General features: G+C 62.9%; 54 protein-coding genes and 1 tRNA gene (1 of these 55 cut by a window edge). 41 read left to right on the top strand and 14 right to left on the bottom strand.

Features of this window, described 5'->3' with window-relative positions; translation table 11 throughout:
- The 10 genes from A9762_RS08945 to iscX all read left to right on the top strand — a co-directional run.
- On the top strand, window positions 1-1,472 hold the 3' portion of the coding sequence (locus tag A9762_RS08945) for a site-specific recombinase (RefSeq protein WP_069341693.1). The gene continues 637 nt to the left of window position 1, outside the view; 1,472 of the gene's 2,109 nt are visible here — the last part of the coding sequence; the start codon falls outside the window, past its left edge; the stop codon is at window positions 1,470-1,472.
- A gap of 125 nt (window positions 1,473-1,597) precedes the next feature.
- A complete protein-coding gene (iscR, locus tag A9762_RS08940) occupies window positions 1,598-2,125 on the top strand; it encodes a Fe-S cluster assembly transcriptional regulator IscR (protein WP_069341692.1) in 528 nt (175 codons plus the stop codon).
- A gap of 31 nt (window positions 2,126-2,156) precedes the next feature.
- Window positions 2,157-3,380, top strand: coding sequence for an IscS subfamily cysteine desulfurase (locus A9762_RS08935; protein ID WP_069341691.1), 1,224 nt, complete (start codon window positions 2,157-2,159; stop codon window positions 3,378-3,380).
- Between the two features lie 18 nt (window positions 3,381-3,398).
- Entirely contained in the window at window positions 3,399-3,806 is a 408-nt protein-coding gene (iscU, locus tag A9762_RS08930; RefSeq protein WP_047907598.1) for a Fe-S cluster assembly scaffold IscU, read from the top strand.
- A 29-nt stretch (window positions 3,807-3,835) separates the two neighbouring features.
- Complete coding sequence (iscA, locus tag A9762_RS08925; protein ID WP_069341690.1) at window positions 3,836-4,159, top strand: iron-sulfur cluster assembly protein IscA; 324 nt, start codon at window positions 3,836-3,838, stop codon at window positions 4,157-4,159.
- 13 nt (window positions 4,160-4,172) lie between these two features.
- Window positions 4,173-4,394 carry a DUF3565 domain-containing protein gene (locus A9762_RS28070; RefSeq protein ID WP_083253772.1) on the top strand — a complete coding sequence of 74 codons (222 nt, stop codon included), beginning with the start codon at window positions 4,173-4,175 and terminating at the stop codon, window positions 4,392-4,394.
- 139 nt (window positions 4,395-4,533) lie between these two features.
- Window positions 4,534-5,064, top strand: coding sequence for a Fe-S protein assembly co-chaperone HscB (gene hscB / locus A9762_RS08920; RefSeq protein ID WP_069341689.1), 531 nt, complete (start codon window positions 4,534-4,536; stop codon window positions 5,062-5,064).
- 88 nt (window positions 5,065-5,152) lie between these two features.
- Window positions 5,153-7,030 carry a Fe-S protein assembly chaperone HscA gene (hscA, locus tag A9762_RS08915; RefSeq protein WP_069341688.1) on the top strand — a complete coding sequence of 626 codons (1,878 nt, stop codon included), beginning with the start codon at window positions 5,153-5,155 and terminating at the stop codon, window positions 7,028-7,030.
- A 22-nt stretch (window positions 7,031-7,052) separates the two neighbouring features.
- Entirely contained in the window at window positions 7,053-7,394 is a 342-nt protein-coding gene (gene fdx / locus A9762_RS08910; protein ID WP_047907601.1) for an ISC system 2Fe-2S type ferredoxin, read from the top strand.
- Window positions 7,395-7,446: 52 nt separating this feature from the next.
- Window positions 7,447-7,641 carry a Fe-S cluster assembly protein IscX gene (iscX, locus tag A9762_RS08905; protein ID WP_039399317.1) on the top strand — a complete coding sequence of 65 codons (195 nt, stop codon included), beginning with the start codon at window positions 7,447-7,449 and terminating at the stop codon, window positions 7,639-7,641.
- A gap of 135 nt (window positions 7,642-7,776) precedes the next feature.
- Here iscX and A9762_RS08900 read toward each other — a convergent pair whose 3' ends face one another.
- Window positions 7,777-8,469 (bottom strand): glycine zipper 2TM domain-containing protein, encoded by a 693-nt coding sequence (locus tag A9762_RS08900; RefSeq protein ID WP_069341687.1) that lies wholly within the window; start codon window positions 8,467-8,469, stop codon window positions 7,777-7,779.
- A gap of 279 nt (window positions 8,470-8,748) precedes the next feature.
- On the opposite strand from A9762_RS08900, the gene A9762_RS08895 reads away from it, so the two are divergent.
- The 3 genes from A9762_RS08895 to A9762_RS08885 all read left to right on the top strand — a co-directional run bounded on the left by A9762_RS08895 (window position 8,749) and on the right by A9762_RS08885 (window position 11,924).
- On the top strand, window positions 8,749-10,047 hold the full coding sequence (locus tag A9762_RS08895) for a glycosyltransferase family 87 protein (RefSeq protein WP_083253771.1): 1,299 nt from the start codon (window positions 8,749-8,751) through the stop codon (window positions 10,045-10,047).
- Window positions 10,048-10,077: 30 nt separating this feature from the next.
- Window positions 10,078-10,680, top strand: coding sequence for a hypothetical protein (locus tag A9762_RS08890; protein WP_069341685.1), 603 nt, complete (start codon window positions 10,078-10,080; stop codon window positions 10,678-10,680).
- A gap of 374 nt (window positions 10,681-11,054) precedes the next feature.
- Complete coding sequence (locus A9762_RS08885; RefSeq protein WP_069341684.1) at window positions 11,055-11,924, top strand: hypothetical protein; 870 nt, start codon at window positions 11,055-11,057, stop codon at window positions 11,922-11,924.
- 62 nt (window positions 11,925-11,986) lie between these two features.
- Here A9762_RS08885 and lysS read toward each other — a convergent pair whose 3' ends face one another.
- From lysS to A9762_RS08870, 4 genes are all read right to left on the bottom strand, one after another.
- The gene (gene lysS / locus A9762_RS08880; protein WP_069341683.1) at window positions 11,987-13,531 is read right to left on the bottom strand and encodes a lysine--tRNA ligase; all 1,545 of its coding nucleotides are present in this window, start codon (window positions 13,529-13,531) and stop codon (window positions 11,987-11,989) included.
- A 16-nt stretch (window positions 13,532-13,547) separates the two neighbouring features.
- Complete coding sequence (locus A9762_RS08875; RefSeq protein WP_069341682.1) at window positions 13,548-14,027, bottom strand: Ivy family c-type lysozyme inhibitor; 480 nt, start codon at window positions 14,025-14,027, stop codon at window positions 13,548-13,550.
- A 3-nt stretch (window positions 14,028-14,030) separates the two neighbouring features.
- Window positions 14,031-15,135 (bottom strand): peptide chain release factor 2 gene (gene prfB, locus A9762_RS28065; RefSeq protein ID WP_206093563.1). Its coding sequence is split into 2 segments (ribosomal slippage): window positions 14,031-15,062 and window positions 15,064-15,135, totalling 1,104 coding nucleotides; the frame shifts between segments, so codons are not numbered across the junction.
- Window positions 15,136-15,237: 102 nt separating this feature from the next.
- Window positions 15,238-15,459 carry a hypothetical protein gene (locus A9762_RS08870; RefSeq protein ID WP_069341681.1) on the bottom strand — a complete coding sequence of 74 codons (222 nt, stop codon included), beginning with the start codon at window positions 15,457-15,459 and terminating at the stop codon, window positions 15,238-15,240.
- Between the two features lie 295 nt (window positions 15,460-15,754).
- Between A9762_RS08870 and A9762_RS08865 the strand changes: the two genes are divergently transcribed.
- Window positions 15,755-16,651 (top strand): LysR family transcriptional regulator, encoded by an 897-nt coding sequence (locus tag A9762_RS08865; RefSeq protein WP_069341680.1) that lies wholly within the window; start codon window positions 15,755-15,757, stop codon window positions 16,649-16,651.
- A gap of 166 nt (window positions 16,652-16,817) precedes the next feature.
- On the opposite strand, the gene recJ is transcribed toward A9762_RS08865, so the two are convergent.
- Together recJ and A9762_RS08855 are read right to left on the bottom strand one after the other, a co-directional pair.
- On the bottom strand, window positions 16,818-18,515 hold the full coding sequence (gene recJ, locus A9762_RS08860; protein ID WP_069341679.1) for a single-stranded-DNA-specific exonuclease RecJ: 1,698 nt from the start codon (window positions 18,513-18,515) through the stop codon (window positions 16,818-16,820).
- The gene (locus A9762_RS08855; protein ID WP_069341678.1) at window positions 18,512-19,591 is read right to left on the bottom strand and encodes a hypothetical protein; all 1,080 of its coding nucleotides are present in this window, start codon (window positions 19,589-19,591) and stop codon (window positions 18,512-18,514) included. Before A9762_RS08855 ends, recJ begins: the two co-directional genes overlap by 4 nt.
- Window positions 19,592-19,773: 182 nt before the next feature.
- Here A9762_RS08855 and A9762_RS08850 point away from each other — a divergent pair, with 182 nt between their 5' ends.
- The 10 genes from A9762_RS08850 (at window position 19,774) to ftsB (ending at window position 31,685) form a co-directional block, all read left to right on the top strand.
- Entirely contained in the window at window positions 19,774-21,027 is a 1,254-nt protein-coding gene (locus A9762_RS08850; protein WP_069341677.1) for a lipoprotein-releasing ABC transporter permease subunit, read from the top strand.
- The gene (lolD, locus tag A9762_RS08845) at window positions 21,020-21,745 is read left to right on the top strand and encodes a lipoprotein-releasing ABC transporter ATP-binding protein LolD (protein WP_069341676.1); all 726 of its coding nucleotides are present in this window, start codon (window positions 21,020-21,022) and stop codon (window positions 21,743-21,745) included. The genes A9762_RS08850 and lolD overlap by 8 nt, the downstream gene beginning before the upstream one ends.
- A 193-nt stretch (window positions 21,746-21,938) precedes the next feature.
- Entirely contained in the window at window positions 21,939-22,796 is an 858-nt protein-coding gene (locus A9762_RS08840) for a TatD family hydrolase (protein ID WP_069341675.1), read from the top strand.
- Between the two features lie 44 nt (window positions 22,797-22,840).
- Window positions 22,841-25,765, top strand: coding sequence for a ComEC/Rec2 family competence protein (locus A9762_RS08835; RefSeq protein WP_083253769.1), 2,925 nt, complete (start codon window positions 22,841-22,843; stop codon window positions 25,763-25,765).
- Between the two features lie 179 nt (window positions 25,766-25,944).
- On the top strand, window positions 25,945-26,775 hold the full coding sequence (locus tag A9762_RS08830) for an alpha/beta fold hydrolase (RefSeq protein ID WP_069341673.1): 831 nt from the start codon (window positions 25,945-25,947) through the stop codon (window positions 26,773-26,775).
- 167 nt (window positions 26,776-26,942) lie between these two features.
- A complete protein-coding gene (locus A9762_RS08825) occupies window positions 26,943-28,601 on the top strand; it encodes a CTP synthase (RefSeq protein ID WP_069341672.1) in 1,659 nt (552 codons plus the stop codon).
- Between the two features lie 32 nt (window positions 28,602-28,633).
- Complete coding sequence (kdsA, locus tag A9762_RS08820; RefSeq protein WP_069341671.1) at window positions 28,634-29,488, top strand: 3-deoxy-8-phosphooctulonate synthase; 855 nt, start codon at window positions 28,634-28,636, stop codon at window positions 29,486-29,488.
- 153 nt (window positions 29,489-29,641) lie between these two features.
- Window positions 29,642-29,836, top strand: a complete 195-nt coding sequence (locus A9762_RS08815) for a hypothetical protein (RefSeq protein ID WP_069341670.1) — start codon at window positions 29,642-29,644, stop codon at window positions 29,834-29,836.
- A 66-nt stretch (window positions 29,837-29,902) separates the two neighbouring features.
- Window positions 29,903-31,186 (top strand): phosphopyruvate hydratase, encoded by a 1,284-nt coding sequence (eno, locus tag A9762_RS08810; protein ID WP_069341669.1) that lies wholly within the window; start codon window positions 29,903-29,905, stop codon window positions 31,184-31,186.
- Between the two features lie 73 nt (window positions 31,187-31,259).
- On the top strand, window positions 31,260-31,685 hold the full coding sequence (gene ftsB, locus A9762_RS29405; RefSeq protein ID WP_069341668.1) for a cell division protein FtsB: 426 nt from the start codon (window positions 31,260-31,262) through the stop codon (window positions 31,683-31,685).
- A gap of 256 nt (window positions 31,686-31,941) precedes the next feature.
- Here the strand turns inward: ftsB and A9762_RS08800 are convergent, their stop codons facing one another.
- From A9762_RS08800 to A9762_RS08790, 3 genes are all read right to left on the bottom strand, one after another.
- On the bottom strand, window positions 31,942-32,457 hold the full coding sequence (locus A9762_RS08800) for a hypothetical protein (protein WP_139133141.1): 516 nt from the start codon (window positions 32,455-32,457) through the stop codon (window positions 31,942-31,944).
- 155 nt (window positions 32,458-32,612) lie between these two features.
- Window positions 32,613-33,548 (bottom strand): Hsp33 family molecular chaperone HslO, encoded by a 936-nt coding sequence (gene hslO / locus A9762_RS08795; protein WP_069341666.1) that lies wholly within the window; start codon window positions 33,546-33,548, stop codon window positions 32,613-32,615.
- Window positions 33,549-33,832: 284 nt separating this feature from the next.
- Window positions 33,833-34,357 carry a gamma carbonic anhydrase family protein gene (locus A9762_RS08790; RefSeq protein ID WP_069341665.1) on the bottom strand — a complete coding sequence of 175 codons (525 nt, stop codon included), beginning with the start codon at window positions 34,355-34,357 and terminating at the stop codon, window positions 33,833-33,835.
- 49 nt (window positions 34,358-34,406) lie between these two features.
- Here A9762_RS08790 and A9762_RS08785 point away from each other — a divergent pair, with 49 nt between their 5' ends.
- From A9762_RS08785 to A9762_RS08740, 10 genes are all read left to right on the top strand, one after another.
- Window positions 34,407-35,360 carry a ferritin-like domain-containing protein gene (locus tag A9762_RS08785; RefSeq protein WP_083253768.1) on the top strand — a complete coding sequence of 318 codons (954 nt, stop codon included), beginning with the start codon at window positions 34,407-34,409 and terminating at the stop codon, window positions 35,358-35,360.
- A gap of 236 nt (window positions 35,361-35,596) precedes the next feature.
- On the top strand, window positions 35,597-36,487 hold the full coding sequence (locus tag A9762_RS08780; RefSeq protein ID WP_069341663.1) for an alpha/beta fold hydrolase: 891 nt from the start codon (window positions 35,597-35,599) through the stop codon (window positions 36,485-36,487).
- Window positions 36,488-36,705: 218 nt separating this feature from the next.
- Window positions 36,706-37,539, top strand: a complete 834-nt coding sequence (locus tag A9762_RS08775) for a 3',5'-nucleoside bisphosphate phosphatase (protein ID WP_069341662.1) — start codon at window positions 36,706-36,708, stop codon at window positions 37,537-37,539.
- Between the two features lie 12 nt (window positions 37,540-37,551).
- Window positions 37,552-38,178: an L-threonylcarbamoyladenylate synthase gene (locus tag A9762_RS08770; protein WP_069341661.1), complete on the top strand. Its 627-nt coding sequence runs from the start codon at window positions 37,552-37,554 to the stop codon at window positions 38,176-38,178.
- Between the two features lie 113 nt (window positions 38,179-38,291).
- Window positions 38,292-38,957: a site-2 protease family protein gene (locus A9762_RS08765; protein ID WP_069341660.1), complete on the top strand. Its 666-nt coding sequence runs from the start codon at window positions 38,292-38,294 to the stop codon at window positions 38,955-38,957.
- Between the two features lie 25 nt (window positions 38,958-38,982).
- Complete coding sequence (locus A9762_RS08760) at window positions 38,983-40,185, top strand: tryptophan--tRNA ligase (protein WP_069341659.1); 1,203 nt, start codon at window positions 38,983-38,985, stop codon at window positions 40,183-40,185.
- Entirely contained in the window at window positions 40,182-40,781 is a 600-nt protein-coding gene (locus tag A9762_RS08755; RefSeq protein WP_069341658.1) for a bifunctional 2-polyprenyl-6-hydroxyphenol methylase/3-demethylubiquinol 3-O-methyltransferase UbiG, read from the top strand. The genes A9762_RS08760 and A9762_RS08755 overlap by 4 nt, the downstream gene beginning before the upstream one ends.
- 42 nt (window positions 40,782-40,823) lie before the next feature.
- Complete coding sequence (gene dapA, locus A9762_RS08750; protein ID WP_069341657.1) at window positions 40,824-41,741, top strand: 4-hydroxy-tetrahydrodipicolinate synthase; 918 nt, start codon at window positions 40,824-40,826, stop codon at window positions 41,739-41,741.
- Window positions 41,742-41,791: 50 nt separating this feature from the next.
- The gene (bamC, locus tag A9762_RS08745) at window positions 41,792-42,934 is read left to right on the top strand and encodes an outer membrane protein assembly factor BamC (protein WP_069341656.1); all 1,143 of its coding nucleotides are present in this window, start codon (window positions 41,792-41,794) and stop codon (window positions 42,932-42,934) included.
- A gap of 8 nt (window positions 42,935-42,942) precedes the next feature.
- Window positions 42,943-43,734 carry an MBL fold metallo-hydrolase gene (locus A9762_RS08740; protein WP_069341655.1) on the top strand — a complete coding sequence of 264 codons (792 nt, stop codon included), beginning with the start codon at window positions 42,943-42,945 and terminating at the stop codon, window positions 43,732-43,734.
- A gap of 133 nt (window positions 43,735-43,867) precedes the next feature.
- On the opposite strand, the gene A9762_RS28890 is transcribed toward A9762_RS08740, so the two are convergent.
- Window positions 43,868-44,125, bottom strand: a complete 258-nt coding sequence (locus tag A9762_RS28890; protein ID WP_072617452.1) for a hypothetical protein — start codon at window positions 44,123-44,125, stop codon at window positions 43,868-43,870.
- Window positions 44,126-44,304: 179 nt separating this feature from the next.
- Window positions 44,305-45,561 carry a cupin domain-containing protein gene (locus tag A9762_RS08735; RefSeq protein ID WP_240493489.1) on the bottom strand — a complete coding sequence of 419 codons (1,257 nt, stop codon included), beginning with the start codon at window positions 45,559-45,561 and terminating at the stop codon, window positions 44,305-44,307.
- An 86-nt stretch (window positions 45,562-45,647) separates the two neighbouring features.
- On the opposite strand from A9762_RS08735, the gene A9762_RS08730 reads away from it, so the two are divergent.
- Complete coding sequence (locus A9762_RS08730; RefSeq protein WP_069341654.1) at window positions 45,648-46,175, top strand: peptidylprolyl isomerase; 528 nt, start codon at window positions 45,648-45,650, stop codon at window positions 46,173-46,175.
- 194 nt (window positions 46,176-46,369) lie between these two features.
- Here the strand turns inward: A9762_RS08730 and A9762_RS08725 are convergent, their stop codons facing one another.
- Window positions 46,370-47,767 (bottom strand): hypothetical protein, encoded by a 1,398-nt coding sequence (locus A9762_RS08725; RefSeq protein WP_069341653.1) that lies wholly within the window; start codon window positions 47,765-47,767, stop codon window positions 46,370-46,372.
- 10 nt (window positions 47,768-47,777) lie between these two features.
- Window positions 47,778-50,450, bottom strand: a complete 2,673-nt coding sequence (gene mutS, locus A9762_RS08720; RefSeq protein ID WP_069341883.1) for a DNA mismatch repair protein MutS — start codon at window positions 50,448-50,450, stop codon at window positions 47,778-47,780.
- 461 nt (window positions 50,451-50,911) lie between these two features.
- Between mutS and A9762_RS08715 the strand changes: the two genes are divergently transcribed.
- The 6 genes from A9762_RS08715 (at window position 50,912) to A9762_RS08690 (ending at window position 56,599) form a co-directional block, all read left to right on the top strand.
- Window positions 50,912-52,897, top strand: a complete 1,986-nt coding sequence (locus A9762_RS08715) for a diguanylate cyclase domain-containing protein (RefSeq protein WP_069341652.1) — start codon at window positions 50,912-50,914, stop codon at window positions 52,895-52,897.
- Window positions 52,898-53,159: 262 nt separating this feature from the next.
- Window positions 53,160-53,528 carry a response regulator transcription factor gene (locus tag A9762_RS29295; protein WP_083253765.1) on the top strand — a complete coding sequence of 123 codons (369 nt, stop codon included), beginning with the start codon at window positions 53,160-53,162 and terminating at the stop codon, window positions 53,526-53,528.
- 419 nt (window positions 53,529-53,947) lie between these two features.
- Entirely contained in the window at window positions 53,948-54,952 is a 1,005-nt protein-coding gene (locus A9762_RS08705; protein WP_069341650.1) for an NAD(P)H-quinone oxidoreductase, read from the top strand.
- A 181-nt stretch (window positions 54,953-55,133) separates the two neighbouring features.
- Window positions 55,134-55,901, top strand: a complete 768-nt coding sequence (tpiA, locus tag A9762_RS08700; RefSeq protein WP_069341882.1) for a triose-phosphate isomerase — start codon at window positions 55,134-55,136, stop codon at window positions 55,899-55,901.
- Between the two features lie 102 nt (window positions 55,902-56,003).
- The gene (gene secG / locus A9762_RS08695) at window positions 56,004-56,372 is read left to right on the top strand and encodes a preprotein translocase subunit SecG (RefSeq protein WP_069341649.1); all 369 of its coding nucleotides are present in this window, start codon (window positions 56,004-56,006) and stop codon (window positions 56,370-56,372) included.
- A gap of 142 nt (window positions 56,373-56,514) precedes the next feature.
- Window positions 56,515-56,599 (top strand) — tRNA-Leu (locus tag A9762_RS08690).

Genomic DNA, 56,599 nt, shown 5'->3' with positions numbered 1-56,599 from the left:
GTTCGCGTCTGACATATTCGCGCGTCAACGATTCGCCGTTCTACCGGCTCGGACGCGCCATGCAGGCGCTCGAAGATGCCGGTCAGGCATTCGCGCATGGGGCGCCGCCGTCGCAGATTTTCGTTCAACAGATCAACGTCTTTCGCGCACTACTGGACAATTGCGGCCTCGCCGTGCGGCAGGTGTATGCGCATCTCGACGAGAACGGTGTCAGCGTCGACATCGTGTTTCAGGTCGAGCGTGCCAAGGCGCGAATTCGACGGCTCGAGCGCCTGCTGGAGGCCTGGCTGACGGACGGTGACCGCAGCGATAGGGCCGTTGCTCGCGTTCGTCTTCTCGCCGATCTGGTGCGGGCCAACAAGGCAAGCCAGAGTGTTGGTGAGTTGGCGCGGACCTCGTTTGGATTGCTGGCGCGCAAAGTGGTCGAGCGCAGCGCCGAGACCGGTGAGCACTACATCGCGAGGAACCGCAGCGAATACTTTTCGATGCTGAAAATGGCCTGCGGCGGTGGGCTGGTGACCGTCGTGACGGTCTACATCAAGTTCATGATCGCGGGGGCGCATCTGCCGACGGTCGTCGAGGGCTTCCTTGCCGGCGCGAACTACGCGATCTGCTTCCTGTTCATGCACTTCTGCCATTTCACGCTGGCGACCAAGCAGCCTGCGATGACGGCGCCGGCGATTGCGAGCAAGCTCGACGACGTTGATACGCCGGCTGGGATGGACGCCTTCGTTTGTGAAGTCCTGGCACTCGTGCGGACGCAGGCCGCGGCCATCTTCGGCAATCTGGCGATGGTCTTCCCGTTCTGTTTTCTGGTGCAGTGGGCCGTGTCGGCAGCGTTAGGGGTCAACACCATCACGCCGGAGAAAGCGCAGGCAACGCTACATTCGTTCTCGATCCTGGGGGTGACGCCGTTCTTTGCGGCGCTGACCGGCGTATTGCTGTGGTGCTCCAGTCTGATATCGGGCTGGGCGGACAACTGGTTCGCGTTGCATGGCATCGGCGATGTCCTCGCCTACAACCGTCGCTTGCGCTTCGTCTTCGGGCGAAACGGAGCGGCAAGGCTGGCAGACTGGTGTCGACGTCACATTGCGCCGGTGCTGGGCAATCTGACGCTTGGCTTCATGCTGGGCCTGGTGCCGGCGATTCTGACGGCTTTCGCGTTGCCCTTCGAAGTCCGCCACGTGACGCTGTCGACGGGTTCGATCGCAACGTCGATCGGGGTGCTGGGCCTGCCGGTGCTGCATGACTCGGCGCTTTGGCTGGCTGTCGCGGGTGTCGGGTCGATGGCCCTGCTCAACGTGGGTGTCAGTTTTGCGTTAGCATTCCATATGGCGCTCAGATCGCGTCCACTGCGATTGGGTGACCGTCGGCAAATTCACCGTGCCATTTGGCGCGCCGTACTGCGCAATCCTCTGGTACTGCTGTTCCCTCTGCGCTCCCCGCAGATGGACCCTCGTCCCGAAAAATAAGAAGTTTAGGAAGTTGCCCGGACGGATAGGGGAACTTCCGCAAAAAATGGGCCAGAAGTACTTGACTAAATTCGTAGGGAATTTATACTTGACGAAAATAGTCGAGATTAATCCCCTGCATCATCATGAGACTTACCACGAAAGGCCGTTTCGCCGTCACGGCGATGATCGACCTGGCCATGCGCCAGGACGCGGGTCCCGTGACGCTTGCGGGCATTAGTCAGCGTCAGCGAATTTCCCTCTCTTACCTGGAACAACTGTTCGGTAAGCTGCGCCGCCACGAAATCGTGGAGAGCGTACGCGGGCCGGGTGGTGGTTACAGCCTTGCGCGCCGCGCAGAAGAGGTGACCGTCGCCGACATCATCATTGCGGTCGATGAACCGCTCGACGCCACACAGTGCGGCAGCAAGGGCAATTGCGAGAAGGGCCAGGACGGCCATCGCGGTCACTGCATGACGCACGAGCTGTGGGCGACACTCAACCAGAAGATGGTCGAGTATCTCGATTCCGTTTCGCTGCGCGACCTGGTCGAGCAGCAGCGCAGCAAGCAGGCACAGCAGGCTGTGCTGCGCGACACGCGCGAGTCCGGTAACAGCAACCAGACGATTACGACGCGCATCCCCAATTCGGTCTTTGATATGGCCCGTTCATAACAGGCGCCACGGCACGATCCTGGAGCACCCCATGAAAAACGACACCCTCAACCTCCCCATCTATATGGATTACAGCGCCACGACGCCGATTGACCCGCGCGTCGTGGACAAGATGTTGCCCTACCTGCGTGAGCAGTTCGGCAACCCGGCGTCGCGCAGCCACTCGTTCGGCTGGGCAGCCGAGCAGGCGGTGGAAGAGGCGCGTGAGGAAGTGGCCAAGCTGGTGAACGCCGATCCGCGCGAAATCGTCTGGACGTCGGGCGCGACCGAGTCGAACAATCTCGCCATCAAGGGCGCTGCGCACTTCTATCAAGGCAAGGGCAAGCACCTCATCACCGTGAAGACCGAGCACAAGGCTGTGCTCGACACGATGCGCGAACTCGAGCGCGAGGGCTTCGAAGTCACCTATCTCGACGTCAAGGATGACGGTCTGCTGGATCTGGACGTCTTCAAGGCGGCGCTGCGCCCCGACACGATTCTCGTGTCCATCATGGCCGTGAACAACGAAATCGGCGTGATTCAGGACATCGGCACGCTCGGCGAAATCTGCCGTGAAAAGGGCATCATTTTCCACGTCGACGCCGCACAGGCCACCGGCAAGATGCCGATCGATCTGGCCGCACTGAAGGTCGACCTGATGTCGTTCTCGGCGCACAAGACGTATGGCCCGAAGGGTATCGGCGCGCTGTACGTGCGTCGCAAGCCGCGCGTGCGTATCGAAGCGCAGATTCACGGCGGTGGCCATGAGCGCGGCATGCGTTCGGGCACGCTGGCGACGCACCAGATCGTCGGGATGGGCGAAGCCTTCCGTCTGGCGCGCGAAGAGATGGCCGTCGAGAACGAGCGCGTGCGTATGCTGCGCGATCGTTTGCTGACCGGTCTGACGGAAATGGAAGAGGTGTATGTGAACGGCGACATGGAACAACGTGTCCCGCACAACCTGAACATCAGTTTCAACTTTGTCGAAGGCGAATCGCTGATCATGGCGATCAAGGATGTGGCGGTGTCGTCGGGTTCGGCGTGCACGTCGGCCTCGCTCGAGCCTTCGTACGTTTTGCGCGCACTGGGTCGCAACGACGAACTCGCGCACAGCTCGATTCGTTTCACGGTGGGTCGTTTCACGACCGAGCAGGAAGTCGACTACGTGGTCGAACTGCTCAAGAGCAAGATCGGCAAGCTGCGCGATCTGTCGCCGCTGTGGGAAATGTACAAGGACGGGGTCGATCTGAATTCGATCCAGTGGGCCGCACACTGAGTATTCAAGGAGTTAGCCATGTCGTACAGCAAAGAAGTTCTGGATCACTACGAAAACCCGCGTAACGTCGGTTCGTTCGAGAAGGGCGACGACGCCGTCGGTACGGGCATGGTCGGCGCGCCGGCCTGCGGTGACGTGATGAAGTTGCAGATTCGTGTGAACGAAGCCGGCGTGATCGAAGACGCCAAGTTCAAGACCTACGGCTGCGGTTCGGCAATCGCTTCGTCGTCGCTCGTGACCGAGTGGGTCAAGGGCAAGACGCTGGATCAGGCGCTCGAGATCAAGAACACCGAAATCGCGCAGGAACTGGCGCTGCCGCCGGTGAAGATTCACTGCTCGATTCTGGCTGAAGACGCCATCAAGGCGGCGGTCGCCGATTACAAGCAGAAGCACGGCCAGACGGCCGAAACGGCCAAGGCTGCGTAAGCGGCGCGACGAATAAGGAATCAGGCAAGATGGCCATTACATTGACCGAGAAGGCCGCGCAGCACGTTTCGCGTTATCTGACGCGGCGCGGCAAGGGCGTGGGCCTGCGACTGGGCGTGAAGACGACCGGTTGCTCGGGCCTGGCCTACAAGCTGGAGTACGCCGACGACGTGGCGAACGAAGATACGGTCTTCGAAAGCCACGGCGTGAAGGTGATCGTCGATCCGAAGAGTCTGCCGTACATCGACGGCACTGAGCTGGACTTCGCGCGCGAAGGCCTGAACGAAGGGTTCCGATTCAACAACCCGAACGTCAAGGACGAGTGCGGCTGCGGTGAGTCGTTCCGCGTCTGACGCGACGGTGGCAATGCCTGCGGCATTGCCACCATCACGCAAGATCATCGGTTTTCGGCAAGACGACGAAGGCCAATGGGTTGCGCGACTGGCGTGCGGGCATGGGCAACATGTCAGGCATCTTCCCCCATGGCAGATCCGGACATGGACGCAGAGTGCCGCAGGTCGTGACGCGATGCTCGGGAGCGAATTACCTTGCCGGAAGTGCGAACGTGGTGAGCCGTCCGACGAGTGACTGGACGGGATACCCCGGTTGCTGGTTTCGCAGGCAGGGGCAGTAGCGTAGGCAGCAAGGCGGCGCGAGCCGCTTTTTTTACGGGTCGAATGTTGGCCTGCACGTAGGTCCAACGTATTAAACGTATTAAGCGGGCGCGATGAGTGCACTGACTGACAACTACTTCACGCTGTTCGATCTGCCGCAGGGCTTCACGCTCGATACCGATGCGCTTGAGGCGGCGTACCGTGCCGTGCAATCTCGCGTGCATCCGGATCGATTTGCGAGCGCGAGCGACGCCGAACGGCGCGTGGCCATGCAATGGGCTGCGCAGGCGAACGCCGCGTACCGTACGCTGCGTGACCCGCTCCAGCGTGCGACCTATTTGCTGACGTTGCAGGGCATCGATGTGGGCGCGGAGAACAACACCGCGATGGCCCCCGATTTCCTGATGCAACAGATGGAGTGGCGCGAGGCGATCGACGACGCCGTTGCCGCGCGCAACGTCGGTGCGCTCGATGCCCTCGCCAAGTCTTTGCGCGACGACCGTCGTGTGCGACTCGCCAAGCTGGGCGACTGGCTGAACAGTGCGGCCTGGCAGCCGGCGGCGGAAGCCGTGCGACAACTGATGTTCATTGCGCGCGCCGAGGAAGACATCGCGCAGCGCATCGAAATGCTGGAAAACGCGTGACGGCCCGGTGCGGCGCCGTCACATGTCATTGAGAACTGCTTGAGAACAGGGTGCACGCGCTGGCGTGTGTCGCCCGTATTGCAAAGTCATGGCCCTTCTGCAAATTTCCGAACCCGGCATGTCCCCCGCGCCGCACCAGCGGCGACTCGCCGTGGGCATCGACCTAGGCACGACGCACTCGCTCGTTGCCTCCGTGCGCAGCGGTGTGGCCGAAGTCCTTCCCGACGAACAGGGCCGCGTCTTGCTGCCCTCCGTTGTCCGCTATCTGGGCGGGCACCGTACGCAAATCGGTTACGACGCCAAGGCTGCGGCGGCGACCGATCCGCGTAACACCATCGTTTCCGTCAAGCGCTTCATGGGCCGCGGCCTCACGGATGTCGCGCACGCTGACAACGCCCCTTACGACTTCGTCGACGCACCCGGCATGGTGCAGATGAACACCGCAGGCGGCGTGAAGAGCCCGGTGGAAGTGTCTGCCGAGATTCTCGCGACGCTGCGTCAACGTGCGGAAGATTCGCTCGGCGACGATCTGGTTGGCGCCGTGATTACGGTCCCCGCGTACTTCGACGATGCACAACGCCAAGCGACCAAGGATGCGGCGCGTCTGGCCGGGCTGAATGTCCTGCGTTTGCTCAATGAACCGACGGCTGCCGCCATTGCGTATGGTCTGGACAATGGTGCAGAAGGCCTCTACGCCGTCTACGACCTCGGTGGCGGAACGTTCGACATCTCGATTCTTCGACTGACGAAGGGTGTGTTCGAGGTGCTGGCTGCCGGCGGGGATTCTGCCCTCGGCGGCGACGACTTCGATCAGGTGATCTACCGCTGGGCGGTGCAGACGGCGGGCATCGACACGGCGTCGCTGACGCCGGAAGACGTACGCAGCTTGCTCGACCATGCACGTACGGCCAAGGAATCGCTGACGGACGCCGAGCAGGCGACCATTGCGCTGACGCTGTCGGGCGAGCGCAAGATTTCACTGGACCTCACGCGCGAACAGTTCACGACGTTGGGCGCACCGCTGGTGCAGCGCACGATCGGTCCGATGCGCAAGGCGTTGCGCGATGCTGGCATGGGTCCGGAAGACGTCAAGGGTGTCGTGCTGGTGGGGGGCGCTACGCGCATGCCGCAAGTGCGCGCTGCAGTGGCGAGCTTCTTCGGACGGGAACCGCTGGTGGATCTCGACCCGGATCAGGTCGTGGCACTGGGTGCGGCCGTACAGGCCAACCTGCTCGCGGGCAATCAGGCGGAAGGCGACGACTGGCTGTTGCTCGACGTGATTCCGCTCTCGCTCGGCGTCGAGACGATGGGTGGCCTCGTCGAGAAAATCATCCCGCGCAATGCGACGATTCCGGTCGCGCGTGCGCAAGAGTTCACGACCTTCAAGGACGGCCAGACGGCAATGGCCATTCACGTGCTGCAAGGCGAGCGTGAACTGGTGTCGGACTGCCGTTCGCTGGCACGCTTCGAGCTGCGCGGCATTCCGCCGATGACGGCCGGTGCGGCGCGAATTCGCGTGACGTATCAAGTCGACGCCGATGGTTTGCTGTCCGTCTTCGCTCAGGAAATGCACTCGGGCGTGGCGGCTTCGATCGAGGTGAAGCCGTCGTACGGGCTGGCCGACGAAGACATTTCCCGGATGTTGCAGGACAGCTTCGGCTCGGCCGAGCAGGACATGCATGCCCGCGCATTGCGCGAGCAGCAGGTGGAGGCCGAGCGTCTGCTGGTCGCGATCGACAGCGCGCTGCAAGCCGATCCCGAATTGCTGGACGAGGAAGAGCGCGCGCAGATCGATGGCTTGTTGGCCGACCTGCGTCAGAAGGCCTCGGGCGACGATCAGACCGCCATCAAGGCGGCGACCGAAACGCTCTCGCATGCGACCGACGCGTTCGCCGCACGCCGCATGGACAAGAGCATCCGTGCGGCGCTGGCCGGTCGTCGCGTGGCGGACATCGACAAACTGTAAGACACACACGGAATTCAAAGCCATGCCTCAAATCGTTGTATTGCCTCACGTCGAGCTGTGCCCGGAGGGTGCTGTGCTGGAGGTTGCGCCGGGCACGTCCGTGTGCCGCGCGTTGCTGGACAACCATATCGAGATCGAACACGCCTGCGAGCTGTCGTGTGCTTGCACGACCTGCCACGTGATCGTGCGTGAAGGTTTCGAATCGCTGGAGCCGGCGGAGGACGAAGAAGAAGATCTGCTGGACAAGGCCTGGGGCCTGGAGCCGACATCGCGTCTGTCGTGCCAGACGCTGATGCCGGACGATACGGATCTCGTCGTAGAAATTCCGAAGTACACGATCAACCACGCCAAGGAAAATCACTGAGCGATGCCCGTGGGTGTCGTGCAGTGACGAGATAGCACAAAGGAGCTTCCCCATGAAATGGACCGATAGCCTGGAAATCGCGATTGCGCTTACCGAGGCGCATCCCGACGTCGACCCGCAGTACGTGCGCTTCACCGACCTTCACAAGTGGGTCGTCGCGCTGGACGGTTTCGACGATGCACCGGATCGTTCCGGTGAGAAGATTCTGGAGGCCATTCAGTTGGCGTGGATCGACGAAGCCGACTGATCGGGATCGATGCTGACAGGCCAACGGGTCTTGTTGGCTGGATGAGACGTCCGAAACAAAAAGCCGCTCGAAAGAGCGGCTTTTTGCTTTCTTGCGATGCGGCCACGCAGCCCATCCGGGCGCGGGCCTCACACCTCAACTAGCGCGCACCAGCCCGTTGTTTTCCAGACGCACACGGTCGCCTGGCTGAACGCCGGGGGCCGATTGATAGGTCCAGTAACGCGTCTTGCCGGTATCCATGCGGACGTACACGCGATAAACGGTGTCCGAACGGACTCGCTTTTCGACTTCGTTCCCGGCCAGACCGCCGCCGAGTGCACCGACCACCGTCATTGCCGTGCGGCCGTTACCTGCGCCGAACTGATTGCCGAGTAAGCCGCCAGCCACGGCACCGCCCACAGCGCCCAGACCGGTCGCATGACCTTCCGTACGAATCGGTTGCACCGATTGCACGGTGCCGCACGTCGAGCACGTCGCCGCTTGCTGTTGTGTCGGTGCGGCCGTCTGCTGGGCGTACGACGGCTGCGTCGCCGGAGCACGTTGCGGTGCCTGTTGCTGCATTTGCTGCGACATTTGCTGTGATGCGGACGGCGTTTGCGGCTGTTCGGCATACGCGGCTTGTTGCGTCTGTGCCGACGGCGCCGTTTGTTGCGGGCTGGTCAATGCGTACTGTGCGCTATTGCTCGTTGGCGCGGGGCCGTCGGTACTCTTCGCCACCGGCAGCACGCCGGTAATGGCGGCGACACCGAGCAGGCTGACAACGACGATACTGCCGGCAGCGGCAGCGACCAGGGGATGCATGCGACGCGGTTGCAGATCGTTATCCATGTTGTTCTCTCCATCGTGCGGTAAGTGCGAATCCTCTTTTGCGTGCTGGCGTGCACGGGCGATTTCGCATGAGAAAAGTTTCCGTCACCGGGAAAGGGGCATCCGTTTCATTTTGTAACGCGATGTAAGATGTGCATCGTTCGATCGGCCTTCCGGTAATGTTGTTGGATCCCCTAAGTTTTTGAAAAATATAAGAATTTTCTTTGATTGAAAAGACGTTGCGCAGGCGTTGTCTGCGGCGGATTTAACAAAAGAAACAAGTCGTGGGAGAGGCTAGACATGAATCGACAGATGGCGTCATCCGAACTGCCGACGACGCGTCGAGGCAAGCCCTCAGGGGGCGTGTCGTTGCCGCGCGGCGTCGTGATGGCAGCCGGTGTCGTCATGGTGCTGCAATGGGTGGCGCTCGGCGTGTGGGCTTTCAGTTGGCTGATGAGCGAACGTCACGGGACTGAGGGCATGCCGCCGCTGGGGCACGACTTGCGCGTCTTCTGGACCGTTTCGTGGATCACCACGCATCTCGGTGCCCCTGCTGCCTTCGACAACGCAACGCTCGACGCCGCGCAACTGCATTTTTTTCCTGCTTACAGCGAGCTAGGGCATTGGCTGTATCCGCCGACGTTCCAGTGGCTGATTCAACCGCTGTCACGGCTGTCATACGGCTGGGTGTACGCGTTGTACGTCATCGTTAGCGTCGCGTTGTTTGTCGTTGCCGTGAGGCGATGGCGAGTTGGGGCGGGTTGGCCGTGGCTCGTCGTCATGGCGTTCCCCGGGCTGTGGATCGCAATCCTGACGGGGCAGAACTCGGTCGTGACGCTGTTACTGATGACGGTCGCGCTAACGTATTCGGGCACATCCCCGGTGCTTGCGGGAGTGTGCGCCGGCCTGCTCGTCATCAAACCGCAATTCGCGGTGCTGCTGCCGCTGTGGTGGCTATGCGCAAGACAATGGCGCGCTTTGATGACGATGGCCGCGACCGCTGCGCTCTGTTGTGCGCTTACATTGACGTGGGAGGGATGGTCCTTGTGGCGGGCGTTCTTTGCGGCCGTGTCTGCGTTCAATGTCGAGGTCGTCCAGCAAGGCGCAGGCGATATCTGGCATGCGATGCCGACGGTGTTCGCCGCGGCACGTCTGGTCGGAATCCCGTTGCCCGTGGCGTACGCGCTCTACGCCATTGTGGCCCTGCCGTCGATACTCGTCGCCGCATGGCTATGGGCGAAGCGTGGGCCCTTGCCGTTACGCGTCGCTGCGGCCATGACAGCGACGTTACTGGTTCAGCCCTATCTTCTCTACTACGAATTGGTGTGGTTGATCGTGCCGTTGTTATGCCTCGCACAAGACCGCACCACTGTTGGCACGAACGAAGGGCAGACGTGGCTCGCGGGGCGATTGCAGGCGTTGCTCTGGCTGCTGCCGTTACAAGCGTATCTCGCCGTACTCTGGACGCCGATGGGGCAGTGGGGTGTCGTGTTGCTGCCTGCGTTGATGTGGCTGATCGGGTGGCGCGCGGTACGCGCCATACGCTCACAACGGGCACAGCAAGTATCAGGCGCGCATAATGTTGCGCATCGTCTGTGAACGCATCTCCGGCCGCTTGGTCGCACACTTATGATCGATACGTTACCGACTCTCGAAAGTCCGCTGGATGCGGCGAGCCATCTGCATGTGTATCCGTACGTCGTGCAACGTGCGTGGGTCGATACGCACGATGCACAGGGCGACGTCAGTGAGCCATTTTCGGACGACGTCTTCGTCACCTTGGTCCTCGATAGCCCGACCGGGCTGCGACGTTTGCAGGGTAGTGATCTGCAAGCCGCCGGAATGACGTTCGAGGCGGCATTCGCGCAAGCCGCATCCAACCTCTCGCGAGCCTGGACGGCGCGCCATTTCGAATTCGGCATTGCCCGGCTCGACGACGGCACGATGATTGGCGGTTCGCGCGGCAATTGGATGGCGCCGGCGGGGGCGCTGGTGCTGGGGAATCTCTACCAGTCGATGGCCGAGCATTTCGGCGCGACGGAGTTCGCAGCAATCGCCGTGAACCGCACCTTCCTCGTTGCCTTTCCTACCGATACGAAGACGGTGTCGTCGCTGGCATTGCGTCAGTTGATCGAGGGCGCATCGACCGGTGCCATTCTGCCCATCTCGCGTAGTTGGCTGCGACTCGATGGCGACTGGCCGTCCGCTTATCGAGGTACGCCGGCTTTCTAAAACAGGTTTCCAGTGTTGTCTCGTTTCACGTAGCCGGCGCTCGCGACCCCAAAACGCGACATGGGACGCTACCTAGACTCGGTGAGGGCACATTCCGTTGCCCTCACCGGAGACTACGTATGCCAGCTTTGCCCTTGATGCCGTCTTACGCTGCCAATCCCTACGCGGCTCATACGCCTTCCTCGACCGGACCCACGTCGTCCGTCTTCCTCTCACCGATTGGCTCCGTGCAAATTCGGAGCGCTGCGTTCCGCGAGGCGTTTGACGGTGCACGCGTGCTTCGCGCCGTCGCCCAGCCGCGTGCCCCTAAGCAATGCCATACGGTGTTGCCGCAAGCATCCCCCGTAGAGGTTCAGGTGGAAGGGCGAACGATCATGCATCTGCATTCCGAGCCGGACCGCGTGGGTTTTCTCAACGAAAACCGGGTCAGCGCGGTATGGATGGAGATGCTCGGTGCTACCCGTACCGAGGACGGATGTCCGGCCACCGTCCGTCCCGGGGAAGTGGCCACCGACATCGCGGATCGCATGGCGTGTCTTGGTATCGGTGCCGGTGAGCTTCGGCGCGCCGATGCGCAGGTGCCGTCCACCCCGCAGGAGGTCGGCGATGTCAGCGAGATTCGTGGTCTCAGTCTTCCCGTGGATACGAGTGAGTTCACCACGGTCGAGGCGCTATCACTCCCATCGATCTACCTTCGCGAGCCGGGATTCGAGCCGGGCACGATGGCGGCGCTCGAATATGACCTCGGTTGGCGCGCGCTCGCCCCATCGTGGCGTTCGGTGATGCCGTCGGTCGATGAAGGCGTCTGGTCGTCCGATCCGAACACGGCCTTGTTCTGCGCAGTTGGACGCGCGGTCCTGCCGCATCTTGCGACGTACGAATCGGGGCAACTCATGGACGAGATCTGCGTGCGAATCGTGTCGTTTCACATGCACGCGGGTGGCTTGGTGGACTGTCTGGCCAACGTCACCCAATCCGTTGCGCGCCTGTCGGCCGATGGACAGCCGACATCGGTCGCCGCCATCGAGATTGCCGATTTCATGCGTGAGTGTGCAGGAACCGATTGGCGAGATTCGATCGTTGGACGGGAAGGGGAGGACGCGCTGACGCGTCGCCGGGAGGCATGTTCGGAAACCTCGACACCGGTGCCGACATCCACGTTGCCGGCAACGTCCCCGGACGATCGCGTGTTGCCCGATGAGGAGAATACGTTGCGGCGTCGTGAGCGTTCGACGTCGCTATGAAAAAAGCCGCAGCCCCTGACAAGGGCTGCGGCTTTATCTTGCGTTGATTGCGTGCCGACCGATCAGTCTTCGCGGCGCAGGTGCGGGAAGAGCAGCACGTCGCGAATGTTGGGGCTGTCGGTGAGCAACATGATCAGACGATCGATGCCGATGCCGCAACCGCCTGTCGGGGGCATGCCGTATTCGAGCGCGCGAATGTAGTCGGCGTCGTAATACATGGCTTCTTCGTCGCCAGCATCCTTCTGATCGACTTGCGCACGGAAACGTGCGGCCTGGTCTTCCGGATCGTTCAGCTCCGAGAAGCCGTTGGCGATCTCGCGGCCCGTGATGAACAACTCGAAACGCTCGGTAATGCCCGGCAGCGTGTCCGATGCACGTGCCAGCGGCGAGACCTCTACCGGGTAGTCGACGATGAACGTCGGTTCCCAGAGCTGGCTCTCCGCCGTTTCTTCGAACAGCGCCAGTTGCAGTGCGCCGAGACCGGCGTTCTTGAACTGCGGTGCATCGGTCTTCACGCCGTACTTGGCCAGCGCGCCGCGCACGAAGTCGATATCCGCGAGTTGCGCTTCGGTGTACTCCGGCGCGTACTTCAGGATGGCTTCGACGATCGTCAGGCGATGGAACGGCTTGGCCAGATCCAGTTCGCGACCCTGATACTCAATGGTTGCCGTGCCGCGTGCGTCGACAGCCGCGCGACGGATCAGGGCTTCCGTGAAGTCCATCAGCCAACGGTAGTCCGTATAGGCAGCGTAGAACTCCATCATCGTGAATTCCGGATTGTGACGCGGCGACACGCCTTCATTACGGAAGTTACGGTTGATTTCGAATACGCGCTCGAAGCCGCCGACGATCAGACGCTTCAGATAAAGCTCGGGGGCGATACGCAGATACATCTGCATGTCGAGCGCATTGTGGTGCGTGATGAACGGCTTGGCTGCCGCGCCGCCCGGAATCGGGTGCAGCATCGGCGTCTCGACTTCCATGAAGTCAGCGTTCGTCATGTACTGGCGGATCGAGGCGATGGCCTTCGCACGTGCGCGGAACGTGTTGCGGGTTTCCGGCGACGTGATGAGATCGACGTAGCGCTGACGATACTTCGTTTCCTGATCGGCCAGACCGTGGAACTTGTCCGGCAGCGGGCGCAGCGCCTTGGCGAGCAGGCGCAGTTCCTTCACCTTGACCGACAGTTCGCCGGTACGCGTGCGGAACAGCGTGCCGGTCGCGGCGATGATGTCACCGATGTCCCAGCCCTTGAACGCCGTCATCGAATCGGCGCCAACGTCGTCGCGACCGATGAAGAACTGAATCTGACCGCTGCCGTCCTGCACGGTGGCGAAAGCGGCCTTGCCCATCACGCGTTTGAGCATCATGCGACCAGCCACCGACACGGCGATGGGTTCGGCTTCAAGCGCTTCGTTATCGACGTCCTGATAGCGCGCCTGGAGATCGCCGGCATGCTGTTCGGGGCGGAAGTCGTTCGGGAACGCCACGCCGCCCGCGCGAATCGCCGTCAACTTCTCGCGACGCTCGGCGATGAGCTTGTTGTCGTCCTGCGGCAGGTCGTTGGCCTGATTGGCCGAATCGGCCGGGATGTTTTGATCGGTCATGATGCGAACGATGAAGTTATTCGGTAAAACGCAGCGTGTGGAGCAGGGCATTCTTGAGCGAGCCGTCGGGCGCACCCAGCCAGATCAGTTCCGTGCGGTCCTGATGCGGGCTGGCATTGGCCGCTGCACTGGGGTCTCGCACAAACAACGCCGCGATGGCCTGCGAGCGCGGTTCGTACAGGATATGGACGTACTCGCTCGGGCAATCGTGCGGCTTGCAACTCTGCACCAGCAGCCAGGGCTTGCCTGCGACGCTCACGCGTTGCGATGGCGTCGAGGTGCCACCCTGACGCACCCAAGCGGGCACATTGCGCGGTGCAACGATGCGTGCGTAAGCGCCCGAAAAATCCGGGCGCTTGAGCAGTTCATGCAGGTACGGTCCCGTCTCGGGACTTGCACCCGGTGCACCCGGCGAACTGGCCGGGGCAGCAACGGCGGCGCGCTGCAAGCACAGCGCACTCACCACCCACACGGCTAGCGTGCGGACAAACGCCATTCCTTACACTCCCTGCTTGAGACTCGCGGAGATGAAGTCGTCCAGATCGCCATCGAGCACCTTGCCGGTGTTGCCGGTTTCGACGCTGGTGCGCAGGTCCTTGACGCGCGACTGGTCGAGCACGTACGAGCGAATCTGGTGACCCCAGCCCACATCCGTCTTGCTCGACTCGAGCTTGTCCTGCTCGGCACGACGCTTGCGCATCTCGTGTTCGAACAGACGCGAACGCAGCATGTCCCACGCTTCGGCGCGGTTACGGTGCTGGGAGCGGTCGTTCTGGCAGGCCACGACGATGCCCGTCGGGATGTGCGTCAGACGCACGGCGGAGTCGGTCTTGTTGATGTGCTGACCGCCCGCACCCGAGGCGCGGTAGGTATCGGTACGCACGTCGGCCGGATTGATTTCGATATCGATCGAATCATCGACTTCCGGGTACACGAACAGGCTGGCGAACGACGTGTGACGGCCACCCGACGAATCGAACGGCGACTTGCGCACGAGACGGTGCACACCGGTTTCGGTACGCAGATAACCGTAGGCGTAGTCGCCCGTGACCTTGAGCGAGGCGCTCTTGATGCCGGCGACGTCGCCGTCCGAGACTTCGAGGACTTCGGCCTTGAAGCCTTTGCGCTCGCAATAGCGCAGATACTGGCGCAGCAACATGCCGGCCCAGTCGTTGGCCTCGGTGCCGCCGGCGCCGGCCTGAATGTCGATGAAGCAGTTGTTCGGGTCGGCCGGGTTGTTGAACATCCGGCGGAACTCCATGTCACCCACGCGGGCTTCGAGTCCCTTCGTGTCGCCTTCAAGCGCCATGAGCGAGTCTTCGTCACCTTCCTCGCGAGCCATGTCGAACAGCTCCTGCGTGTCGGAGAGGCCGGCGTCGAGTTCGGTCAGATTGGTGACCACGCTGTCGAGCGCCTTCTTCTCCTTGCCCAGTGCCTGAGCACGCTTGGAGTCGTTCCAGATGTTGGGATCTTCGAGTTCTTTGTTGACTTCCGTCAGGCGAGCTTGCTTGACATCGAAGTCAAAGATACCCCCTGAGCTCGCCCACGCGAGTGCGAAGGTCGGCGAGCAGGGATTCGAGGGCGTTGAGGCGTTCGGCTTCCATGAGCTATGACAGTTGCGAATTCGGGAAAACCGCAATTATAGCGCAGCGAAGCCCCTGTTTCCCTGACTTTTCGGGGGCTTTTGACGACTTTCGGACAGTGGCTTAACGCGACGTATGACGCAGACCGAACGCGTCGCGCGCGTAACCGACATCCGCGAGAGACGTATCGTCGAACGATGCGAGTGCTTCGGCTTGCAGTGTCTGCTCATAGTGCATGCGCCACTGATCGATGGCACGGAAGAACAGGCCGAGCGGCGTGACCGGCGCAGCAACGACCGGGGCGGAAGCGTTGAGGTTGGCAGCGGCGGACAGAGGGCGGTACATGGTGTGACTTCCTTCACAAGGTGCGACGCGAGGGCCGGAGGCGGAATGCTTGGGCGGGCATCGCATTAGGGATAACCCGAAGCTTATGCGTTTCGCGTGCACTAAAAAAGTGAATTGTTGAGGTGATTTTATTCACTATTATTGAAGTGATGGCGTCCGGCGCGTAACATTTCGCGGTTGGCCGTCGGTCTTGTTGCGGCAGGCCAAAAACACGATGTCGCGGTGGCGTCGTCGTGTGGCCTTGTCTTCACCCGATTTGCGCTGGATTTGCTCGCGATTTGCCTTGGAGCTCGTCATGGACTTTCTGCAACTTCAGACTTTTAAAGCCATCGTCGATGAGGGCAGCGTGCTGGGCGCGGCCGAGGCGCTGCACTGTGTCCAATCGAACGTGACGGCGCGCATCCGGTCGCTCGAGCACACGGTGGGCGTGAAGCTTTTCCACCGGCAGGGGCGGCGTCTGCAACTCACGCCGAGCGGGCGTACGCTGCTTGGCTACGCGGACCGGATTCTCGCGTTATCGCGTGAAGCGAGCGCGGCACTCAATCCCGCGAACGAACCGTCAGGGGATTTCTCTCTGGGCGCCATCGAATCGTCGGCCACGTCGCGGTTGCCCGCGGTGCTGGCGAGATTCCACGCGGCCTATCCGAAAGTACGTCTGAATCTGGTGACGGATACGTCGTTGAACCTGCTTGACGAAATCCAGCACGGACGCGTCGATGCCGCGCTGATCGCGGGCACCGCATGTCTCGAAGCGCAGGCGCAAATGTCGGTCGTCGCGGACGAGATCTACCGCGAACCGATCGTGCTGGTCGCCCCGGCGCGAGCAGGACGCGTGCATGAGGCTTCCGATCTGGCTGGCGCTACGCTGCTCATGTGGCCGCCGGGCTGTCCGTATCGCGGCACGATGGAGCAGTGGCTGGCGTCGAACGCGGTCACGCCGGGGCGCATTTTGAGTTACGGAAGCTACGCGACCATCGTCGCTTGCGTGGGCGCGGGCGTTGGCTATTCCCTCGTGCCTCGCGGCATCTATCTGCGGTACCGACAGGAGGCGAACATCGTGGGGCACGCGATGGAGGATCTGGCAGCGGTCCCCAACTTCTTCGTTCGGCACCGCGGCGTGGATGTACACCCTGCGCGAGAAGCGTTTCTACGGGTGATGCGTGAGTATGTTGCCGAGGCGCAACCCGCGTAGATATGTCGATGTGGGCCGAAGGGCCGCTTCTTACCGGACGGGATGTGCGGCGCCGCGAATGTCATGCCGAGACGAGGCGCGCGCTGCCTGAGACATCGAGCGCTCAATCGGCGAACTCGGCGAACTCGGCGGACGAACGCAAATCACGTCCGTCCGCTGTACTTCGTCAGCCTTGTGCGTGCTCGATGATCATCTGGACACGGGATACGCCGTTAAAGGTGTCCGCAGCGAGGCGATACGCGAATTGCGCGCGGCTGGGCAACGTATCGGCATGATTGAACCAGATGGCATTGAAGCGCATGCGACCGCGCCCGAGTTGCAGTTTCAGGTGCTTGTCTTTCAGGATGGCTTGCGAGAGCACCTCGAATTCGCCTGAAAACACCGGGGGTGGGAAACCTTGCCCCCACACTTGCGCGTCGAGCAGTGCGACGAACGGCGGCACGAAGCAATCGTCGCCGATGTCGCCATCAGTTTCGATCACGCGTGAGAGCGTTTTCTCGTCGAGCCATTCCTGCCCGACGGCTTCGAACGCGGCCTGAAAGCGCGGCAGCGCGTCGGCCGCAATCGTCAGGCCAGCGGCCATCGCGTGGCCACCGAACTTGCCGATCAGACCGGGTTCGCGTTTGGTCACCAGATCAAGGGCGTCGCGCAGATGAAAGCCGGGGATCGAGCGGCCGGAGCCTTTGATCTGGCCGTCGTCGCCGGGCGCGAACACGATGGTCGGGCGGTAAAACTTCTCTTTCAGCCGCGCGGCCACGATCCCGATCACGCCCTGATGCCACGTTTCGTTGAACGCGCACAGCGTGGTTGCCGCGCGTGGGTCGAAGCGAGCCAGATCCGCCAGCGCCTCCTGCTGCATGCCCGCTTCGATTTCGCGCCGTTCGCGGTTCATCGCGTCGAGCTCCTGCGCGAGTGTCCAGGCGCGGGCATCGTCATCCGTGAGCAGACATTCGATGCCAAGCGACATGTCGGCGAGACGCCCGGCTGCATTCAGGCGTGGGCCGAGGCCGAAACCCAGATCGAAACTGGCGGCCTGACGCGCATTGCGGGCGGCCGCACGGAAGAGGGCGTTGATGCCGGGGTGCATGCGTCCGGCGCGCATGCGCGAAAGACCTTGCGCCACCAGAATGCGGTTGTTGGCATCGAGTTTGACAACGTCCGCTACGGTCCCGAGTGCGACGAGATCAAGCAGTGTGTCGAGACGCGGTTGCTCGCGGGCGTCGAACGCACCACGACTACGCAACTCCGCGCGCAACGCCAGCAAAACGTAGAACATCACACCGACGCCGGCCAGATTCTTGCTCGGAAACTCGCAGCCCGGCTGGTTCGGGTTGACGATGCAGCGCGCGTTGGGAAGTTCATTGCCGGGCAAGTGATGGTCGGTGACGACGACCTCGATGCCGAGCATTTGTGCCGCGGCCACGCCGTCGAGGCTGGCAATACCGTTGTCGACCGTAATCAGAACGTCCGGTGGGCCCTGCTTGCCTCGTGCTGCCAGGGTGACGATTTCGGGCGTGAGTCCGTAGCCATACTCGAAGCGATTGGGCACCAGATACTCGACCTTCGCGCCGAACATGCGCAGGCCGCGTACGGCCACGGCGCAGGCTGTCGCGCCGTCGCAATCGTAGTCGGCCACGACGAGCATGCGCTTGCCGGCGTCGATAGCGTCCGCAAGAAAGACGGCCGCGTCTTGCGCTCCCTTCAGTTGCGTAGGCGGGATCAGGCGGGCGAGGGCCGTTTCCGTTTCGCTGCTCTCGCTCACGCCGCGAGACGCGAACAGGCGGGCAAGCACGGGATGCACCCCGTTGCTGGACAGCGCGTTTGCCGTCGCATCGTCGACATGGCGGGTGACGATGTCGGTCATGCCACTTCCTCGCCGAGTCGGGCCAGCGTTGCCATTCGGGCAGGAAGTGCCTGACGTCGCCAGAATTTGCGCAGATCGCCGCTGCGTGCGCGAATCGTCACGCTGTGGCTGTCGCCGCACAGCGTGAGCGCAACCTCACGCGCTTGCGAGCCAGTTACGCGAGCTAAGGCGGGCGCGAGCCACGTACGGTCGATCTCGACGAGGGCGTCTCGCCAGCGCGCCCAGTCTTCCATCAGGAAATGCGGGGTCAGCGTGTCGAGCTGCACCAGTGTGCGGCCGTCGGCGGCGTCGATTCCCGCAGATGTCGGATGCAACGCAATCTGCATATGGTTTGCCAGCCCGCACGTCGCCGGCGCGTCTGCCAGCACAGTCACGCACGGGCGATTCATGCGGGGCGCAGCAATGCGTTGACCGCCGCCATAGAGCCAGAGGGCGTTGACCGGCGGCAGGCGGCGCGCTTCACGGGATTGATTGGCCGGGTGGTCGTACCACGCCATCTGGACCTCGTTTTGCCACTTGCGCCAGGTCAGTTCGGCCTTGCCTTGCGGCAGCCAGATGTCGACGTTACGGCCGGCTGCACGTGCCGGCGAGGCGGTGAGCAGGTCGCCGAGCGCCGGCGCGCTCAGGTACCACCGATCGGGGCGTGGTGCGATCAAATCAGCGCCTTCTTCGGCGAACAGGGCGTGAGCTGTTGCGAAAAGGGCGGCAGAATCCTCTGAACTCAGTTCCAGTTCGGCCGGATCGGTCAGTACGAGATGATCGGTGGCAATGTGAATGTGCGCGGGTTGCGCGCAGTACCAGAACCGGGTGTCGAGCGAGCCGGAGTCCGCCAGCAGCATAAAAGGCGCCAGCGGCGCGCGCGCGGGGCCGCCGGGCAGCCCGAAGGCGTCGGCGAGCCAGCGCTCATGCGGCAGGGTGGGGACGAAAGGGTCTTCCGGCACGTCCTGCGCCGACTGAACGCCACGCGCGAGCAACTTTTCGAGCGCGGGCAACTCCAATTCGGCCAGCAGTGCGGGCAAATGGGCCGACGCGGGGAGCGCGAACGGCAAGAGAAAGTGCAGGGCAGGTGTATCCATGTCGAGGCGAATTGTATGGCAAACTTCGCGCTGGCAGTTGGGTGACCCTGACGTCAGGTACGGAACGTGCCGTCCAGCATACCGGGCAGGGGCCGGATGCGGGGCTTGAGCAACCGATCAGCGCCGGTGAAAGCTGGCGTCGGCGCGTTCCGATCGATCCTTATCAAGAATCAGGAATCCGTTTGAAATTCCCATACGAATGGCAGATCGGCTGGCGCTATACGCGCACCGGCAAGCGATCATCCGGCAACGGTTTCATTTCCTTCATTTCCTTCATCTCCATGGCCGGCATTGCGCTGGGCGTGGCGGCGCTCATCGTGGTGCTCTCGGTGATGAACGGCTTCCAGAAGGAAGTTCGGGACCGCATGCTTTCCGTGCTGGCGCACATCGAGGTCTTCGCGGTCGACGGCAATTTGCCGGACTGGCAGCGTACGGCCGCCGAGGCGTTGCAGAACAAGAACGTCATTGCTGCCGCACCGTACGTCGGTGAGCAGGCCATGCTCACGCGCGAGGACAACGTGCGCGGTGTCGTGCTGCGCGGCATCGTCCCGAGCGAAGAGGCCAAGGTTTCCGATCTCGGCAAACAGATCACCGACGGCACGCTCTCCAACCTCACCCCCGGCAGCTTCGGCATCGTGCTTGGGCGCGAACTGGCACGTGCGCTTGGGGTGAGCATCGGCGACAAGATCACGCTGGTGGCGCCGCAGGGGACTATCACCCCGGCGGGTGTGTTGCCGCGCGTGAAGCAGTTCACCGTGGTGGCCATCTTCACCGCCGGGCACTACGAGTACGACAGTTCGCTGGCGTTGATCGACCTGCATGACGCGGAGACGCTGTTCCGTCTGGATGGCCCAACGGGCGTGCGTCTGAAAATACAGGACATGGAACAGGCGCCGCTCGTCGCGCGCGAACTGGCCAAGACGCTGTCCGGCAATATGTGGGTGCGTGACTGGACGCAGCAGAACAAGAACTGGTTCGTGGCCGTGCAGACCGAAAAGCGCATGATGTTCATCATCCTGACGCTGATCATTGCGGTTGCGGCGTTCAACCTGGTGTCGTCGCTGGTGATGACGGTGACCGACAAGTATGCGGACATCGCCATCTTGCGTACATTGGGCGCGCAACCCGGCTCGATCATGAAGATATTCATCGTGCAGGGCGTGACCATCGGCTTTGCGGGCGCGTTGCTCGGCGTGGGGCTGGGCTGCCTGATCTCGGTGAACATCGGCACCATCGTGCCGTTCATCGAGCGCTTGCTGGGGATTCACTTCCTGCCGCAAGACATCTATTTCATTTCCGAATTGCCCTCGGATCTGCAATCGTCGGACGTGATTCGCATCGGGGTGATCTCCTTCATCCTGTCGGCACTGGCGACGATTTATCCGAGCTGGCGTGCCTCGCGCGTCAAACCGGCGGAGGCCCTGCGCTATGAGTAACGCGAATCAATCGATGGCGCCTGTGCCGAATCTGGCCTACGACGGCCCCGTGCTGCGTGCACGCGATCTGCACAAGACCTTTCGTCAAGGTCAGTTGAATGTGACGGTGCTCAACGGTGCGAGTCTGGATGTGGCGCCGGGTGAGAAGGTCGCCATCGTGGGGGCGTCGGGGTCGGGCAAGAGCACCTTGCTGCATGTGCTCGGCGGGCTCGACGATCCGTCGCGCGGCGAAGTGTCGTTGCTTGGCAAGCCGTTTTCGTCACTGCGCGAGCGCGACAAGACCGCGCAACGCAACCAGTCGCTGGGCTTCGTCTACCAGTTCCATCATCTGCTTGCCGAGTTCTCGGCGCTCGATAACGTGGCGATGCCGTTGCGTATTCGTCGGCTGCCGACCGAGCAGGCGCGGGTGGCGGCGCAGACGATGCTCGAACGTGTGGGCCTTGGCTCGCGCATGAAACATCGCCCGTCGGAGCTTTCCGGGGGCGAGCGTCAACGCGTGGCAATGGCGCGTGCGCTGGTAACGCAGCCAGCGTGCGTGTTGGCCGACGAACCGACCGGCAACCTCGACGGGCATACCGCAGAGACGGTATTTGAACTCATGCTGGAACTGTCGGAGACGCTCAAGACCAGCTTTGTGATCGTCACGCACGATATTGATCTGGCACGTCGTTGCGACCGCGCTTTGCGGTTGCGTGAAGGGGTGCTGGAGCTGGCCTGATCGTCGTCATGCGCTATTGCTGTCGATGACGCGACGCCGGGGACTTCCCCGGCGTTTTTTCATTTCAGGCGCAGTTGATCGGTTTTTCGGCAGCGTCCTAGACCCGGATGCGGTGTTGTCCGATGGTCATCACGGGTGCGACGTGCGAGCCTTGTCATCGACCCGTAGAATTGACGCTCAAGGACATCTGACCATGTGGATCGATACCCATTGCCATCTCGATGCGGCGGAATTTGACGCCGATCGCCCGACCGTAATTGCCGACACCGTTGCCGCTGGCGTGACGGGCCTTGTGGTGCCTGCCGTCGAATGCGCGACATTCGATGCTGCGCGTGCGTGGGCCCGTGCGATACCCGGCGGCGCTTACGCGCTCGGTATCCATCCGCTCTATACGCCTCGGGCACGGGATGAGGACATTGCGACGTTGCGTCGCGCAGTGGCGCGTGCGATGGGCGATCCACGATTTGTCGGTATTGGCGAGATTGGTCTGGATTTCTTCGTCAAGACGCTCGATCCGGACCGACAGCAATTCTTCTACGTCGAGCAACTGAAGATCGCCCGGGATTTCGATTTGCCGGTCATCCTCCACGTGCGCCGGTCGCAGGACACCTTGTTGAAGCAGTTGCGCATCTTTACGCCGCGAGGCGGTATCGCGCATGCGTTCAACGGCAGTCGTCAGCAGGCGGATATGTTCGTGGAGCGCGGATTCTGTCTGGGGTTCGGCGGACAGATGACGTTTGACAGGGCATTGCAGATTCGCCGGCTGGCCGTGGAAATGCCACTGTCGTCTCTCGTGCTGGAAACGGACGCTCCCGATATCGCGCCGGAATGGTGCTACAAACAACGCAACAGCCCCGTCGAGCTGCCGCGTATCGCGCAGGTGCTGGCCGAGTTGCGGAGCGTGTCTGCCGACGAACTTTCTCAAGCGACTTGTGCCAACGCCTGGCGCGTGTTGCCGCGTCTTGCCGGCGCAATGGCGATGACGCCCGGTGACGACGCTGGCGCCAAACTCTCCCTGATTTCCGAAGACTCCTCCGGGCAATCGCGCTGACGCTTCGGCGTCGCGCGGATGTGCAGACATGGCGCGGTGACGTCATGAGAGTTGTGCTGCTTGCCTGGGTTGTCGGCATCTGGTGGTTGCAGCAGGCACCGGAGTTGCCTGCTGGCCGAGGGTATGGATGGGTGGTGGGTATCGCCAGCGGTGTCTTCGTCGTGGCGGCGCTATGGGTGCTGAGGGGCGCCTGTATGGCGTCGGGGCGGAGGACTTGCGGCGATGGCGCGGACTGGGCGCGGAGTGGAGCCGAGGAGCGTACGGCGGCGTGGGCAGTAGACAAACGCGTACGGCGAGTGCATCGCGAAACGTTGCTGAACGGCGGCTGGGGGAGATGTGCGGCGATAGCAGGGCTCGCCGTTTGTGCCGGTGTCGGAGGGTATGCATGGGCGGCGTATCGAGCGGACGCACGACTCAGTGATCGTTTGCCCCCGGCGCTGGAAGGTCGGGACGTGACGGTGACCGGTGTCGTCGCCGGGCTGCCGACGTCTACCGGCGACGGCGTGCGATTCGCATTCCACGTCGACGGGGCGTTTATCCCGGGCGCGAGCGACGAGTTCGTCCACGTGCCAAGGTCCATCGAACTGGTTTGGCCGGGGAATGCGCCATTCGCGGGGAAGTCGGGGCGACAGGGGCGGTGGCAGTCTGCTGCGACTCGTTTCGGTGAATCGGATGAACGCGGCGAGGGAAGTGGGGGTAGCACCATTGTCGCTGCGCGATCGGGCGAGCGGGGTATCGCCTTAGGGGCGGACATGCCTCGGGCTGGGGAGCGCTGGCGTCTGCCCGTTCGCCTCAAGGCGCCAAGAGGCGTCGCCAATTGGCACGGCTTCGACGCCGAATTGCTCGCGTTTGTGAAAGGGATTCGCGCCTCGGGATATGTGCGCGCAGCATATGGCGGGGCGGCGGCATCGTGGGAGCGACGTCCTCGCAGATTGCAGGCCGGGCCGATGACGGGGTATGGCTTCGCCGCCTGGCGTGAGCGCTTGCGAGACGATTTTCGGGCTGCGCTCGGTGAGTCGGGGCGGTACGGCGGTGTGTTGATGGCCTTGGCCCTCGGCGAGCGAGGCGATATTGCGGACGCGGACTGGCAAGTGTTTGCCGATACCGGCGTGAGCCATTTGCTGGCGATCTCCGGCTTGCACGTTTCACTTGTGACCGGGGTCGTCGCTGCGCTCGTGGGCATGCTCTGGCGTCGGGCGTGCTTCCGGCGCTTCAGTCTGCCGCTGTGGTGGCCAGCACCGAAGGCGGCGGCCGTCGCCGGCTTGTTTGTTGCGGTGGCCTACGGCGCTGTGGCGGGATGGGGTGTTCCGGTCCGGCGTGCCGTCGGGATGGTGGCGATCCTCGTTGTCGCGCTGCTCAGCGGGAGGTTCGCTGCACCATCCTATGTGCTGGCATGGGCGCTGGCCGTTGTCGTCGCGCTGGACCCATGGGCAGTCGTTACCCCCGGTCTGTGGCTCTCATTTGGCGCCGTGGCGGCGCTGGTGTTGGCAAGCCGCCATCGCGAAGCGCCGGCTGGTGAGGTCGCGCGTAGCGAAGCCGGCGAAAGCGCGGACGGTGCTGTGCGCACGGCCCTGACCGACGGGGCGGGCGATAGCTTGGGGGTGCAGGGCGGTCAGGGCATGCCGTCGAGCGGTGTCCGACGTTGGAGAGGCGCGCTGGGCGTTCGTCTGGCGCAAGCCACGCGCGCTCAGTATGCCGTCACGATCGGCCTCGTACCGCTGACATTGGCGTGGTTCGGCGCGGTGCCGTTGCTCGGTCCGTTGGCGAACGCTGTCGCCATTCCGATCATGACGCTGGTCGTGACGCCGCTCGCACTGCTGAGTTTGTTGTTGCCCGTTGGGCTTGCGCATTGGACGTTGGCCGTCGCTCATACGGTCGTCGGCTGGCTTGCGGCGTGGCTCGGCACGCTTGCGGCGGTACCATGGGCCGTATGGCGGGCGCCGGTGTCGCCCCTGTGGGCGCAAGTCGCTGCGGTTGTCGGCGTGATGCTTTGCCTCATGCCGCTTGCGCCTCAGTCTTGGCCGACGCGGTTTCGGTGGTTTCGGCGGTTTGGCGCGCGCATCGCCGGATTTGCGCTCATGGGGCCGGCGGTGTTGGCTTCGCCGGCGCGACCTGCCGAAGGGGAGTTTCGCGTCACGATGCTCGACATCGGTCAGGGCAACGCCGTGGTGGTGGAAACGGTGACACGCACGCTGCTCTTCGACACAGGGCCGCCGGTGGGACGGCGCAGCGATAGTGGTCGCCGCGTGATCGTGCCCTATTTGCGGGCGACGGGCGTCAAGCGACTCGACCGGATGGTCGTCAGCCATGCGCACGATGATCACTTTGGTGGCGCGTTGAGCGTGTTGCGTGCATTTCCGGCGACGCAGGTGTTTTCCTCGTTGCCTGCGGGGCACAAGGTGCGTGGGGCGGCGCAGGTGCATCGGACCTGCCTGGCCGGACAGCATTGGACGTGGGATGGCGTTACGTTCCGGTTTCTGCACCCGGATCCGTCGGCATTGCGCGAGGGATGGCGCGGTAAACACGATAAAGGCGGTTCGCAGCGTGGCCCGAACAGCGTCAGTTGCGTGTTGCGTGTCTCGAACCAGCGGCACAGCGCATTGCTTGCTGCCGATGCGGAGGCGCCGCAAGAGCGGGCGATGTTATTGCGCAGCGGGGCCGCGCTGGTATCGACAGTGCGCTCGGATATCTTGCTGGCGCCACATCATGGCAGTTCGACGTCGTCGACGCCCGCATTTGTGGCGGCTGTGTCGCCACGGCACGTGGCGTTTCAAACGGGCTATCGCAACAAGTTCGGTCACCCGAAGGCGCCAGTGGTGGAGCGCTACCGTGCGATCGGAGCGCGCCTCTGGCAAAGCGTGGTGCATGGTGGGGTCCGCTTTTCCACCGCCCCTGACGGGATCGAAGTGCAAGCCTACCGTGAGCAATACCGGCGCTACTGGCATGCGGTGCTTCCGGAAACGTCCTGAAAACGACAGGGTGACTTGGGTGGCCCCGTCGAAATGGCGGGCATAGTCACCGCCGATGTCCCGATGATTCGATGGAAACCTCTACCGGTACTCGACGAGCGGTTCGCTAGAATGGTCCGGTGAGTGTCATGCGCCCTGATCACCGGGCGTGACGCGAGCGCGCCAGGACAACGAATTCCATGACAAGAGACATCATCCATTTTTCGCACGGCAACGGCTTTCCCGCGGGCGTTTATCGCAAGATGCTCGGTGCGCTGGCCGACGAGTACGACGTGCGTGCCATCGATCGCATCGGCCACGATCCGCGCTATCCCGTCACGCCGGGGTGGCGGTATCTGCGTAACGAACTGGTTGATACGCTGGTGCGTCAGTATCAGGGTGAGCCCGTCTGGCTCGTCGGACATTCGCTCGGTGGCTTCCTGAGTCTGATGGCGGCGCTCAAGGCGCCGCAGTGCGTGCGCGGTGTGGTGATGGTCGATTCGCCTATCGTCACGCCGGGCTGGCGCACGCAGATGCTTCGTCTGGGTATGCTCACGGGTCTGTATGAACGCCTGTCGCCCGCTGGCGTGACGAAGAAGCGTCGCGATCAATGGCCTGACTGGGAAAGCGCCTGGCAGCATTTCGCGAGCAAGCCGGCGTTCGCCAGTTGGGATCCGGACGTGCTGCGTGACTATATCGATTGCGGCACCTTGCCCACCGGGGAAGGTGACGCGCGGCGTCTGGCGTTCGCGCGAGAGATCGAATACCGCATCTATCTGACGCTGCCGCCGTCGCTTGCGGTGCGCGCCCTGCGTGGGGTTCCGGTGCCGGTCGGTTTTCTGGCGGGTACGGAGTCTCGCGAACTGCGTCAGGCGGGGATCGGCGCCACGCGCCGCATCGTCGGCACGCATCTGCGGTATGTGCCGGGGACGCACCTTTTCCCGATGGAGCGCCCGCTTGAGACCGCCTCGGCCATTCGCGACATGCTCGCGGAACTGAAAGGCGAACACCGGCGTTCGCTTGCGGCGTGATCGACGTACGGTAGATCGCGCCACATCACGCCATATCGGGCCAGAGCGCGCCGGTCGTGATGGGACGCCGCGCACGATGCCTGTCAAGACCAAAATTTGCCGCGCCGGACCTCGAGGGCGGGGCTGCTTTCGGGTATAATCCGGCTTTCCCGCGAGCAATTACTGCGATGACCAAATTCGTTTTTGTCACGGGCGGCGTGGTTTCCTCTCTTGGTAAGGGAATTGCTGCCGCATCTCTGGCCGCGATTCTCGAATCGCGTGGCCTCAAAGTCACCCTCCTCAAGCTTGATCCCTACATCAACGTCGATCCGGGCACAATGAGCCCGTTCCAGCACGGCGAGGTGTTTGTCACTGAGGACGGTGCGGAAACCGACCTGGATCTGGGTCACTACGAGCGCTTCATCAGCGCGAAGATGCGTCGTGCGAACAACTTCACGACGGGCCAGATCTACGAGTCGGTGATCCGCAAGGAGCGCCGTGGCGAGTATCTCGGCAAGACCGTTCAGGTCATTCCGCACATCACCAATGAAATTCAGGCCTTCGTCGAGCGCGGTGCGCGTTCGACGTGGGACGGTCATCCCGACGTCGCCATTGTCGAAATTGGCGGTACCGTCGGCGACATCGAGTCGCTGCCGTTCCTTGAAGCCGCACGTCAGATGAATCTGCGCCTGGGCCGCAACAGCGTGGCCTTCGTGCATCTGACGCTCGTGCCGTACATCGCGACGGCCGGCGAACTCAAGACCAAGCCGACGCAACACAGCGTGCAGAAGCTGCGCGAGATCGGTATCTCGCCGGACGTGCTGCTGTGCCGCGCCGATCGTCAGATCCCGGAAGACGAATGCGCGAAGATTTCGCTGTTCGCGAACATTCCGCAGGACGCCGTGATCTCGGTGTGGGACGTCGACACGATCTACAAGATTCCGCAAATGCTGCACGATCAGGGCATGGACCGGATCATCTGCGAAGAACTGAAGATCGAAGCCAAGCCGGCCGACTTGTCCATGTGGACGCGTCTGGTGCACGCCGTCGAGAATCCGAAGCACGATGTCACGATCGGTATGGTCGGCAAGTATGTCGATCTGACCGAGTCGTACAAGTCGCTCATCGAAGCGCTGCGTCACGCTGCGATCCACACGGAAACGCGCGTGAATATCGAGTACATCGATTCCGAGCAGATCGAGAAGGACGGCACCGATGCGCTCAAGCATCTGGACGCCATCCTCGTGCCGGGCGGTTTCGGCCGTCGCGGCACCGAAGGCAAGATCAAGGCGATTCGTTACGCCCGCGAAAACCGTGTGCCGTACCTGGGCATCTGCCTCGGTATGCAACTGGCCGTGATCGAATTCGCGCGCGACGTTGCCAATCTGGCCGAAGCGAACAGCACGGAATTCGAGCCGTCGACGCCGCATCCGGTGGTCGCCCTTATCACTGAGTGGCAAGACCGTGACGGCAAGGTCGAACAACGTACGGAAGATTCGGATCTGGGCGGCACGATGCGCCTTGGTTCGCAACGTGTGCCGATCAAGACCGAAACGCTGGCTTCGCGCATTTATGGCGATACGGTGAACGAACGTCACCGCCATCGTTACGAAGTCAACAATCACTACGTGCCGCAGCTCGAAGCCGCTGGTCTGGTGATCTCGGCGCGTACGCCGACCGAGAACCTGCCGGAGATGATGGAGTTGCCGCAGCAGGTGCACCCGTGGTTCGTGGGCGTTCAGTTCCACCCCGAGTTCACCTCGACGCCGCGCGACGGCCATCCGCTCTTCAAGGCATACGTTGAAGCGGCGCTGGCAGGTCAGCAAGCGCGCAAGAAGGCCGCCTGAGACGCGCAGCGAGCGAGAGACAAGGAGTTCCCATGAAACTGTGCGGTTTCGATGTTGGTCTGGACAAGCCGTTTTTCCTGATTGCGGGTACCTGCGTCGTCGAATCGGAGCAAATGACGATCGACGTCGCGGGGCAGCTCAAGGAAATCACGAGCGCGCTCGGCATTCCGTTCATCTACAAGTCGTCGTTCGACAAGGCGAATCGTAGTTCGGGCAAGTCGTATCGCGGCCCCGGCCGTGAGCAGGGCCTGAAGATCCTCGAGGAAGTGCGTCGCCAGCTCGGCGTGCCGGTCCTCACGGACGTGCATACCGAAGAAGACGTGGCGGTTGCCGCGCCCATCGTCGATGTGCTCCAGACGCCGGCTTTCCTGTGCCGTCAGACCGATTTCATTCGTGCCTGCGCCCAGTCGGGCAAGCCGGTGAACATCAAGAAGGGGCAGTTTCTCGCACCGCACGACATGATCAATGTCATCGACAAGGCCCGCGACGCTGCGCGCGAAGCCGGTCTGCCCGATGACGTGTTCATGGCTTGTGAGCGGGGCGTTTCGTTCGGCTACAACAATCTGGTCTCGGACATGCGCTCGCTGGCGATCATGCGCGAGACCGGTGCGCCGGTCGTGTTCGACGCCACGCACTCGGTGCAGTTGCCCGGCGGGCAGGGCACCAGCTCGGGCGGTCAGCGCGAGTTCGTGCCGGTGCTCTCGCGTGCCGCTGTGGCCGTGGGCGTGTCGGGCCTGTTCATGGAGACGCACCCGGATCCGGCCTGCGCACTCTCGGACGGTCCCAACGCTGTGCCGCTCGGCCGCATGCGCGAGCTGCTCACCACGCTCAAGACCATTGATGCAGCGGTGAAGCAGGGGCAGTTCCTGGAAAATAATTTCAACTGAAATGAGACACACCGTCCTGGGGCCACTATTTGCACGCCCACAGGACGGGTATAGCGGTCAGACGCCTTGGCAGCATGGCGTCGAGTCGTTAAGCTTGTCGCGCAGCGGTCGCGAGCGACCGCCGCAAGGGCGAGTCCCCGAGGAGATGCCCGCGTGCCGCACGCCGAGCGCACCGTCGACATCGATGTCATCCCGCAGGCCGCCGTGCCTCATTTCGAGGCGCCGTTGTTCCCCCGTCTACGTACTGTCCAGCCGGTGCGCGCGCACGACGCGCAGCATCGCGACCCACGTCAGGATGCGGCGCGCTGCCGATTCACGTTCAGCGCCCGGCGTGGTAGCGGCAGGTGATCGGCAGGATCGCGGCGCGAAGCAGGTTCCCTTTAGCGTTTTTGTCTTATAGATACCGAGGAATACATGAGTGCAATCGTAGATATCATCGGGCGCGAAGTGCTGGACTCGCGCGGCAATCCGACGGTCGAGTGCGACGTGCTGCTGGAGTCGGGCGTGATGGGCCGCGCGGCAGTGCCGTCGGGCGCGTCGACCGGTTCGCGTGAAGCGATCGAACTGCGTGACGGCGACAAGTCGCGTTACCTCGGCAAGGGTGTGCAAAAGGCTGTCGAGCACATCAATACCGAAATTTCGGAAGCGATCATGGGCCTGGATGCTGCCGAACAGGCCTTCCTGGACAAGACCCTCATCGAACTCGACGGCACCGACAACAAGTCGCGCCTCGGCGCCAACGCCATGCTGGCTGTCTCGATGGCCGTTGCCAAGGCTGCTGCCGAAGAAGCCGGCCTGCCGCTGTATCGCTACTTCGGCGGTTCGGGCGCCATGCAAATGCCGGTGCCGATGATGAACATCGTCAACGGCGGCGCACACGCCAACAACAGCCTGGACATCCAGGAATTCATGGTGATGCCGGTCGGTCAGTCGAGCTTCCGTGAAGCGCTGCGCTGCGGCACCGAAATCTTCCACGCACTCAAGTCGCTGATCGCCGAGAAGGGCTGGAGCACGGCCGTGGGCGACGAAGGCGGTTTCGCACCGAACTTCGAGTCGAACGAACAGTGCCTCTCGACCATTCAGGAAGCTGTCGAAAAGGCCGGCTACCGCCTGGGCGACGACGTGCTGCTCGCACTGGATTGCGCGTCGACCGAGTTCTACAAGAACGGCAAGTACGAACTGGCCGGTGAAGGCCTGTCGCTGAGCTCGGAAGAGTTCGCCGACTACCTCGCCAACCTGTGCGACAAGTTCCCGATCGTCTCGATCGAAGACGGTATGTCGGAAGACGACTGGGCCGGCTGGAAAATCCTGACGGACAAGCTGGGCAAGAAGGTGCAACTGGTCGGCGACGACTTGTTCGTCACCAACACGAAGATCCTGAAGCAAGGTATCGAGCAAGGCGTGGCCAACTCGATCCTCATCAAGATCAACCAGATCGGTACCCTGACCGAGACGTTCGCCGCCATCGAAATGGCCAAGCGCGCCGGCTACACGGCCGTGGTCTCGCACCGTTCGGGCGAAACCGAAGACTCGACGATCGCCGATATCGCTGTGGGCACCAACGCCGGTCAGATCAAGACCGGTTCGCTCTCGCGTAGCGACCGTATCGCCAAGTACAACCAGCTGCTTCGTATCGAAGAAGATCTCGGCGATATCGCTTCGTATCCGGGCAAGGAAACGTTCTACAATCTGCGCTAATTCCGTTTCCCCGGGAAGTTGATCCGCGACTCAGGTCGCGGCCCGCTTCCCGGAATTCTTGCCAGGCGAAAGCATGCGAATGGTGACCTTGGTACTGGTGCTGCTCTTGGTAGTCATCCAGTATCCGCTCTGGTTCGGCCACGGTGGCTGGTTGTACGTGCACGAACTGCGCGACGAATTGAGCGCCGAACAGCAGAAGAACGAGCAGTTGAAAGAACGTAACGATCGTCTGGCCGGCGAAGTGCAGGACTTGCAGGACGGCACGGCAGCGATCGAAGAGCGCGCTCGTTTCGAACTGGGGATGGTCAAGGACGGCGAATTGTTCGTGCAATTCGTCGGCGCAGACGGTGCAAGTGCGCCGCAGGGCGCGTCCGGTGCCGATGCGCCGCTAGTGTCCTCGACCGAACCGGCGCACAAGACCGTCGCGTCTGCACCGCCACCGCCGCCGTCGCAAACGAAGAGCAAGGCGCAGTCGGCTCACAAGGCGCAGCACCACTGATCGTCGTTGACTGTTGTTCGAGACGGTCCGCTATCGCGGGTGATCCGTTCCCGATGTCATGCAGGACAAGAATGGCGTGCCTTCCCAGAGGGCAATCGCCCGCCATTCAGCCAGAACGAAAATGCCGCTTCGATGTAAATCGATGCGGCATTTTTTATGGGGTGCCGGTGGCGCAGATCCGGGCGTGTGGGCGTCACAGGTCAGCCGTCTTGCCGTTCTTCGCTTGCGAAACAGCGCCGTCACGTCATGCGATCCCTCAGAAGCCGACGCTCACGCCGACAGACGAGCGAGGGCCGCCGTACCAGCCGGGACCATACCATCCCGGGCCGTACCAACCCGGCCCGTACCAGCCGGGGCTTCCCCAGCCGCCATAGAAGTAGGCATTGCTGTTGTAGCTGCGAAGGGCGTCCTCGTACGCGCGTTGTGCACGCTCGCGCTCGATGGTGGTTTCCTGTTCGTCGTAGATGCGCTTGTTCAGACGCGTGAGATCCTGCTTTTGGGCATCGGTCATCGCGCCCGGTGTGGTGTTTTGCCCGTCCTGCGATTGCGGCAGGCGCGCGACCGGTGCGTCTGGCGGAGGCAATTGCAACTGAGCGCATCCGGCAGCGAGCGTTAGCGCGAAGACGCTGAACACGCCCGCCAGCGATCGCATTGGACGGCCCCACGCGGTGCTGCGTTGCACCGCCGATGACGCGTTATCCTGGCTCGGAAGCGCAATCGCCTGGACGGCGTGAGTCGTGGGGACGGCAGGATTGGCAGCAATTCGGGACATGGTGCGATAACCCGTAAAGCCCGTAGCAGGGCGGCAATGGCGTCAGGCCGTGGTAGCAGACGCGGCGCCGACGCGCAGCATCTCACCCGATGCCATCTGAGAGTCATCGGCGCGCCGGACGTTCCGTGCGCCGATGATTTCCCGGTGATCCGATATCAATGCTGGCCTGCCGGTGCAGCGTGCGGTTGTTCGGTAAAGAGTTGCGCCGCATCGACCTTGTCGAAGTGATACGTCTGGCGGCAGAACTCGCACGCCACTTCCACGTTCGGACGCTCGTCGAATACGCTCATGACTTCCGCTTCGCCCAGCGTGCGCAGCATATTGGCGACGCGTTCTCGCGAGCAAGTGCAGCGAAACGCCGTCGGCAGCGGGTCGAAGACGCGCACCGTTTCTTCCCAGAACAGGCGATGCAGCATCGTTTCACGGTCGGTGCTCAGCATTTCGTCGCGCTTGAGCGTGTTGGCCAGTTGGCAAACGCGATTCCACGTGTCCTCATCTTCTTCGGGCGCGTGTTCGGCGCCGCTACCCGCCGTGCCGCCGTGGCCCGGCAGCTTTTGCAGCAGGATACCCACGGCGTGGTTGTCGTCCGAGGCCAGCCACAGGCGCGTGTCCAACTGCTCCGAATGGTGCATGTAGTGTTCGAGGACCGACGCCATGTCGGGCAGCGGACCATGCTCGTCCGAGAGCGGTACCACACCTTGATACGGCTGCTGACCCGGCTGCTTGACACGAGGATCGAGCGTGATGGCGAAGTGTGCACGGCCGTTGACGTTGAGAAGCGACTTGAGCGTGCCGTCCTCGGGGATCTCGCCGCTGTACTTGGCCGTGGCGCGCATGGTGAGGTCGGCGTTGCATTCGACGACGACCATGCTGACGGGGCCGTCACCCTTCAATTGCAGGATCAGCGCGCCATCGAACTTGACGTTGGCGGTGAGCAGCGCGGCGGCGGCCATCATTTCGCCGAGCAGATGGCGTACCGCCACTGGATAGTCGTGACGATCCAGCACGGCGCGCCAGGTGGCGTCGAGGCTGACGTACTCGCCGCGCACGGGGGCGGCGTCGAACATGAATTTCTGAAGTTGGTCGGACACGGTCGAATTCCTGAAAAATGCGGCAACGGCGGTCGGTGTGGCAGGCGATCCGGCAAGGCGGGAGGGCGCAAGACGTGCGGTGAGTCCGATTTGCACGTCGAGCGCACGAAAATCAGACGATTCGCTCGTCTTACACGCATTCCTGCGAGCCCGGCATGGCACACAAGCCGAAGTTAGGCGCGTCAATGCTGCAATATCTGGGGGCGCGCGCCGCATTTTCAACACACCGGCAGCGACGTTCCGCACGCCGGACGACTGGCGTGCAACGCTTGCCGGTCGTGCGTTCAGCCGATGCGCACCAGCTGTTCCTTGAATACCTGCCGGCGCGTTGCATACACGTCGGCGTTGCGCTTGAGGTTGGCGACTTCTTCGTCCGTCAGTTCGCGCACGACCTTGGCCGGCACGCCGAGGATCAGCGAGCGGTCCGGAAACGTCTTGCGTTCGGTCACCAGCGCACCTGCGCCCACGAGGCTGTCGCGGCCGATGACGGCGCCGTTGAGCAGCACCGCCTGAATGCCGATCAGCGAATTCTCGCCGACCGTGCAGCCGTGCAGCATGGCTTGATGGCCGATGCTCACCCCGTTGGCCAGCGTCAGCGGATAACCCGGGTCGGCATGCAGCACCGCGCCTTCCTGCACATTGGTGCCGGTGCCGACCTTGATCGGCTCGTTGTCGCCGCGAATCGCCACCCCCGGCCACACGCTGCTGTTCTCGGCGAGAACCACCTCGCCAATGATGGTGGCAGTGTCGGCCACGAAAGCACTCTCGTGGATCTGCGGGGTCTTGTCTCCAAGTTTATAGATCGGCATAGCGGCTTTGGTTCGCGGTTAAAATCGACGAAACCGCTATTGTAACGTCATGGTCGATTTCACTCCTACGCCCGGCGCCAAACCAGGCCTTCGCAGCATCGCCGTCGGCGAGCCTTCTCACGCATCCCCCGCCGACGTATCTGATGCCCGTGACGCATCCGACACGTCAACCGTCTTCCCGTCCTGTGCGCGGGCGCGCGCGCTCGAGTTGCTGCGCGTTTGCGATCCGTACGAGAAAGCCGCAGGCGTCACGACGCTTCGAGACGCTGTGCGTGGCGGCGGTGCATTCTGGTACCCGGCACGCCGGTTTTCACTGGCAGCCGACGGCGGGGCGGACGAGGGGATTCCGGGGCGTCCTGCGGCACCGGCGCTGGTATCTCCGCGCGAGTTGAAGCAGCGCGCCGTGACGACCGTAGAAGGGCGCGCCGCCTTGCTGCACGCGCTCGCGCACATCGAATTCAATGCGATCAATCTGGCACTCGACGCCTTGTGGCGTTTCGATGCGCTGCCCGCCCAGTACTACGACGACTGGCTTCAGGTCGCGGCGGAAGAGGCCTACCACTTCTCGCTACTGGCGGCGCATCTGAAGACGCTGGGCGACGCGTACGTCTACGGGTGTTTCCCCGCGCACGATGGTCTCTGGGACATGGCGCGTCGCACGTCCGGCGACTGGCTGGCCCGTCTCGCCCTCGTGCCGCGCACGCTGGAGGCTCGCGGGCTCGACGCCAGCCCGCCCATCAAGGCGAAGCTCTCCAGCGCGGGCGACAAGGCGGGAGCGGCCATTCTCGATATCATCTTGCGCGACGAAATCGGCCATGTCGCCATCGGCAATCGCTGGTACCGCTGGGGCTGCGAGCGCGCCGGATGCGAGCCCGTCGAGACCTATGCCCGGCTGGCGACCCAGTACGGTGCGCCACGTCTGAGAGGGCCGTTCAATCTCGAGGCGCGCCGTGCGGCGGGTTTCGACGACGCCGAACTGGCCGCGCTTCAGGCGGGGGAATGACGGTGGCCCAATCGGGCTGACACCGTCGGCTGGGCGTCGATGCTTCTGCGGCGCTTCTGTCGACGTGATGTTGTCGACGTAAGGACGTAGGGATGTATGGGGTGCGACGGCGAGCGGCGAGTCACCGCCGTCCTTGCAGGGGCACATCCGTTTTTGACGCGGCTACCGGGGTGTCGACAGCGACCGATATACTCGACATTCCTCAATCGTTCAGATCTTCATCGTCTGCCCGCATCATGATCGATTCCCGATCCGAGTTTCTGACGGTGCGCGGCCTGCGCCACCATGTCCGCCAGTGGGGCACGCCCGGCGCGCCGAAACTGTTTGCCCTCCATGGCTGGATGGATGTGTCGGCCTCGTTCCATTTCGTTGCGCAGACGCTCGCCCAACGCTGGCATGTGCTCGCGCCGGACTGGCGGGGCTTCGGCCTCACCGACTGGCCGGTCGCGGACGGGCGCGCAGGCAGCTACTGGTTCCCGGACTATCTCGCCGATCTCGACGCCTTGCTCGACGTCTACACCGAGCCCGGCGAAGCCATCAACCTGATCGGCCACAGCATGGGCGGCAACGCGGCGTGTCTGTACGCAGGCGTGCGGCCGGCGCGTGTGCGACGTCTCGTGAATCTGGAGGGCTTCGGCCTGCCACCTTCGGCGCCGACAGCGGCGATCCGTCAGCTCAGCCGCTGGCTCGACGACATTCAGACGGTGCCGACGCTGCGCCCCTATGCATCGCTCACCGACGTGGCGGCGCGTCTGCGCAAGACGAACCCGCGTCTCACGCCCGAGCGGGCGGAATGGCTGGCGCAGCGCTGGGCCCGTCAGGAGCGCGACGGGCAATGGCATTTACTTGCCGATGCCGCGCACAAGATCGCGAATCCCTATCCCTATCGGCTGGACGAAGCGATGGCGGTCTGGGGCAACGTAAGCGCCCCCGTCCTGAACGTCGAGGCCACGGATTCGGATGTGCTCCAGCATTTCGCCGGGGCGCAGGGTAAGGAGGTCTTCCGCGAGCGTTTCGAGGTCTTTCCGAATTTGACGCAAGCGTTCGTGGCCGATGCCGGTCATATGCTGCATCACGATCAGCCGGAAGCCGTCGCACGCCTCATCGAGGAGTTTTGCCGCGATTGATCGGCAAGTGCCGTGAAAGGCTGCGAAGCGTGGGGAGTGCAGCGCGCGTCAGTCGATTGCGAGGCGAGCCTCGGTGTGAGGAGGGGCCGTCAACGCAGGCAACTCGCGTCGCGTGCACTTGAGCGGTAGAATGAAGGCGTCATTACCACGTCATACGCCGGTGTCGGACGGGCCAGAAGTCTTTGCGATGCCACGGCACCGTCACCCGGCGGCTCATCATGCTCAACGCGGATCTTCATTGTCATTCCAAGGTGTCGGACGGCACGCTGTCGCCGTCCGAAGTGGCGCAGGTCGCTTTCGAGGCCGGTGTCGACCTATGGGCGCTGACGGATCACGACGAGATCGGCGGGCAACGCGAAGCACGCGTGGCTGCCGAAGCGCTGGGCATGCGCTATGTCAGCGGCGTCGAGATTTCGATTACGTGGGCGAACCGCACGGTGCACATCGTCGGATTGAATATCGATCCCGATAATCCCACGCTGATCGATGGTCTCGCGGCAACGCGCGGCGGCCGGGCAGCGCGGGCGCAACTGATGAGCGAGCAATTGGCCGCGGCCGGTATTCCCGGGGCCTATGAGGGGGCGTTGCGCTTCGTCGGCAATCCCGATTTGATTTCTCGTACGCACTTCGCACGGTTTCTGGTGGAGATCGGCAAGTGCGCGTCGGTCTCCGACGTGTTTGCGAAGTACCTTTCGGAAGGCCGTCCCGGTTATGTGCCGCATCGATGGGCCACGCTCGAAGAATCCGTCAAGTGGATTCGGGGTGCGGGCGGTATTGCGGTCGTGGCGCACCCGGGCCGGTATAAGTTCACGCCGCTAGAATTCGGGGCGCTGTTCGATCAGTTCCGTGATCTGGGTGGCGAAGCGATTGAAGTGGTCACTGGCAGTCATACGCCGGATCAGTACCGAGAGTATGCCGATGTCGCGCGTCAGTACGGCTTTCTGGCCTCGCGCGGCTCGGATTTCCATGGACCGACCGAGAGCCGCGCGCTGCTCGGCAAGTTGCCTGCGTTGCCCGACGATCTCACACCGGTCTGGAGCCGCTGGCAGTAACGCATCGACAACATGTCGCAATTCTTCCAGATTCACCCGGAAAATCCTCAGTCACGTCTCATCAAGCAAGCCGTACAGATTATCGACAAGGGCGGCATCGTGGCACTGCCGACCGATTCGAGCTATGCGATCGCTTGTCACATCGACGACAAGCATGCCGTAGAGCGCTTGCGTCGCATTCGCGGGCTCGACGAGAAGCAGATGCTTTCGTTGCTCGTGCGCGATCTGTCCGAGCTGGCTGAGTTCGCCATCGTCGACAACCGGCAGTACCGGTTGATCAAGGCCACGACGCCGGGGCCGTACGTCTTCATTCTCGAAGCGACGAAAGAAGTGCCGCGACGCCTCTCGCATCCGTCGCGAAAGACGATCGGTCTGCGCGTGCCGGAGCACGCGATCACGCTGGCGCTGCTCGAAGAACTCGGGCAGCCGTTACTGGCCACGACGTTGATTCTGCCGGATGAAACCGAGCCGCTGAACGACCCGGAGGAGATTCGCGAGCGGCTCGAAAAGCAGCTGGATCTCGTGATCGACGGCGGCGCGTGTCCCAAGGAGCCGTCGACGGTGGTCGATCTGACGGTGACGCCGCCGGAAGTGCTGCGTCGCGGTCGCGGATCGCTGGCGCCGTTCGGACTGTCCTGAGCCGATTGGGCGCGGGGAATGGGAAGCGGCGCATGCCCGCCTTCGCGGGCACCCGAATCTTTGTAAGGGAGGGTAATACTGGCGTGCAGGTCTGCTTGTTACAATAGCCGGCTATGAATGCTGACCTGATCCAGACCATTGCGGTCTACGCGCTCCCCGTCCTCTTTGCGATTACATTGCACGAGGCCGCCCACGGCTATGTCGCGAAGCACTTCGGCGATCCCACTGCGTTCCTGATGGGACGCGTGACGCTCAATCCCCTCAAGCACATCGACCCGATCGGCACGATTCTCGTGCCGTTGGCGCTCTATTTCATGACCAGCGGCGCATTCCTGTTTGGCTATGCCAAACCGGTGCCCGTGGCATTCGGCAGCCTGCGCAATCCGCGCGTCGACACGATCTGGGTCGCGCTGGCCGGGCCGCTCTGCAACTTCGTACAAGCGATTCTCTGGGCCGTGGTTGGGGTCGGACTGCAAATCGCAGGCGTTCGCGAGCCGTTCTTCATGATGATGGCGCAGGCCGGTCTCGTGGTGAACCTCGTGATGTGCATGTTCAACCTGTTCCCGGTGCCGCCGCTCGATGGCGGACGCGTGCTGGTGTCGCTGCTGCCGGCGCGCGCAGCCTATACGCTTTCGCGCGTGGAACCCTACGGCTTTTTCATCGTGATGGCGCTGGTCGTCAGCGGTGTGCTTGGCCGTGTGTGGCTCTGGCCGCTGATCCAGTGGGGGCGTGACCTGATCGTCTGGATGCTCACGCCGTTGCTGTCGCTGGTTTCCTGAAGTTTTTGCACACTACAACTAGACCATGTACCCCGAACGCGTTTTCTCCGGCATGCGACCGACCGGTCGTTTGCATCTGGGCCATTATCACGGCGTGCTCAAGAACTGGATTCAGCTCCAGTCGGAGTATCCGTGCTACTTCTGCGTGGTCGACTGGCATGCCCTCACCACGCATTACGAAACGCCGGAAGTCATCGAGCAGAACGTATGGGACGTACTGATCGACTGGCTGGCCGCAGGGATCGATCCGAATCAGGCCACGCTCTTCATCCAGAGCAAGGTGCCTGAGCATGCCGAACTGGCGTTGCTCATCGGCATGAGCACGCCGCTGGGCTGGCTCGAACGTGTGCCGACGTACAAGGAACAGATCGAGAAGCTCAAGGAAAAGGATCTGTCGACGTACGGCTTCCTGGGTTATCCGGTGCTTATGGCCGCCGACATTCTGCTGTATCGCGCGTTGCATGTGCCGGTGGGCGAGGATCAGGTGCCGCACGTCGAAATGACGCGTGAGATCGCACGCCGCTTCAACTATCTCTACGGCCGCGAAGCGGGTTTCGAAGAGAAGGCGCTGGCGGCCGCGCGCAAGCTCGGTGGCAAGCGCTCCAAGCTCTATCTGGAGTTGCGTAACGCGTATCAGGAGAAGGGCGATGACGAAGCGCTCGAACAGGCGCGCGCCATGCTCTCCGAGTCGCAATCGCTGTCGATGGGGGATCGTGAGCGCCTCTTCGGTTACCTCGAAGGTGCACGCAAGCTGATTCTGGTCGAGCCGCAGGCGCTGCTCACGCCAGCCTCGCGCATGCCCGGCCTCGACGGCCAGAAGATGTCGAAGTCTTACAACAACACCATCGGTCTGCGCGAAGACGCGGAATCGATCACCAAGAAGGTGCGCACCATGCCGACGGATCCGGCGCGCGTGCGTCGCACCGATGCGGGCGACCCCGACAAGTGCCCGGTGTGGCAACTGCATCAGGTCTACAGCGATGACGATACGCGCGAGTGGGTCCAGGCCGGGTGCCGCAGCGCTGGCATCGGTTGCATCGAATGCAAGCAGCCGGTCATCGAAGGCATTTTGCGCGAGCAACAACCGATGCTCGAACGCGCACAGAAGTACATGGATGATCCGTCGCTGCTGCGCGCCATTGTGGCCGACGGCTGCGAGAAGGCCCGTAAATCGGCGCAGGAAATCATGCGCGATGTGCGTGAGGCCATGGGGCTTCAGTACTCATGACGGGCGTTGTCGTCCCTGAGGTGATGCACGGCACCGGCGCTCCGTCGCCGTGGCTGATGCGTTGGGCGCATCTGATTGCACCGGGTACCCGTGCGCTCGATGTGGCGTGCGGGCATGGGCGTCACTCGCGCTGGCTCGCATCGCGCGGCGTGAACGTCACCGCCATCGATCGTGACGAGGCGGCGCTTGCCACGATGTCAACGCTGGCGGGCGTCACTACGGTGTCTGCGGACCTGGAAGGGGCTCCGTGGCCGTTACCTGCGGATGCGACGTTCGACGCCGTCATCGTCACAAATTATCTCCACCGACCGTTGCTCGCGCGTATTGCCGCCAGTGTGGCGCCGGGCGGTGTCCTGATTTACGAAACCTTTGCCCAAGGAAACGAAAGGTACGGGAAACCGTCCAATCCGCTGTTCCTGCTGGCGCCGGGCGAGTTGCTCGACGTGGCACGTGAGGCGGGGCTGCGGGTTGCGGGTTTCGAAGATGTCACGTTGTCGGCGCCGCGCGCGGCGTGTGTGCAGCGGCTGTGTGCGACGCGTGCGTCCACCCCCGGGGAAAACCCCGGGACTGCCGCGCTGTACGAGGCGACAGCGTAATCCGCTACAATCCACCCTTATCGCTGAATTGTTCGATCAAACATGACTACCCAAACTCCGATTCAAGGCAGTATCGTCGCGATTGTCACGCCGATGGCAGAGGACGGCAGCCTTGACCGTGAAGCACTGCGTAACCTGATCAACTGGCACGTCGACGAAGGCACGGACGGTATCGTCATCGTCGGCACGTCGGGCGAATCGCCGACGGTCAACGTCGAAGAGCACTGCGAACTCATCGAGATCGCGGTCAAGCAAACGGCGGAAGCCGGCCAGTCGCGCGGCCGCAAGGTGCACGTGATTGCCGGCACCGGCGGGAATTCGACGGCCGAGGCCATCGAGCTGACCAAGCATGCAAAGAAGGTCGGCGCCGACGCTTCGTTGCAGGTCGTGCCTTACTACAACAAGCCGACGCAGGAAGGCCAGTACCAACACTTCCGCGCCATTGCCGAAGCCGGTGAGCTTCCGGTCATCCTCTATAATGTGCCCGGCCGTACCGTGGCGGACGTCAGCAACGAAACGCTGCTGCGTCTGGCCGAAGTGCCCGGCATCATCGGCGTGAAAGACGCCACGGGCAATCTGGATCGTGGTATCGACCTGATCCGGCGCGCCCCGAAGAGCTTCGCCGTGTATAGCGGCGACGACCTGACGGCCGTTGCGCTCATGCTCATGGGCGGTCAGGGTAATATCTCGGTCACCGCCAACGTGGCACCGCGTGCGATGCACGAGCTGTGCGCGGCGGCGCTGGCCGGTGATGTGGCCAAGGCACGTGAATTGCAGTTCAAGTTGTTCGAACTGCATCGCGCCATGTTCGTCGAAGCCAATCCGATCCCCGTGAAATGGGCGCTGCAAAAGATGGGCATGATCGCGTCGGGCATCCGCCTGCCGCTCACGCCGCTGGCGCAACCGTATCAGGACACGGTGCTCAAAGCCCTCAAGTCGGCCAACATTGCTGTTGTTTAAGCTGTCGTTCAGGCACCCGGGTTCGATTGCCCACCCTTTTTTTGCGACTCATGAAACGAATCGTCAGTAATTCCGTAGCTCGTCCCGTGCTGGCATGGGCCGCTATTGCCTCGTTGGCCCTCGTTGCCGGTTGTAGCTCCCTCTCGAGCGCCCTGTCGTCCGACAAGGTCGACTACAAGAGCTCGAAGACCGGCCCCTCGCTCGACGTTCCGCCGGATCTGACGAACGTACAGGCCACCGACCGCAAGTATGTGAGCCCGGGCGGCACCGCCACGTTGTCGAACTACGAGAGTCAGCAGAAGGTCGTCGCTGCCAATCCGACCGACACGGTCTTGCCGGATGTGCCGGGCATGAAGGTCGTGCGCGACGGCAACGAGCGTTGGCTCGTGATTCAGAAGCCGGCCGGCGATCTGTGGCCGACGCTGCGCGAATTCTGGCAGGAAAACGGTTTCGTGCTGACCATCGATTCGTCGGATACCGGCGTGATGGAAACCGATTGGGCAGAGAACCGCGCCAAGCTGAATCAGGACATCATCCGCGACTTGCTCGGCAAGGTGCTCGATGGTCTGTACTCGACCGGCGAACGCGATCGTTTCCGCACGCGTGTCGAGCGTGACCCGAACGGCGGCACGGACATCTACATCACGCACCGTCGCATGGTGGAAGTGTTCACGAACTCGCAGAAGGACACGACCAAGTGGGAGCCGGCACCGAACGATCCGGGCCTCGAAGCGATCATGCTGACCAAGCTGATGCAGCGCTTCGGTGCGCAGGCCGATCAGGCCAAGGCGCAGGTGGATAACGCGAAGGCCAGCGGTCCGTCGGCGCAGGTCGTGAAGACGGCAGACGCCGCCTATCTCGACATCAACGAGCCGTTCGATCGCGCATGGCGCCGTGTGGGCGTGGCGCTCGACCGTGGCAACTTCACGGTGGACGACCGCGATCGCGCGAAGGGTCTGTACTTCGTGAGCTATGTCGATCCGGCATCGCTGGCGAAGGACAACGGGTTCTTCTACAGCCTGTTCCATGCGAAGGAAGTGCAGGACCAGAAGAAGGCCAAGAAGTACAGCGTCAACGTACAAGGTCGTGGCGACAGCCAGACGCGTGTGCAGGTGCTCGACGACAAGGGTAACGTCGACAACTCGCAGATCGCGCAAACGATCATCAGCGTGATCGGCAACCAGCTCCGTTAAGGCGGGGCGTGCGGTTCGCCAGTCTAGGCAGCGGCAGCGAAGGTAACGCCCTGCTGGTGGAGGCGTCGGAAGGCGCCTCCACGACACGCATTCTTCTCGATTGCGGTTTCTCCATGCGAGAGGTCGAGCGTCGCCTGGCGGCGCGCTCGGTCGACGTGGCGTCGCTCGATGCCATCGTCATCACGCATGAACACGCCGATCACATCGGTAGTGCACTCTCCCTCACTCGCAAGTATCGAATCCCGCTCATCATGAGCTGGGGAACGGGGCAGGCCGTCAAGGTCAGCGCTACGCTCAAGGGCGAAGGCGACGACGCGCTCGTGCGCTGGTGTCGCTCCGATGAGCGGCTGGCTGTCGGCAACCTCGAACTGCATCCCTATACCGTGCCTCACGACGCTCGCGAGCCTTTGCAGTTCGTGTTTTCCGATGGCGCACGGCGTCTTGGCGTGCTCACGGATGCCGGGTGTCCCACAGCGCATCTGATTGCCACGCTTGGCGGTTGTGACGCGTTGGTGCTCGAATGCAACCACGATCGCGAGATGCTGGCGAACAGCAAGTATCCGCCGTCACTCAAGGCGCGTATCGGTGGCACGTATGGCCATCTGGCGAACGATGCGGCGGCGCAGATTCTCGGGGCCATCGACCGCGCGAAGCTTCAACGTGTCATCTGCGCGCATCTGAGCGAGCAGAACAACACGCCTGATCTGGCGATGGCAGCGATGTCGGCGGTGATCGGGGCGGAGGCGACGGAGATTCTGGTCGCTACGCAGGCGGGGGGATTCGACTGGTTGACGTGCTAACGCTGTGTGCGACGGCCCTAACAAGGGAGTTAGGTGCCGCCAGCGCTGTGCGATACCTGCAAAACGTACAGACGTAAAAAAGCCGGTCGTAAGACCGGCTTTTTTTGCTCAACTGCCTTGCGGCAGTGAGAGCTTACTTGCTGGCAGCAGCGTCAGCAGCCGAAGCAACGGCGTCAGCAGCAGCACCAGCAGCCGAAGCGGCCGTGTCAGCAGCAGCACCAGCAGCCGAAGCAGCCGAATCAGCAGCAGCGCCAGCAGCCGAAGCGGCGTCCGAAGCAGCCGTAGCAGCCGAAGCGGCAGCGTCAGCAGCCGGAGCAGCGGCTTCTTCCTTCTTGCCGCAGGCGGTCAGGGCGATAGCCAACAACGAAGCGACGAGGAGAGACTTCTTCATGATCACGTCCTTTTATGGTAGAAGACAAGCGAATTGAATATTAGTTACGGTAATACGCTCTTGCCAGCGCAAAGCCGATTGCGAGACATTGGCAATTGAGGATTACCCTTGGTCATGCAAGCTGCTTGGCGAGAAATTATATTGGGTTTTCCCCAACGCGTCACGTCAAACTCGCGCATTTACCCCGCTTTTTTCCTTACGGCGCGCAACTTTCGCATGGCCTTCGAGTCCGCCCCGAGTTGCAGCCATCCCGAAGCGTACCAATCGTACAGAATTTCAACGATTTCTTGGTCATTTTGCTCGAAATTCGCACATTCGCTCGCATCCAGCGTACGTCGATCGGCAAGCGAGCGTAACGTTGCGCGCGCGCTGACGGGCACTTCGAGCGGTTCGCCGTTGACGTAGTATCGGTTGCGTCGATACAACAACTGCGTCTTCGCCGACAGCATCAATCCGCGTGACGACGCTTCTTGCACGAAACGACTCGTCGTGAGCGGCTTTTCGGGCGGATCGAAAAACACGTGCGACTTCGGTTCGCTCAGCCAGCGGCCGAGAAAATCCTCCACTTCCTTTTGCCCCCAGCGCACACGTTCGAGTTGCGTCACCAACGTGTCGATCATGGCATCGGGCAGTGCGGCGGGGTGTTTGACGGCAGGCTGTTTCGGGTCGGCATATCGACCGGCGAAGTGACGCGCAAACGGCAGTTCCGCTGCGTTTTCGGCGAGGTAGTACAGGAAGTTCTGGAGCATCTCCTGCTCTAGCGGCGCGCGAAATCCAATGGAGTATGTCATGCACTCGCCTTCGGCGACGCCATCGTGCGCGTAGCCCGGAGGCAGGTACAGCATGTCGCCCGGTTCCAGCACCCATTCCTCTTCGGCTTCGAAGTGTTTGAGGATGCGCAGCGGCACGTCTTCTAGCCACGTGGTGTCGCGCTGCGGCCCGATGCGCCAGCGACGCTTGCCATGCGCTTGCAGCAGAAACACGTCGTAAGAATCGAGATGTGGGCCGACACCGCCGCCGTCGGTCGCGTAGCTGATCATCACATCGTCGAGACGCGCGTCGGGAATAAAGCGAAACTGCTGCATGAGCGCGTCGACCGCCGGTGCGTGCAGGTTCACGCCCTGCACGAGCAGCGTCCACTGCTTGCGGGTGAGCGGCGGCAAGTCGTCGGCGTCGAACGGGCCGTGTTCGAGTTGCCAGCGCTTGCGGGCGTGGCTGATCAGGCGCGATTCCACATCGTCCTGTGCCGCGAGCGCGAACAGCGCTTCGCGCGAGAGCGGCGCGGTGAAGTCGGGAATGGCTTGCCGGATGAGCAGCGGGCGTTTGTGCCAGTAGCGCTTCATGAACGCGTCGGCAGCAAGGCCGCCGAGGAGCGATGAAGGTGCCGTTTGGGGCGGGTTGTCGCGCTTGGGCGATGTCTTGCGAGAGGTCGTCATGCGTAATCGATGTAATCGATACAGCCACTGCCGGGGCGCTGTCATACGGCTGCGCGTATAATGCGGGCTGTTTTTCGGAGAGTTTGATGAAGATCGAAAAGAATACCGTCGTCTCGGTGACTTATAAGTTGTCGGACGCTCAGGGCAACCTGATCGAAGAAAGCGGCGCCGAGCCGATGGTTTATCTGCACGGCGGCTATGATGGCACGTTCCCCAAGATCGAGGAAGCGCTCGACGGGCAGGACGTAGGCTTTGAAACGCAACTGCAACTGGAACCGACGGACGCCTTTGGCGACTACGATTCCGAGCTGATCAAGATCGAAGAGCGTGGCCGTTTCCCGGAACCGCTCGAAGTCGGCATGCAGTTCGAAGGCACGCCGGAAGATGGCGACGAAGAAGCCGACACCTTCATCTACACGGTGACGGACGTTGCCGAAGACAAGGTCGTGCTCGACGGCAACCACCCGCTCGCGGGTATGGCACTGCGCTTCGAACTGAAGGTGACGGACGTGCGTCAGGCCACGGAAGAGGAAATCGAGCACCAGCATGCGCACGGCGCATCGGGTCTCGAGATCGTCGACGAGGACGAAGACGACGCCCCGACGCTGCACTGATGCGTCTCACGCGGCACGTCGGATGACGTGTCGCGAAGCGTAGCAGGACAGTAGGACCATGAACGCCAGTCAGGCGCATCGTGACATGACGATGCGCCTGACTGGCGTTTGTGTTTTGTGTTTGCCCTTTTTGCCCTCAACCGCGTGATTCGAATGCCGGTGTAGTCCGCGGCTTTACGACAGACTCGATACGCCTATTTGCCGCGTGTCGGGGCGTGCGACGCGGCGCTTGGCAGGAGTGCCGGGCCGATCGGCATCACGCCCTGATTCGGATCCGAGCTGACTGCGGGGCTGTTGGTGGAGAGTCCCGATGCCGGATAGAGGGCGGAATAGGGCGCAGCCGACATCGTAGGCGTGGCTTGTGGCGCAGACGCTGAGGTGCCCGCTGCGCCCGTCGGGACGTTCGATGTGAGGCTCGATGCGGAGGCCGCGCTCCCGGGGCGAGGGCCGTTGACTGCCGGTGCCGTCGGACTGTTTGCTGGCAGTGTCGCGCTTTCGAAGCTGAACAACTGCGACTTCCTGGGATCGACGGTTACGCGAACCCATCGGTTTGCGGTGGGCGATCCGTAGGTACTCAACTGCGTGAACGACTTCACCGGTGCGCCATGCGCATCATGCAGCGGTTGCGTGTGATGCATCGTCTTGCCGCTGTCGATCAGCAGAATCGGTGCCTTGAAGCGCGCGGCAAGTCGCTGCAATTGCGTGCGGAAATCCTTGTAGCCGTCGACGCCGCGACGTCCGTTACGGTCCGAGAAGATGCCCTTTAGTCCGCCGCTGCGCATGGGTTCGAACTCAGGATCGGCCTGCGCGACGATGACCATGCCGATGGCGTCTTTCTGCTGCGCGTAGACGAGTGCGTGCTGCAACCACACACGCGTGGCAATCACGCGGTCCTCGAATTCGCCGTTACGGCCGCCGGCGGATCGGTAGTTATTGTTGTTACCCGGCAGATTGACGCCGACGAAGACCACGCCGCGATAGAACCATCGAACGTTCTCGTGATACTGGCGAAAGCGCGCCATGTCGCTTTGCCGTGTGAGATCGAACTGTGCGTAGCCGACCGGTCCCGGGCCGAGCAGGGCGTCGTCGTCGAAGGCGTGATCTCTCAGATAGTCGAGTCGCTCCACGGGGTTGTAGCTGCCGTCCGACGCCCGCTCGCAATCCGCCCAGTCGTTCGCGCCGGGCACGTAGATCATCGGCTTGGGGGAACTGGCGAGCAGACTCAGACGCTGGGTGATGAGATCGTCGCGGCACGATTCACCAACGTTCTTGAGATTGCCTGCGTGGACCACGAATGCCGCATCGCTGTCGCCGATGCTCGCCAGCACACTGCGCGCGACCGGAACTTCGGTGCTGTTGAACGGCGTGTTGCCGAGCACGGCGAACTCGAACGGCGGCGGCTTCGCCGGTGCCTTGGGCTGCGATTTCGCGGCCGCCTTTGCCGTGGGTTTTGCGCTTGCCGGGGAGCCGAACGCCTGCGTGGCCGCGATCGCCAGCGCAAGCGTCACGCTGCACGCGATCAGCAGACCGGTGCGAGCGCTGGCCGGGGCTGGCGCAGAGCGATGGCGATGCAGGCGACGCAAGCTTGGCATTGGCGTGACGTCAGTCGTTCGTGCGGCCGCTCAACAGGCCTCGCAGTTCGTAGAGGAGATCCAGCGCTTCACGCGGACGCAGGTCGTCCGGATCGATCTGCGCCAGACGCGCCAGTGTCGCTTCGGCCGCCGGATCGAGTGCTGCGGTACGATCGTCGCCCCCGCTAATCGCGGAAGCTGCACCGGCATTGTCCGAATTCTCGGTCTCGCCATCGAACGCATCGAATGTATCGACGGCCGCGCGCGGGGCGAAGAGATCGAGTTGCGGTGCCGCAGGATCGAGCGCCTGTTGTTCAAGCAAGGCGAGATGCTTGCGTGCCGCGCGAATGACCGGCATCGGCACCCCCGCGAGTTGCGCGACCTGCAAACCGTAGCTCTGGCTGGCCGGGCCGTCCTGCACGGCGTGCAGAAACACGATGCCTTCGCCGTGTTCGACCGCAGACAAGTGGACGTTCGCGCATTGCGGGAATTCGTCGGGCAACTGCGTGAGTTCGAAGTAGTGCGTGGCGAACAGCGTATAGCAGCGGTTGTGGCCCAGCAGATGGCGGGCGATGGCCCATGCCAGCGCGAGGCCGTCGAACGTCGACGTGCCGCGCCCGATCTCGTCCATCAGCACGAGACTCTGATCGGTGGCCGTATGCAGGATCGCTGCCGATTCGGTCATCTCGACCATGAATGTCGAGCGTCCGCCGGCGAGGTCGTCCGAGGCGCCGATGCGCGTGAAGATCGCGTCGAGCGGTCCGAGTCGCACCGACTCGGCAGGCACGTAGCAGCCGACGTAAGCGAGCAGGGCGATCAGCGCCGTCTGGCGCATGAACGTCGACTTACCGCCCATGTTCGGGCCGGTGATGAGCAGCAAGCGGCGCGGGTCGCCCAGCGAGCAGTCGTTGGCGATAAAACGCTCGACCTGCTGTTCGACGACCGGGTGGCGGCCCTGACGGATGTCGACCACGCGGTCCTGCACCAGTTCGGGCTTCACCCAGCCGAGCGTTTCGGCGCGTTCGGCCAGTGAGGCCAGCACGTCGAGCTGAGCGAGCGCCTGCGCGATACGCTTGAACTCGGTAATGTGCGGCAGCAGCGATTGCAGCAGCGCGTCGTACAACATCTTTTCACGCGCGAGCGAGCGTTCCTGGGCAGACAGCGCCTTGTCCTCGAACGTCTTCAGTTCCGGCGTGATGTAGCGCTCGGCGTTCTTCAGCGTCTGGCGGCGGCGATAGTCGTCCGGCACCTTGTCGGTCTGGCCGCGCGTGACTTCGATGTAGAAGCCGTGCACCTTGTTGAACTCGACCCGCAGATTGTTGATGCCGGTGCGTGCGCGTTCGCGCGTTTCCAGATCGACGAGGAACTGACCGCAGTTCTCGGAGATGTCGCGCAATTCGTCGAGTTCAGCGTCGTGGCCACGCGCGATGACGCCGCCGTCGCGCACCATGGCTGCGGGTTCCTCGGCAACGGCGCCGGTGAGCAGGGCGAGGGCGTCGTCGGGAATCGCGAGATCCTCGTGCAGGATCGCCAGCAGCGGTGAGCTCGACTCGACGGCGCGCAGCGTGGTGTGCAGTTCGGGCAGGCGGCGCAGTGCGTCGCGCAGGCTCGACAGGTCGCGCGGACGTGCCGTCAGCAAGGCCAGTCGCGCCGTAATGCGTTCCACGTCGGCCACGTGACGCAGCTCGGTGTTGAGCGCGCGCCAGGCGCCAGGGCCTTCGAGCAGTGTGGCAATCGCCAGTTGGCGCGACTGCGGGACTTCCTGGTCGCGCATCGGATGGTGCAGCCAGTGACGCATCAGGCGGCTGCCCATCGTCGTGCCGCAGGTGTCGAGCAGCGAGAGAAGCGTGGGCGATTCGGTGCCGCGCAGCGTCTCGGTCAGTTCGAGGTTGCGACGCGTTGCGGCGTCGAGGCCAATATAGGCAGCTTCCCGCTCTACATTCAGACTTTGCACATGGCGCAGCGATTGGCCTTGGGTGGCCGCGGCGTACTGCAAGAGCGCACCGGCCGCGCCCAGCGCCGGATCGAGCCCGTCACACCCGAAAGCGGTCAGGCTGGCCACGCCGAGCTGGTCGCGCAGACGCTGCGTGCCGGCCGCCATGTCGAAGTGCCAGTCGGGCACGCGCGTGGTGGTGCCCAGCGAGAACCCGGCGAAGGCTTCGACCGCGCTGTCGGGCAAGAGCGTTTCGGCCGGGCGGATGCGTTCGAGTTCGCGCGGCAGTTTGTCTGCGGCGACTTCCATCAGGCGCAACTCGCCGCTCGCGAGCGAGAGCCATGCCAGCCCCGCGACGCGTTCACTGGCGCGTCGTGCGGGCGGCATCTGGACGGCGAGAAGGTACTGGTCGACCTTGTCGCTGAGCAGGGCGGCGTCGGTCAGCGTGCCGGGCGTCACGATACGAACGACTTTGCGCTCGACGGGGCCTTTCGAGGTGGCCGGGTCACCGATCTGTTCGCAGATGGCGACGGATTCGCCAAGCTTGACCAGTTTGGCGAGGTATTGCTCCACGGCGTGATGCGGCACACCGGCCATGCGGATCGGCTGACCGCCGGACTGACCACGCGCGGTCAGCGTGAGGTCGAGCAGGCGCGCAGCCTTGGCGGCGTCGTCGTGGAACAGCTCGTAGAAGTCGCCCATGCGATAGAAGACGAGCATGTTCGGATGCTCGGCCTTGATGCGGGTGTACTGCTGCATCATCGGCGTCATGGCCGGAGCCGCGGCGTTCGCGGAATTCGTGGGCGCAATCTTCGATGCGGTCGATGCAGTCGATGCGTCGGGGGCGGGTGTCGCTTGGGTGCTCGTCATGAATGAATTCGGGTCGGGCGAGTCGGGTCACGATGCATGCGGGCAAATCGTCGGTCGGATGCGTCTCGCGGCGGGCGGCAATAGGGCCGGCGGCTGGCGCTGCATCGAATCGTCGATCGGGCGGTTCGCACCATCGTGGCGCGTTGGATGCGCAATTTTACGACGGGTTCGACATCCTCCGTTACTCAATCCCTATCGATACCACGCAGATACCACGCAGATGTCACACATCGATGTCGGTGAGTCGGTTACACGAAGGGGCCGAGTTTTTCTCAAGTTTCCCGAAAACGTGCCGTTTTGGGTGGTAAGCTCTCGCAAAAATAAGCAAAAGCAAGACAAAAGCTACTCTCGTTCGGGCCAGTATGGTGAAGTCGTTGAAGGGACGGGTCGCAGCGGCGACGGCACTCGTCTCGATGATATTGATCGTCGGATTGGCCGTCGGGATCGAGTTCTTCGTCTATGGCGAGTTGCGAAGCGCGATGCAGGCGCAGCTCGACACGCACGTCAAACTTGCCGCCGACCAGCTCGACGACAAGTTGCGCTCCAAATTTCTCGTGCTCCACCGCATGGCGGGCAACATTGGCGATCCGAACGCCATGACGAGCGCGCAGTTCGAGGCATTCGTCAAACTCTCGGTGTCGATGCCCGAGACATTCAATACGTTGTTCGTGGCTGCGCCCGACGGGCACATGCTCTACGACTCGACGTTCCCCGACACGCCCATCAATATCGCCGATCGCGACTACTTCCGGCAGTTGCTCGCCGGCGCGCCGCAGGCGGCGTCCAACGTGATTGCCGGCAAGATCACGCGCTCGCCGGGTGTCGTGCTTGCCGTGCCCGTGACAAACGCGCAGGGCAAGGTCATTGCCGTCGTGGGCGGCGCGATCAACTTGCTGCGGCAGAACTTCATCGTCGATCTGGCGAGCAATCGTGTCGGCGAGACCGGGCGTTATTGCCTCATCTCGAACGAAAATCCACCGAGGTACGTGATTCAGGTCGACGTTGCGAAGATTCTGACGGCCGTCGGGCCATCGCAGACGTTGTGTGGCGTGCGCGACGGCGATTCGAACGACATCGTGCATATGCTGCCGCTGGTGGCCCGCGCACCGATGGCGACGACGGGGTGGTTCGTCGTGGCGGTCCTGCCGGGTGCGGAGGCGTTCAGCCCGATCTCGCGCGTGCGACGTCAGGTGTTCCTGCTGGCGATTGTCGCCATCGGGATCGCCGCGCTCGTGATGTGGTGGGTGACGCGTCGTTTGCTGCGTCCGCTCGACACACTGCGCGACCTCGTGGAGCGCAGCGCAGGCGACATGCGCGCCGTGCAGTCACTGCCGGTGCAACGTGCAGACGAGATCGGCGCGCTCGCGAATACCTTCCGCTCCATGATGCAGCAACTGAGCGACCGGACCGAGGCGCTGGAGATCTCGCGCGAGGCCGCGCGCGCGAACGTGCGGCGCATGCAGGAGGTCGCGGATCGGGTGCCGTATCTTGTGGCGTTCCTCGATGGGGGTGAGCGATTCGCCTTCGTGAACCGGGCGTGCGAGGTGCGGTTGCGGCGTCCTCGCGAACGCATTCTGGGTGCCACGGCGCGCGAGTTGCTCGGACCGTCGCTGTATCGCGAATTCGCACCACATCTGGCGCGTGCGCTCGCGGGCGAAGCGGCGACGTTCGTGTGGGACTTCGGTGAAGATGCGTCGTATCGATGCTTCGAAGTGAGCTATCAACCGGAGTGGGCCTCGCATAACGTGCTGGCCGGGGTGCACGTGTTCGTGCGCGATATTTCGGTGGAGCGCTCGAACGAACGGCGCTGGCGGCGTGAGTCGCATACGGATCACCTCACGGGATTGCTCAACCGCAAAGGCTTCGATCAGGCGTTGTCGGGCGCGGTGCGCCGGGCGCGCGAGGGGGCGGGCGCGCAAGCACTGCTGTTCGTCGATCTGGATCGATTCAAGGTCGTCAACGATACCTGGGGGCATGCGCTGGGCGATGAACTCCTGCGGCGTCTGGCCAAGCGTCTGATCGCGAATGTGCGTGAAGGCGATGTGATTGCCCGCTTCGGGGGCGACGAGTTTGCCGTGATCATGCGCGACGTCCAGGATTTGCTCGACGTCGAGCGCGCGGCGATGGCGATTCTCGATGCGGCGTCGCGACCGATGATGCTCTCGGTGGGCGAGGTCTCGGTCGGCGCATGTGTTGGCGTGGCCATCGTGCCGAGCGGCGAGGACAGGACGTCCGACATGCTGTTCGAAGCGGCCGATCGCGCCCTGTACGACGCCAAGCACGGCGGACGCGGGCGCTTCGTTCTCAGCCGGGATAACGCGACCGGCACTTCCGGCCGCATTCGGTAAGCGCCATCGAAAGGTAAGCGGGCACTCACCGGGGCGGCATGGCGTCGCGGTGACGTGTTCCCATCTGACGGCGCCGGCGACCGGTGTCGCCTCTCGCGCGTTAGCCGCAGGCAATCGAAAGTGCGGCGGCGATCATCTTCCCTGAAGTTACGAACACAAATTGTCTGACGCACAATGAGCGACGCCCGTCGTTGGCGATGCACAGGCTGTCCGACATCGCCGATGGTTCGGGTGGTGGGAAGTCTTCTCAGAGGAGGCGGGCATGAAACTTGAAGGCGGACGAGGCCGTGCGGGCACGCGGGCGGCTTCCGACGCAGGGTGGTGCGACGGGGCGCGCCGTGATTTGCCGCGAGCATCGCATCGGCGGCCGCAAACGCGGTCGAGAACCGATGTACGTGACGACGAGGCGCGACATCTCAGCCTGTCGGTGCGTGAAAATGAAGTGTTTCATATGCTGGTCGACGGCCTGGCCGTCAATGAGGTCGCCCATGCGTTGCATCTGAACGGACGCACGGTCGAGTCTCACGTCGCGCACATTCTGCACAAGCTCGCGCTGGGCGATAGCGCGGAACTGATCGGCTACGCCGTGCGGCACGGGCTGATCGACGAAGAGGGCGAGGGCGTCGCCTAAGGGATGCAGGCGCAGGACAAGCCCTCAGATTGCTAGTCAACCCGGCGCGTCGCGAACGTTCCCCGATGAGCGTTGCGGCGCGCCAGTCACATCTCCTGTTGCGACGCCGTCTTGCCGTCGTCTTGCGGTTTCCCCGAAGGGTTTTCATGTCGGCGCATCGTCGTGCCGCCGTGCGTTATCGAGCGCCGCGTTCGCGTTGCGCGAAAGTGCCGGTCTGACGGCGTCCCGAAAATGCGGAATGTTCTCGTCGAGGGGCGCGACCCGCATTGACAGCCGACGCGATTGCGCAGTCGGTGATAAGGTACCGGCTCGACATTATTTATACGGATGGTGCGTGCTCGCACGTCGCCATCGCATCCCATGACGATGAGCGGCGCCGCACCCACGCGGCGGCGCTCCGAGAACCGAGGACAGACACGATGAAGGCCATCGAGATCACCCAGTACGGCGCCCCCGAAGTGCTCAAGCTCACCGAGCGACCACGCCCCGAACTCAAGCCGGGCGAAGTGCTCATCAAGGTGAGCGCCGCAGGGGTGAATCGTCCGGACGTGCTCCAGCGCATCGGGCAGTATCCGGTGCCGCCCGGCGCGTCGGATCTGCCGGGGCTGGAAGTCGCGGGTGAGATCGTGGACGGTGCGCTTGATGGCGCCGACAACCGCTGGGGCCTGAAGGTCGGCTCGCGGGTGTGCGCGTTGGTGCAGGGTGGCGGTTACGCGGAGTACTGCGCCGCGCCGCTCGCGCAAGTGTTGCCGGTGCCGGAGGGGCTGTCGGATGTCGAGGCGGCGTCGTTGCCCGAAACGTTCTTCACCGTGTGGAGCAATGTGTTCGATCGCGCACGTCTTGGCGAAACGGAAGCGGGGGAGAAGGAAACGCTGCTGGTACAGGGCGGCACGAGCGGTATCGGCGTGACGGCCATCCAGTTGGCCGTGGCGCTCGGTCATCGCGTGTTCGCGACGGCGGGGTCCGACGATAAGGCGCGCGCCTGCGAAAAGCTGGGTGCTGAGCGTGGTATCAACTACAAGACCGAGGATTTCGTCGCCGTGACGAAGGAACTCACCAAGGATCGCGGCGTGGACGTCGTGCTCGACATGGTGGGCGGCGACTATCTGCCGCGCGAAGTGCAGGCGCTGGCCTTCGACGGTCGCATCGCGATCATCGCGCTACTCGGCGGCAGCAAGGCGACGCTGGACATGGGCGCGTTGCTGCGTCGCCGTCTGACGGTGACGGGCTCGACGCTGCGCCCGCGCTCGGTGGCGTTCAAGGCGGCGATCGCCCAGAACCTGCACGACAAGGTGTGGCCGTTGTTCGCGGCGGGCAAGATTCGTCCGGTGATTTATCAGACGTTTCCGGCCGAACAGGCAGACAAGGCCCACGCATTGATGGAAACGAGCACGCACGTCGGCAAGATCGTGCTGACCTGGTAAGCGCGTTTGTCGTGATTTGTCGGGTGAAACCGCATCAAGATCCCAATTGATGCGGTTTTGCTCGATGGAAAGCCGTCGAAATTGACCCCCATGCCCCGGACGCACTAGAATGAGAGGTTTTTCGTCCATACGCATTGGGGGATAAGGCGTGACAACTGGTACCGCAGCTTCGGCTCGCACCATTAGCCGCAAGGCTGGCAAGCTCGTCGTGGGCAATTGGAAACTGCACGGCAGTCTGGCCGGCAATGAGGCGCTGCTGGGCGACCTGCTGGCTTCGCCTGTGCTGAGCGCACCGGGCGTGACTGCGGCCGTTTGTGTGCCGTTCCCCTATCTCGCACAATGCCAGACCCGCCTCTCGGGGCAGGTGCTCGGCTTCGGCGCGCAAGATGTGTCGGCGCAGGTGAGTGGTGCCTTCACGGGTGAAGTGGCTGCGCAGATGATCGCCGAGTTCGGCGCGCGCTTTGTGATCGTGGGGCATTCGGAGCGCCGCGCGTATCACGGCGAGACCGATGCGAGCGTCGCCGCGAAGACGTTGCGCGTGCTCGACGCCGGCATGACGCCGATCGTGTGCATCGGTGAAACGCTGGCAGAGCGCGAGGCAGGCGAGACGATGGCCGTGGTGTCGCGTCAGCTTGAAACCGTGCTGGCGGCATTGACGCTCGAGCAGGCCGTGCAGATCGTGGTCGCTTACGAGCCGGTCTGGGCGATCGGCACCGGCAAGACGGCAACGTCGGCGCAAGCACAGGAAGTGCATGCACATCTGCGTTCGTTGCTGCGTGCAAAGGGCGAAGCGGTAACTGATGTGGCGGTGTTGTACGGCGGCAGTGTGAAGCCGGATAACGCGGCCGAGCTGTTCTCGATGGCGGACGTCGATGGTGGTCTGATCGGCGGTGCGGCACTGAAGGCAGTCGATTTTCTGGCGATTTGCGAGGCGGGTCTGTCGCGCTGACGTCGATGCCGTTCGTTGTAACGGCGTGAAATAAGTCATGACGCGGTGCATCAATTTGCGCTGTTGTCTGGACGAATTGGATTCTTCTCTACGGGTGATCAGATGGGGTTGTTGAAAACGTTGTTGATCGTGGTGCAGGTGCTTTCCGCGCTGGGCATCATCGGTCTGGTGTTGTTGCAGCATGGCAAGGGCGCCGACATGGGCGCGGCATTCGGCAGCGGTTCGTCGGGTAGCCTCTTCGGCGCATCGGGTTCTGCCAACTTCCTCTCGCGTACCACGGCTGTATTGGCTGCCGTGTTCTTCGTGACCACGCTGGGCCTCACTTATCTCGGTTCGTACAAGCCGGCGGCAAACATCGGTGTCCTTGGTAATTTGCCTGCGGCGACGGCACCGGCAACGGCCTCCGCGCCGGCTGCGGCAAGTGCTCCGGCACCGGCATCGGCAGCGAATCCGCAAGACGTGCCGAAGTAATTCGCAGTACGTTTGTGACACGTAATACGTTGTAAAGAAAGTTGAAAAAAAATCGATTTGTGCATTGAACAAAATGCCGAAGAGCGCTACTATAGCGGTCTTGAAGCGATTCGTAAGTGACAGCGGATTGCAGACTATGAATGCCGACGTGGTGAAATTGGTAGACACGCTATCTTGAGGGGGTAGTGGCGAAAGCTGTGCGAGTTCGAGTCTCGCCGTCGGCACCA

Origin of the sequence: Pandoraea sp. ISTKB, assembly GCF_001721285.1 — a bacterium.
Lineage (GTDB): Bacteria > Pseudomonadota > Gammaproteobacteria > Burkholderiales > Burkholderiaceae > Pandoraea > Pandoraea capi.
The sequence above is the reverse complement of the archived record's forward strand: the minus strand, read 5'-3'. Positions and strand labels throughout refer to the sequence as shown.

What these genes read in the sequence shown, in the direction of transcription:
- iscX (WP_039399317.1), top strand. Translation starts at nt 7,447, where the DNA reads ATGAAATGGACCGATAGCCTGGAAATCGCGATTGCGCTTACCGAGGCG.
- A9762_RS08855 (WP_069341678.1), bottom strand. Translation starts at nt 19,591, where the DNA reads ATGGATACACCTGCCCTGCACTTTCTCTTGCCGTTCGCGCTCCCCGCG.
- iscA (WP_069341690.1), top strand. Translation starts at nt 3,836, where the DNA reads ATGGCCATTACATTGACCGAGAAGGCCGCGCAGCACGTTTCGCGTTAT.
- A9762_RS08870 (WP_069341681.1), bottom strand. Translation starts at nt 15,459, where the DNA reads ATGTACCGCCCTCTGTCCGCCGCTGCCAACCTCAACGCTTCCGCCCCG.
- A9762_RS08825 (WP_069341672.1), top strand. Translation starts at nt 26,943, where the DNA reads ATGACCAAATTCGTTTTTGTCACGGGCGGCGTGGTTTCCTCTCTTGGT.
- A9762_RS08780 (WP_069341663.1), top strand. Translation starts at nt 35,597, where the DNA reads ATGATCGATTCCCGATCCGAGTTTCTGACGGTGCGCGGCCTGCGCCAC.
- bamC (WP_069341656.1), top strand. Translation starts at nt 41,792, where the DNA reads ATGAAACGAATCGTCAGTAATTCCGTAGCTCGTCCCGTGCTGGCATGG.
- A9762_RS08705 (WP_069341650.1), top strand. Translation starts at nt 53,948, where the DNA reads ATGAAGGCCATCGAGATCACCCAGTACGGCGCCCCCGAAGTGCTCAAG.
- mutS (WP_069341883.1), bottom strand. Translation starts at nt 50,450, where the DNA reads ATGACGCCGATGATGCAGCAGTACACCCGCATCAAGGCCGAGCATCCG.
- A9762_RS08835 (WP_083253769.1), top strand. Translation starts at nt 22,841, where the DNA reads ATGAGAGTTGTGCTGCTTGCCTGGGTTGTCGGCATCTGGTGGTTGCAG.
- A9762_RS08770 (WP_069341661.1), top strand. Translation starts at nt 37,552, where the DNA reads ATGTCGCAATTCTTCCAGATTCACCCGGAAAATCCTCAGTCACGTCTC.
- A9762_RS08790 (WP_069341665.1), bottom strand. Translation starts at nt 34,357, where the DNA reads ATGCCGATCTATAAACTTGGAGACAAGACCCCGCAGATCCACGAGAGT.
- A9762_RS08725 (WP_069341653.1), bottom strand. Translation starts at nt 47,767, where the DNA reads ATGCCAAGCTTGCGTCGCCTGCATCGCCATCGCTCTGCGCCAGCCCCG.
- A9762_RS08785 (WP_083253768.1), top strand. Translation starts at nt 34,407, where the DNA reads ATGGTCGATTTCACTCCTACGCCCGGCGCCAAACCAGGCCTTCGCAGC.
- recJ (WP_069341679.1), bottom strand. Translation starts at nt 18,515, where the DNA reads ATGACCGACATCGTCACCCGCCATGTCGACGATGCGACGGCAAACGCG.
- A9762_RS08830 (WP_069341673.1), top strand. Translation starts at nt 25,945, where the DNA reads ATGACAAGAGACATCATCCATTTTTCGCACGGCAACGGCTTTCCCGCG.
- A9762_RS08840 (WP_069341675.1), top strand. Translation starts at nt 21,939, where the DNA reads ATGTGGATCGATACCCATTGCCATCTCGATGCGGCGGAATTTGACGCC.
- A9762_RS28890 (WP_072617452.1), bottom strand. Translation starts at nt 44,125, where the DNA reads ATGAAGAAGTCTCTCCTCGTCGCTTCGTTGTTGGCTATCGCCCTGACC.
- A9762_RS08735 (WP_240493489.1), bottom strand. Translation starts at nt 45,561, where the DNA reads ATGACGACCTCTCGCAAGACATCGCCCAAGCGCGACAACCCGCCCCAA.
- lysS (WP_069341683.1), bottom strand. Translation starts at nt 13,531, where the DNA reads ATGACCGATCAAAACATCCCGGCCGATTCGGCCAATCAGGCCAACGAC.
- ftsB (WP_069341668.1), top strand. Translation starts at nt 31,260, where the DNA reads ATGCGAATGGTGACCTTGGTACTGGTGCTGCTCTTGGTAGTCATCCAG.
- lolD (WP_069341676.1), top strand. Translation starts at nt 21,020, where the DNA reads ATGAGTAACGCGAATCAATCGATGGCGCCTGTGCCGAATCTGGCCTAC.
- A9762_RS29295 (WP_083253765.1), top strand. Translation starts at nt 53,160, where the DNA reads ATGAAACTTGAAGGCGGACGAGGCCGTGCGGGCACGCGGGCGGCTTCC.
- A9762_RS08715 (WP_069341652.1), top strand. Translation starts at nt 50,912, where the DNA reads ATGGTGAAGTCGTTGAAGGGACGGGTCGCAGCGGCGACGGCACTCGTC.
- A9762_RS08775 (WP_069341662.1), top strand. Translation starts at nt 36,706, where the DNA reads ATGCTCAACGCGGATCTTCATTGTCATTCCAAGGTGTCGGACGGCACG.
- secG (WP_069341649.1), top strand. Translation starts at nt 56,004, where the DNA reads ATGGGGTTGTTGAAAACGTTGTTGATCGTGGTGCAGGTGCTTTCCGCG.
- iscR (WP_069341692.1), top strand. Translation starts at nt 1,598, where the DNA reads ATGAGACTTACCACGAAAGGCCGTTTCGCCGTCACGGCGATGATCGAC.
- dapA (WP_069341657.1), top strand. Translation starts at nt 40,824, where the DNA reads ATGACTACCCAAACTCCGATTCAAGGCAGTATCGTCGCGATTGTCACG.
- hscB (WP_069341689.1), top strand. Translation starts at nt 4,534, where the DNA reads ATGAGTGCACTGACTGACAACTACTTCACGCTGTTCGATCTGCCGCAG.
- A9762_RS08800 (WP_139133141.1), bottom strand. Translation starts at nt 32,457, where the DNA reads ATGTCCCGAATTGCTGCCAATCCTGCCGTCCCCACGACTCACGCCGTC.
- A9762_RS08935 (WP_069341691.1), top strand. Translation starts at nt 2,157, where the DNA reads ATGAAAAACGACACCCTCAACCTCCCCATCTATATGGATTACAGCGCC.
- A9762_RS08895 (WP_083253771.1), top strand. Translation starts at nt 8,749, where the DNA reads ATGAATCGACAGATGGCGTCATCCGAACTGCCGACGACGCGTCGAGGC.
- A9762_RS08755 (WP_069341658.1), top strand. Translation starts at nt 40,182, where the DNA reads ATGACGGGCGTTGTCGTCCCTGAGGTGATGCACGGCACCGGCGCTCCG.
- A9762_RS08760 (WP_069341659.1), top strand. Translation starts at nt 38,983, where the DNA reads ATGTACCCCGAACGCGTTTTCTCCGGCATGCGACCGACCGGTCGTTTG.
- A9762_RS08865 (WP_069341680.1), top strand. Translation starts at nt 15,755, where the DNA reads ATGGACTTTCTGCAACTTCAGACTTTTAAAGCCATCGTCGATGAGGGC.
- A9762_RS08875 (WP_069341682.1), bottom strand. Translation starts at nt 14,027, where the DNA reads ATGGCGTTTGTCCGCACGCTAGCCGTGTGGGTGGTGAGTGCGCTGTGC.
- A9762_RS08900 (WP_069341687.1), bottom strand. Translation starts at nt 8,469, where the DNA reads ATGGATAACGATCTGCAACCGCGTCGCATGCATCCCCTGGTCGCTGCC.
- kdsA (WP_069341671.1), top strand. Translation starts at nt 28,634, where the DNA reads ATGAAACTGTGCGGTTTCGATGTTGGTCTGGACAAGCCGTTTTTCCTG.
- A9762_RS28070 (WP_083253772.1), top strand. Translation starts at nt 4,173, where the DNA reads ATGCCTGCGGCATTGCCACCATCACGCAAGATCATCGGTTTTCGGCAA.
- fdx (WP_047907601.1), top strand. Translation starts at nt 7,053, where the DNA reads ATGCCTCAAATCGTTGTATTGCCTCACGTCGAGCTGTGCCCGGAGGGT.
- eno (WP_069341669.1), top strand. Translation starts at nt 29,903, where the DNA reads ATGAGTGCAATCGTAGATATCATCGGGCGCGAAGTGCTGGACTCGCGC.
- iscU (WP_047907598.1), top strand. Translation starts at nt 3,399, where the DNA reads ATGTCGTACAGCAAAGAAGTTCTGGATCACTACGAAAACCCGCGTAAC.
- hscA (WP_069341688.1), top strand. Translation starts at nt 5,153, where the DNA reads ATGGCCCTTCTGCAAATTTCCGAACCCGGCATGTCCCCCGCGCCGCAC.
- A9762_RS08890 (WP_069341685.1), top strand. Translation starts at nt 10,078, where the DNA reads ATGATCGATACGTTACCGACTCTCGAAAGTCCGCTGGATGCGGCGAGC.
- A9762_RS08765 (WP_069341660.1), top strand. Translation starts at nt 38,292, where the DNA reads ATGAATGCTGACCTGATCCAGACCATTGCGGTCTACGCGCTCCCCGTC.
- A9762_RS08885 (WP_069341684.1), top strand. Translation starts at nt 11,055, where the DNA reads ATGCATCTGCATTCCGAGCCGGACCGCGTGGGTTTTCTCAACGAAAAC.
- A9762_RS08730 (WP_069341654.1), top strand. Translation starts at nt 45,648, where the DNA reads ATGAAGATCGAAAAGAATACCGTCGTCTCGGTGACTTATAAGTTGTCG.